Below are 56819 nucleotides of genomic sequence, written 5' to 3'. Positions count from 1 at the left end.
CGTAACCGGCCCACGGCGCAGATGTGCAGCCGCATGAACTCAGACCGGAGTCGTGGTGCTCTGCGGTGCGGTTGGGTTCAGCCACATCTTTTCCAGCTGATAGAATTCGCGCACTTCGGGCCGGAAGACATGGACGATGACGTCGCCCGTATCGATCAGCACCCAGTCGCCGGCTTCTTTGCCTTCGACCTTGGATGCGCGATTGTGGTCTTGTTTCAGGTGATCGACCAGGTTCTGGGAAATCGCCATGACCTGACGCGACGACCGCCCCGAGCAGATGACCATATAGTCACCCATTTCGGAAATGCCGCGCAGATCGACCTGCACCACATCTTCGGCCTTGTCTTCGTCAAGGGATGTCAGGATATGGGCCAGCAATTGTTCGCTGGTCAGTACGGACCCGGTGGCAGTCATGCGCGGGGTCTGGGCGGCCACATGGGCGACCGCATCTTGGGACAGGGACAGGACATCGTCCTCCTCGGTTGCACGCCGATCTGGGCCCCGGCGCAGGGCGTGGAACAGAAATAGCATCGCCGACACGAAATCTCAATGTCATGTGGCGCAGAATCGCCAATTTGCCGCGCCCTGTGGTGCGCGAGCAAGGGCGCGCGGCGCGTCGCGGGTGGCAGCGACCACGGAAACATTGGGATCGGCCGGGATCTGCACCTAGGGGAACCTTGCCGTATCGGCGACGCAAAACTCCAGTCATGATTTGAGTTGCGGGACGGATTGCAGCAATTCCCGTTGACGGACGTTGCCGAGTCGTCGAAGTCGTGCGGGTCGGGAGAACCGTCGGTTCACGCGTCCGGTCACAGGGAAGTGGTTGCGATACGCCGCCTGTCCCGCCCGTCAGATGCCCTTGCGCTGGCGCACCCGGGCGCTTTCACTGACCTTATGCGCCGCCGTGACACTGGCGTGTTCGGAAACGTGAGGCGTGCCGATTTCCCACCATGCGTGTCCTTCGGTCGTCCAACCCTCGTGGGCGTCGACCTGCATGACAATCACGCTGGTCGTTGCCGCGGCCTGCGCGCGTTTGAAGGCTTCGGCCAATTCTGCTGGGTTGGCCACGGTTTCGGCGATTGCCCCCATGGCGCGGGCGTGGGCCTGGAAATCCACGCGCACTTGGTTTGTTGCGGTGGGAGTATCGGCGATCAGATTGTTGAAACTGTCCTGACCGGTGTTGTTTTGCAACTTGTTGATCACCGCGAACCCTCCGTTGTCCAAGACCAGCACGATCAGCTTTTTCTCGGTCAGGACGGAGGAATAGATGTCCGAGTTCATCAACAGGTAACTGCCGTCGCCGCAGAACACGATGGTGTCGCGGTTCGGTTCGGATTCTGACTGCGCGATCCGCGCGCCCCACCCCCCGGCGATTTCATACCCCATGCAGGAGAAACCGAATTCCACGTCAACCGTCCCGATCTTCAGCGTTCGCCAGTTCGCCGTCACCTCGGCGGGCAGGCCCCCCGCCGCTGTGACGATCCGATCCGCCGGGTCGCACAGGGCGTTCACCACGCCGATTGCCTGAGCATAGGAATTGGGCCGATTGCCCGGAGTTATGTTTTCAGCGACATATCCGTTCCATTTCGCGCGCTCGGCCTGTGCGTCACGCAGCCAGTCGCCGGGCGCGCGGTAATCGCCCAATGCGCCATCCAGCGCGGTCAGCCCGAGCATCGCATCACCCACAATCGGCAGCGACATGTGCTTGCCTGCGTCGTGACGCGCCGTGTTCAGCGAAATGAACCGTGCGTCCTGGGCAAAGGCGGTCCAGGATCCGGTGGTGAAATCCTGCAATCGCGATCCGACCGACAGGATCACGTCGGCCCGCTCGGCCAGCCAGTTGCCACTGTCCGATCCGGTGACCCCGACCGGACCAAGGTTGAGCGGATGATCGTTCAGCATATTTGCCCGCCCGGCGATGGTTTCGATCACCGGTATGCCGCGCGCCTCGGCGAAGGCGGTCAATTCTGCCACCGCCCGCGCATATTGCACACCGCCGCCGGCGATGATCGCCGGGCGTTTTGCCGTGGCCAGCAGGGCGGCTGCTTCGGCCACCTCGTCCACATCGGGCGCTTGCCGCCGGATGCGGTGCAATTTTTCATCGAAAAATTCCGCCGGATACTCCCACGCCCACCCCTGCACATCCTGCGGCAAGGCAAGGAACGCCGGGCCGCAATCTGCCGGGTCCAGCATGGTCGCCAGCGCGGCGGGCAGAGATTGAACGACCTGCGCCGGATGGGTGATGCGATCCCAATACCGCGTCACCGCCTTGAACGCGTCGTTCAGACCCAGCGTCGGATTGCCGAAATGCTCAAGCTGCTGCAACACCGGATCGGGAAGGCGCGTCAGGAACGTATCTCCGCACAGCATCAGCATCGGCAACCGGTTGGCATGGGCCAATGCGCTGGCGGTCAGCAGGTTCGCAGCACCCGGCCCCGCGCTGGCCGTGCAGAACATGAATCGCTGGCGCAGATGATATTTGGCATATGCTGCAGCGGCGAACCCCATGCCCTGTTCATTCTGCCCGCGATACAGCGGCAGGACATCGCGACAATCATACAGCGCCTCGCCCAGACAGGTCACATTGCCATGGCCAAATATGCCGAACCCGCCGCCGCACAGCCGTGTGCGCGTCCCGTCGATTTGAATATACTGCGCGGCCAGATAGCGGGTGATCGCTTGCGCCACAGTCAGACGGATGGTTTTCGGTAGGTGGCTCACATCATTCTCCGTACATTCAATACAGATTGGCCATTGACCGGACGCGACTGTCAAGCACAGCACACTTGCAGCCGCGCCGAGTTGGCGTTGAGAGAAAGGGACAACCACATGATCACCATCGGCAATGCGCCCTGCTCATGGGGTGTCGAATTCGCCAAGGATCCGCGCAACCCTGACTGGCGTCGGGTTCTCGCCGAAAACGCCGCAGCGGGATACAGCGGCATCGAACTTGGCCCTGTCGGCTTCATGCCTGAAGATCCCGTCGAATTGGCGGAAGCCTTGGACGAACATGGCCAGACATTGATCGGCGGTGTGGTGTTTCGCGCTTTTCACGATCCGGACCAATGGGACGATGTGATGGACGGTGCGCTGCGCACCTGCCGGGCGCTGAGCGCACATGGCGCGCGTCATCTGGTGCTGATCGATTCAATTTCGCCCCGGCGCGCCCCGACCGCCGGGCGCGCGGATGAGGCCGAACAGATGGACACGGCTGAATGGACCGCCTTTCGCGACCGCATCGCGACGGTGGCAAAAATCGGCACCGAGGATTTCGGCCTGACCGTCGGCATCCACGCCCACGCCGCCGGCTTTGTCGATTTCGAACCCGAGTTGGAGCGTCTTCTGGGCGAGGTGGATGAAAACCACCTGAAAATCTGTTTCGACACCGGGCATCATTCCTATGCCGGCTTCGATCCCGTGGCCTTTATGAAACGGCATATCGAGCGTATCAGTTATATGCATTTCAAGGACATAGACCCCATCGTCAAGGCACAGGTGGTGGCAAATCGCACGGGCTTCTATGACGCCTGCGCTCAGGGGATTTTTTGCAATCTCGGACAGGGCGATGTGGATTTTCCGGCGGTGCGGCAAATCCTGCTGGACAACGGATTTGATGGCTGGTGCACGGTCGAGCAGGATTGCGACCCCGAAGGCCCGTCCAACCCCGTCGAAGATGCCCGGACCAACCGCACCTATCTGCAGTCCATCGGATTCTGAGCGCGGGATCACTCCGGCTGCAAGGCCCGGCACCGGCAACGCTGCCGGGAGTCTGGATCAATCGCCTTTTTTCGCCACAAAAAAGTGATAGCCGGTCAACGCGCCCAACCCTGCAAAGATCATCGCCCAGACCGGCGCACCCTGGGCGAACTCGAATACTGCCCAGACCAAACAGAACCCGGTGATTGCGATGCGGCGCCACAGGGGGCGATAGAACGGGTGATCGAAGTTGAACATCAGATCAGTTCACCGATTGCCACCCGCCGCCCTTCGGCCACCGACCGCAACGCCGCCTCGGCCAACGCCAGCGCCATCAACCCGTCATGACCCGTTGTGGGAACCGGTGCGCCGGTGGTGACGCAGTGAACAAAGGCGGCGATTTCAGCAGCATAGGCGGCAGTATAGCGGGACATGAAGAAATCCAGCAACGGCGGGCGATGGTATCCGTCCCGGTCTGCGATCTCTATCCTTGCCATGTGGGTATTTTCGGCACTGACGCTGCCCAGCGATCCGTGCACCTCGATCCGCTGATCATAGCCATAGGCGGCACGGCGACTGTTGGTGATGACGGCCTGCTTGCCCGATGCCGTGGTCAGGATCACATTCGCACTGTCAAAATCTCCGGCGGCCCCGATGGCGGGATCGACAAGATTTGACGCGGCGGCCATCACATAGGCCACCTCTTCGCCCAGCACCCACCGGGCGACGTCGAAATCATGGATCATCATGTCCCGAAAAATCCCCCCCGAGCGGGCGATATAGTCTACCGGCGGCGGGCCGGGATCGCGGCTGGTCAATGTCACCATTTCGACGGCACCGATCCGACCGGCGTCGATTGCGGATTTCAGCGCGTTGAAATCGGGATCAAAGCGGCGCTGAAACCCGACCATCAGTATGCCCGCGACCCTCTCGACATGGGCCAGACACGCCTTGACCCGGGCAAGATCAAGGTCGACCGGCTTTTCGCAAAATACCGCCTTGCCCGCGCCCGTGAACCTTTCGATCAGATCAGCGTGGGTGTCGGTTGGGGTGCAGATCACCACGGCGTCGACATCGTCGGCGTCTGCGATGGCATCGATGCTGCGGATATCGGCACCAAAGGCGTCACGGACACGGGCGGCGGCCTGTTCTACCGGGTCGGATATCGCAATCAGCGCTGCACCGGGGACCGAGGCGATTGCAGCGGCGTGCACCTGCCCGATGCGGCCGGCACCGAGAATGGCAAATCTTACGGTCATTTTGCAGTCCTTTGCGACGCAACCGGGTTCGTGCAGCACAATAACGCAATGACACGAAACGGAAAGCCGGATCGCAAGGGGTCCTTGGCGGAACCTGACCCCAACGGGGTCTGACCAGACCTTGCGGACGAAACGATCCTTACATTCACCGCGCAGATGCCATCGGACTCTGGTCCGCGATACGGCATCCGGCCGCTGATCGGTGCCCGGAAACAGGCGCGGGGTGGCAAACTGCCGATCAAAAACCCGACACCTCCGGGCTGATTCCGGAACCCGACACGGGTAGAACGCGTTGAGCACCGACGCAGAACAAGGAATTTCAAGATGCTGACAGGTCTGGGCGGTCTGATCGTTTTCGTGCTCGATATTTATGCACTCATCTCAATCATCGGATCAAGAGAATCGACCGGAACCAAAGTGATGTGGATCCTTCTGGTCCTGATCCTGCCGATAATTGGCTTCATTATATGGTATTTTGCGGGGCCGCGCGGTAAGGCGGTTTAACCCTCCAGGAGCACCCATGACGCCAATCTCGCCGCCAACCTCGAAAATCTGGTGGCGGGCGTCCTTGGCGGTCTTCAACGGAATGAACGATCTGAACCTCGGCCTGATTTCGGCGGGTGTGGCTTTCTATGCCATGCTCGCCATTTTTCCGGCTATTGCAGCGATTATTGCGCTTTGGGGCGTGATCGCCGATCCGGTGATCGTCGACGCGCAGGTCCAACTGTTTCGCGGCCTTGTCCCACCCGAGGCCTTTGCCATCCTCGACACTCAGGTGAGCCAACTGGTCCGTGCCAATAACAGCGCCCTGGGATGGGCCACGGCGATTTCGACCGGAGCCGCGCTTTGGTCTTCACGGGCCGGGGTGGCGGCTTTGATCCGGGGGCTGAACGCGATCTATCACGTCTCGAACCGCAACAGTTTCCGCCAGGTCCTTGTCGCGCTTGCGCTCACCTTTGCGCTGATCGGAATGGTGCTGGTCGCCCTTGCATCGGTGGTGATCGTTCCCATCGTTCTGGCGTTCCTGCCGTTGGGGCCGCTGATGCAACTGGCGCTGTCTTCGGTACGCTGGATTGTCGCCGGTGCCGTGGTCATGTTCGGGCTTGGCGTGATCTATCGCTATGGTCCGAACCGGCGGCGGTCACGCCCGGCATGGTTCACATCCGGGGCTGTCGTTGCTGTGGTGATCTGGGGTCTGGCGTCCTATGGATTCTCGCTGTACCTCGCCAATTTCGGAAAATACAACGAGATCTACGGGGCTCTTGGCGCCGTTATCGCGCTTTTGATGTGGTTCTATATCAGCGCTTATGTCGTCTTGCTGGGTGCGTCCCTGAATGCCGAACTGGACCGTGCGCGCCTGCGGATGACCTCGTTTGGAGCAGAGCCGACAGCGCGCGCGCCTCTGCCAGACCCGCCTGCCGCAGATGAATTAATCTGACAGCTACATCAGCGGGCGCATCTCGGGTTCTTCGTGTTCGATCTGCGCGATCCGGGCCAGTGCATCAATATCCATCAGATGCAGTTTTCGATCGGCCCAGGACGCAAGTTGCCGCTCGCGCAGCTTTCCCAGCGTCTTGTTGGTGTGGACCAGCGACAGCCCCAGAGCATCCGCCAGATCCTGTTGCCGGTACGGCAGCGGCATGAACTGACCGTCGGTCATCTCAAGAGCCTCGGCCCGTCGGAACATCTTGACCATGGCCCAGGAGATACGCTCGATCGCGGTCCTCTGGCCAATGGTCGCCAGAGCATCACCCAGAAAATTTTCCTCGACGGCCGCCAGCCAGGTCATGTCAAAAGCACGGGAGGGATGGGTCTTGAACAGGTTCCAGACATCGCTGCGGCTGAACACGCACAGCGTCATCGCTGTGGTTGCTTCAACAGAGTGCTTCATTTCGCCCATTATTCCGGCCTGCATCCCGATCAGATCGCCGGGAAAGACAAAGCTGACGACCTGTCGCCGACCGTCAAGAAGCGTCTTATACCGCACGCCCATTCCGCTGAGAGCGGTATAAAGCTGTGGCGAATTCGACCCGTCCATCAAGAGCTGTGTCCCAGGATCTACCGTCAGCTCGCCAGTCTTGAACCGCGACATGAAAGCAACTTCATCGTCAGTCATGGGCGAGAAAATCGATTTCCGGCGCAGGGGACAATTGAAGCATTTCGTCGGCATTCTTGCCTCCTGTCGGTGTCTTGGACGGGGCCATCCCGGCGCCAAGCGAGGATGGACCAGTGCGGTCTGGTGACCGACCATAGCACCCCAGCACCCCAGCACCCCGCGCTGCCGGGAGTTGATTGGCCTGCCAATAACCCAAACCGGAATCCGGTATTTCCCGGCACATAAACCGGTCTAAGACCGCCATCGATGACCCGACGTCGGCAAACCGCAAAAAGACGGCCCGGGAATTTACTCCCCGGGATCAGACCTCTCCTCCACCGTGCGCTCTATGCCAAAGACAGGCACAGAGAATCCTTTTGGCTCAGCGCCGCCGCATGGACTTGGCGGCGTCCAATCCGGCCAGAAAGGCGTTTATCAGATCAGTCTGACGAACCGGGGGCGGTGGTGGCGGTGGCGCGGGTGGTACGCTTCGATGAGGCACCGATGTCCGCCGCATCGCGACCAGAGCAAAGGCCAAAAGGCCAACCCCCATGAACACCAACCCAAGGATCAGCGCCGCACTGAGCGCGCCCAGAGCCGCAGCAAGTGCGATCCAAGCGGCCAGCGTCAGAAAGAACACGCCGGTCATGCAGAAAATCAGCGCAATTGCGCCAATGGCGGCGCGCTGTGCGGCACGGCGCAGGTTGGATTGGAAAGCTTGCAGCAGGCTGCTTAACATCAGATCAGCGTCGCGAAGTGATAAGACCGACCAAAAGTCCGAACCCGGCCGCAATCCCCAAAGCCGCAGCGGGGTTGGCACGCACATAATCTTCGGCGGAATTTGCGGTTTCCTGAGCGCGACGCTGCAACTCGGCAACCTGCTCTTCTCCGGCGGCACGGGCGGAACGCGCCTTGGAGCGCACTGTGTCAGCAAGCTCATCGCCCTTGCTTTTGCCAATATCGGTGATTGTTTCGGTCAGCAATGCGATGTCCAGCTTAAGCTGGTCGATCTGCATCGAAAGATCTTCGGGGGTCGGGGTCTTGGTCGTGGCCATGGTGGAGCTCCTCAGAATTTCTGTGTCATCAACGCCCGAAACACCGAACGGTTCCGCGCTGCAGCATGAATTGTCGCACCAGGGAACAATCTGCCCGTCGCGGCGGTTTTACGTGTAACCACCTGTAACCCGGGCCCGAGAGTAAGGCCCGTAAAATCGGGCCGGTCCACCATCAAAGGAAATAATCCATGCTCAGATGGGCACTGGCTTTTCTTATTATTGCGCTGGGCGCGGCCGCTTTTGGATTTGGCGGCGCCACAGGTTTGTACGGCACACTGGCCCGCGCAGTCTTTTATCTGTTTCTGTTCCTGTCTGTCGGCACGTTGGCGGGGCGTGTGGCCGGACGCCCGGACCGCCGATAAAAAAACACCCCGCCCGGATATCGGACGGGGTGCTTCCAATACTGGCGCGATCGTCAAACCGGATCAGACCGGCGATTTAAGCGTTTCCGTACTGGAGAAGAACATCGCCTGACTGACGGCAGAGCGCACCTGCTCTTCCGAATACGGCTTCGAGATCAGAAATGCCGGTTCGGGCTTGTCTCCTGTAAGCAGCCGTTCGGGGAAAGCGGTGATGAAAATCACCGGGATATTATCGAACTGCGCCAGAAGATCGTTCACCGCATCAATGCCCGACGAATTGTCGGCCAGCTGAATATCGGCCAAGATCAGATCGGGCCGTTCGCGGCTGCCCAGTTCGACGGCCGCTTTGCGGGTCCGGGCGATGCCGGTAACCGAATGGCCCATCTCGGAGACGATGGAGTGAATATCCATGGCGATGATCGCCTCATCTTCGATGATCATCACCTTGCCAGCCATGGATCTTTCCATTTCGGCAATCGCAACCGCAGCCAGTTCGCCCGCCTCGTCCGCGGTGATCTCCATGATCTGCCCGACTTCGGCATAGGTGAAGGATTCGATTGTCGACAGCAACAGAACCTCGCGACTGTTGTTGGTCAGCCCCGCCATATGGTCGAGCGCCGCGGATTCCAGCCGTGTCGCCGGCGCTTCAGTATCGGCAGTAGGCGCACCAGATGTCGCCCAGATCAGGTGAAACGCCCGGAAAAGCGCCACTTTTGGCTGAAGATGCGACTGGAAAATCGACCGGTCGATCAGAATTGCCTCAAGAGTGGCGGCAGCATAACGATCGCCGGTCTCCTGACTGCCGGTGAGTGCGCGTGCATAGCGGCGCAGATATGGCAGATCATCGCCGATCTGCCCCGAAAGATCGTCAACGTGAATTTGAGCAGTCATCCGAACCCTGATCCTTTTATTTTTAGAAACGTTCGGAACCAAACGCCGACGGTGGCGTTTGGTTCCGAAGCGCGCAGAATAATGATGAGAGCTAGATCAGATTATGGACCCTGCCAAGGAACCCTCGAACGTAATGAAGCAGATCGATGAAAACTTGCGGCGGGTTTACCGCGAAGTTGAAAAGAACGAGGTACCGGACCGGTTCAAGGATCTGCTGAACAAGCTGCGCGAGCAGGAACCGCCCAAATGACGGAACACCGCGACCCGCGGGATGAATTGATCGATCACTTGCCAGCGCTGCGTGCTTTTGCGATGTCATTGACTCGAAATTCATCCGCCGCCGACGATCTTGTGCAGGACACAATTGAAAAGGCGTGGAAAAACATCACCAGCTTTACACCCGGCACAAATCTGCGCGCCTGGCTGTTCACGATCCAGCGCAACGCGTTCTATTCGTCGCGCCGCAAGGTCAAACGCGAGGTCGAGGATATTGACGGCATCATGGCCGGCAATCTTGCCGAAAAACCGGCCCATGACGGACGGCTGGCGTTGAACGATTTCCGCAAGGCTTTTGACAAACTGCCAGTTGAGCAACGCGAGGCGTTGATTCTGGTCGGCGGCTCGGGTTTTGCTTACGAGGAAGCGGCGGCAATGTGCGGCGTTGCCGTCGGCACGATCAAGAGCCGGGCCAATCGCGGGCGCAAGAAACTGGCCGAACTCCTGCATCTGGAAGAGGGAGAGGATCCGACCATTTCCGACGCCAACAATGCCTCGGTGCTTTCTGCGCCGCGCAACGGCTGAAATGGTTCCCGGCGCTCTGGGATTTGCGCGGCTTGACAGGCTTGGCGTGCGGTTGGTTCTCCTGCTGGGGCTGGCTCTTTTGCCCGTCGGCATCATGACGATGATGCAGACCTGGCGGGTGCTGTCCGAGGCGAACCGCCGCGTCGATTCATCCCTTTTGGGCGAAAGTCTGAATGCCTCTGCCGTCGAACGCCGCGTCATTACTCGGATGATCGGTCTGGCGGATTCACTGGCTTTGAACCTGCCCGAAATGATGGACGACACATCGTCGTGCAGCGCCTATATGGTCCGCATGGTGCGGGATACGCCGATCATCAACTTTGCGGGCTTCACCGATACCACGGGCCAGTTGGTTTGCGGATCCCAGCGGGTCGGGCAGCAGGTTGCCGAACCCGACGTCGCCCTGATGTTCTCCAATGACACAGAGGGCTCGGTCAGAGTTGCCGAACGTACTGCGATCACCGACGCGGCCTCGATCCTGATCCGTAAATCGGTGCGCGACGCTTCCATGCAGCCGATCGGTTACGTCACTCTTGCCCTGCCGTTCAACAGCGTGACCCTGGAACGGGATATCGAAGGCAATCAGGTCAATGCCATCGACATTCTGACATTCGACAGTCAGGGAATTCCGCTGATCTCGGACGTTGGACTTGAAACCGTCGAAAAGCGGATTCCGGCCAACCGCGCCCTTGTCAATCTGACCACCGACACCGGAATTGTGTTTCAGGATTTCGACAAGGCGGGGCGCGAACGGATTTATACTGTGGTGCCGCTGGTTCCAGGGCAGGTCTATACTCTTGGAATATGGTCGGTCGAAACCTGGCGGATCGGCGTCGGCGGTTATGTCGCGGCGATGCTGTTTCCGCTGCTGATGTGGCTGGCAAGCCTTGCCGTCGCCTATATCGCCGTGCACCGGTTGGTCATCCGCCACATCCGCAGCCTGCGCCGAAATATTCGCACCTTTGCCGCCACGCGCCGGATCCGCATCGATGATGGCCGCGACGTGCCAGCCGAACTGCGCGAGGTGATGGATGCATTTTCCCAGATGACCGAACAGATCCTGCTGGACGAGGCGGATCAAGAAAACCTGCTGCATGAAAAGGACGTGTTGCTGAAAGAGGTGCATCACCGGGTCAAGAACAACCTGCAACTGATCGCGTCGATGACCAACATGCAGATCCGCCGCGCCCAGCACGGCGAAACCAAATTCATGCTGCGCCGCCTGCAGGACCGGGTGATGGGTCTGGCGACCGTGCATCGCAATCTGTATCAGGCGGCTGTCCTGTCCGAAGTGCGGGCCGACACCCTGATTTCCGAGCTTGCGCGGCAGCTGGCAAATTCGTCGATCGTGCCCGGCAAACGGATCGACTTTACGCTCGAAACCGAACCTGTGCTGCTCTATCCCGATCAGGCGGTGCCCCTGTCGCTTATGTTGACCGAGGCCGTGACCAATGCCTTCAAATATCTCGGCCAGCCCGAGACCGGGAACCCTTGGGTTTCGGTGATCCTGCGCAAATTGGAACAGGACACCAGCGGCGCTGCGAAAATCGAACTGATCATTGCCAACAGCACTGGCCCCTTTGTGATCGAGCAGCAAAACCAAGCGGTCTCCGGCCTCGGGTCACAGTTGATCAGCGCGTTTGTGATGCAACTGGGCGGCGTAAGCAGCGCCAATGAAGACAACGGGGTGTATTCCGTTGGCGTCACCTTCGAGACTGCGGATTTCACCGACGATCCCGACACCGGATCCAACCGCAGTTCGGGCAGTTCGGCAGGCTGACCCAAAGGGGGCGAGGATCACGATCCGCCGGGCCCTGCCCCCTTACGTGGCTGGGATGCGCCGCGTTCAGTGATCGCCGGTCCGCAACCCGCGATCAATAATCCTTTTCATAGAATATCCCGAGAGAGGTTTCACCGCTGTTGCTCGCGCCGCCCTTGATCGTCAGCGAGGGCGACAGATCGAGGTTGAGATTGATCGTCGCATCGCCCCCGGCCTCGATGGTCACATCGGTATAGACATTCTCGGACAGGTATTTCCCCGCGCGCACTCCGGCGTTGCCCTCGTCGTCGGTGGTGATGTCCAGATCATCCAGCCCGAAGCTATTGCGCAGCTTGCCGATCACGCCATCGCCCCCCTTGCCCGCCAGTGTCGCCACGGCGGATGCCAGCTGCGCCGCCTGAAGCGGTGAAATCGAAGTGATCGATTTGCCGAACAGCAGACGCGCCAGCACTTCTTCCTCGGGCAGTGACGGTTCCGACAGGAAATCAATTTCGGGCGACAGTGCCTCGCCCTCGATAACGATGATCACGACGACATCACCCGCGTCAGTGCGCGCCACCAGCCGGATAAACGGCGTGAAATCGCCCTGAAGCGTCACCCGCCCCTCGTCCATCGTCAGCCGTTTGCCCAGAAGATCAAGCCGCCCACGCACCAGATCGAACTGCCCTGCCGGAATGACATTGGCCGTCGTTCCGCGCAGCGTCAGCGCGCCCCCCATCTCGGCGTCCAGACCGCGACCGCGGATGAAAATCCGGTTTGTGGCCTGAATTGTCAGATCGAGTGGATAAGCAACACCGCCGCCCGATCCGCCGCTGCCCGATCCGGCCTGTTCAATCATTCCGGCCCGCTCACGGGTTGCGCGCACCGCTGCCGGTTCGTTGACATGAACCAACCCGTCGGGGATCGGCCCCGTTGCACCCAGCCCGGTTGACGGGATCCGCACTTCGGTTTCGCCCAGATTCAGCGTTCCCGAAATCCGCGCCCCGCCGGTCAAAGGTCCGTTGACGCCGATCCGCCCATCCAGCACCGTGCGATACAGCCGGGGGTCTTCGAAAACGAGGCCCCTCGCGTCAATCGCCAGATCCGCATTGAATCCACCGCTCAGCGTGATCGGGCCGGTGACGGTCAGCCGCCCGCCGCCCTGTTTTTCGGCCTGAAGGTTCAATTGCGCGGTGTTGCCGCCCAAATTGGCGGTCAGGGCTATATTCTCAAGCACCACACCCAGCGCCGGAGCCACAAGACGCGCGTCAGAAGACGAGAGCTGCCCGCTGACCGACGACAACGCCAGCGGACCGTTGATGCCCAGATCGAATGCCAGAGTTCCGTCCAGCAGGCGCGGTTCGATGAAACTGTTGGCCAATGCCAAAGGCGCCCTGCCCGCGACGGACAGGTTCGCGCGGCTGAAATCCTGTTGCACATCCCCCGTGGCGCGCAGGGTGATCCCCCCCGGCCCGGTCCCGGTGACATTCAGGTTCAGCGTACTGCCCGCGCTGCGTATCGTCCCGCCCGCCGTCACCGGGCCGCTGAAACCGGGTACAAAGGGCGCGATATCGGCCAGCCGCGCATCAACCGTCAGGTTTGCGTCGTTGCCCAGAACCGTGCCGTTTGCCGTCGCGCTCAGCATTGGGGTTTGCGCGCGGAACGTCTCTACGTCGATCGGGCTGTCCGGGCCGGTGCGCCGGGCAACAATGCGCAGGTCGGTTTGCGCGCCCAGAATCCGGTCGGCCTCGGGTACGCCGATGCGCAGGTTGCGCCCGTCCACCGTTGCGTCCACGTCGAACACACCCAGATCGGCGCGCGCACTACCCGAAAGCTGTGCGGTAAGTGCGCCGCCCAAAGGCCGGTTGGCCAAGGGCGCAAACCGCGACAGATCTCGTGCATCCACATTGGCCGATCCGGCGACCGTCGGATTGCCGCTCAGGGCATTGCGCACCTCGGCCGTGGCGCGCACCACGGCGTCGGCGGCATCCCCGTCCAGCGTGACTTGCCAGACATCGCCCACCTCTTCGGCGAACAGATTGACCTTGCCGCTCCCGGTCATCCGGGCATCCAGATCGGACAGATCAGCGATGGTCACATCGGCCTTCAGCGCACTTTGCCCGGCGTTATAGCGGCCATCGGCCACCGCCGTGATCTGCGGGTTGGTGATGTTCAGCCGGCTCAGGTCGATCACATCGCCATCGCGGCGGGCGCTCAGCGCCAGTTTTGTCACGCCGCGCAACAGGCGGTCAGCATTCTCCTGCCCCAGACGCAAATTGCGTGTCTCACCGTCAAGCACCGCATCCAGCACGCTGAGGCCAGTGCGCGCGGTCGCATCCACCGTCACGTCCACCGCGCCGCCCAACTCGCGCCCGGCAAGGCCCGAGAATTTCGACAGGTCATCCACCGCCAATGTGCCGTCGAGCGCCGCCAGAGGCGCGGAACCGGTGATGTCCTCGGCCCGCGCCGAACCGGTCAGTCGCAGGCCCGGCGCTTCGGCGCTCAGCACCAGATCGTCGATGGTGACCGTGTCCTCCACACGCTTTACGCGACCCGCCAGCTCGACGATCCCGGCCAGCACCGGGTCAAGCCCGTCGATTCCGGTCCGCACCGACCGCCCATTGGCATCAATCAGCAGATCCGCCTCGGACCCATCCATCCGCGCCGAGCCGGAAACCTTGCCCGTCACTGCCCCGTCCAGCGGGCGACCGGCCAGGGCCGAGAATGGCGACAACCGGTTGGCGCTGAACTCCACCGCGCCGCTGATCAGCGGTGCGGCATCCATCACGCCGCGCACTTCGGCCGAGCCGGTGGCGCGCAGGCCCGCGCCCGCGCCATTCAGCGTGAACCGGGGGAATGTCACGACAGGACCGTCGCGCTGAACCCGCAATGACAGATCGGTCTGCCCGATCAACAGATCGTCGATCCGCGCATCGCCGATACGAATACCTTGGGTGGTGCCGTCGACGGTCGCATCGGCGAGGCTTAGATCGGCCAGCACAAAGCCGTTGACCCGCAGGTCAGCGGACCCGGCCAGATCGCGCCCGGCCAACCCGGAAAATCCGGCAAGATCGGCAATGGTCGCCTTGGTTTCGGTCGTGATGCGGAAGGACGGATCATCCAGTCCGCTGACCGTGCCGGTGCTGTCGATCTCGGCACCCGCACCGGCGCCGCGCAGTTCATAATTCCACGCGCTGCCCGCCTGCTGCGCCAGTGCGGTCACCTCGATCGGTCCGGACAGCCGCGGATCGAGCACGGCGGACTCCACCATACGGATGTCTGCGCGCAGGCTGCTTGCCTCGGATTTCAAATCGCCACTGGCTGCAAGCTCCAGCGCCGGATTGGTCAGGGTCAGTTCAGACAGCCGCGTGCCGGTTTCATCGCGGTCGGCGCGCAGGCTCAGCCGGGTTTCCCCGGCCAGCAGAGCGTCTGCCTGCGGCTGATCGACTGACAGGTTGGTGGCCGTGCCGCCCAGCGTCACATCGAAACTGCCGTCCAGAGGGGCGGCGCTCAGATCGATGTCCAGCGCTGCTGAACCGTCCAGCGTCCGCCCCGCCAGCCCAGAGAATGCGGTCAGATCATCGGCGTTCAACACGGCCTTGAGGGTGGCCAGAACCCGGTCGCCAAATGTCACCTGCCCCGACCCGTCCAGATCAAAGCTTGCCCCCGTCAGCCGCAGCTTTCGCAGAGCCAGCGGCGCACCTGTCGCCCAGTCGATCGCGATGGAGCCCGTTGCAGAATCGCCCAACGCCTGCGCCACAGAGGGATCGGCGGCAGACAATCCCGTCACACTGAAATCGAAACCGGCGGTGACCGTCTTGGCACCGGCGTCGTCGGCAATCTGTCCCGAACCGTCCAACACCACCCGGCCGATATCGATGGTCGCCAGATCCAGATCTTCCAGCGTAATATCGCCGGTCCAATCCTCGCCCTGCGCCGCGTCGAATTGCACGTTCAGGCCGACCCGGCCCACCTGCGTGCTTTCGCCACCCATCGGCAACAGAACCGAGGTGCCGTCAGCTGCGATAATTTCGCCTGTCACGTCGATCTTTTCGGGCAGGCCATTCGCGGCGATCACCACCTGACCATTCAGCGACAGCGCATCCGCGGTAAGTGAAAAGCGGTCGAGCACGGTACGCCCGTCCGGTTCGCGCTGTCCCTCGGCAATCAGCCGTATGTCAGGGCCAAAGAACGGACGATAGCGCGGCGCGAACACCGGCGCGATATCGCCACCGATGTTGGCGGAAAACCGGCGGGTGACGGCATCGCCCGTGCCATCGGCGCTTAACGCAACCGTGCCGGTAATCCGCGGCTCGCCATCAGTTTCCAAGCCGATATCGGCAGTGAAATCCGCCAGCGGGCCGTCGCCTGCCACTGTCAGATGAACCGAAGGTTTGCCCGGCAGGGTCAGCAGGTTCGCCGCGATCCCGTCTTCGCCCTCGGCCACGTCAAGGTTCAGCGCCAGCACCTCGGTGCCGTTGTCATAGGCCACTTTAAGAGTCAGCGATCCTTCGCGCCCGTCGATCCGGCGGATGGCGATATCCGCTTCGCCCGCACCACCGGCAAGAGACACCGAACCCTCCAGCGATACATCAGCGGCGGCCCCGAACAGCGCCTCGCCCAGCGAGACTTTTTCGGCTGCCACTTTGCCGATCTGCACCGATACCGGCAGGTCCGGCAGCTTGAACGGCGTCGCCTCGGGAGATGGGGCGGTGGATTCCGAAACCGGAGCGCGGGGCAACAGGATTTCCGCCGCCGTCAACTCGGTGACCTCCAACCGTCCGCGCAACAGGGCCGAACGGTTCCAGTCAAGCACCACGTCGCGCAGGGTCAGCCAGACGCCTTCGCTGTCGGCAATGGTCAATGTATCCAGCCGAGCGCGGGAGCTGAGCGCACCGGCAAAGCCCTGAATCGTCACGACCCGCCCTGCCCCGGACAGGTTGTCTTCGATCAACCGTTCAAGAAAGCCACCGCCATCTTCGTCCTGCGCCACAACGGGCGATGAGACGGGAACAGCAAGGATCAGCAGGGCGATCAGCAGGCGCGAAATATATGTCATCAAAATGCCTGCCCGATACCAACATAGACCTGTGCGCCACTGCCGGTGCCGCCAATGGGCGCCGCCACGTCAAGCCGGATTGGCCCGATGGGCGTTAGATATCGCAGGCCCAGACCCGCGCCGGCATGGCTGTCGCCGGTGCCGCCAAAGCTGCCTTCGCCGATGAAGCCGTAATCTGCGAACGCGACGACACCGATGTTCTTGCGCACCGTTGCGCGCAGCTCGCCCGACAGGCCAAGAAACGAGCGCCCGCCGGTGTCGTTGCCGTTCACCGTGATGCCCAACGACTGATAACTTTGCCCGCGCACTGTGCCGCCTCCGCCCGAATAGAACCGGTAATCGTTGGGCACCCCCAGCACCGATGCCCCGATGATCGATCCGCCCTGAACCCGCCCGGCCAGCACGATTTTTTCGCCAAGGCTGCGATAGGCCCGAGTGTCAAAGGCCAGTCGCGCGCCGGTTTCGCTGCCTGCGACACCAATGAACGGCATCAGATCGACATCGGCGAAATATCCCTTGGTCGCATCCAGAGCCATGTCGCGACTGTCGTATGTTGCGCCCAAAGGCAGGTTTACATGGCTGAACCGGGTCGTGCCAAAGGCGTCTTTATCCTTGGAAAACCGAAACGTCAGACCGGCCTCAAGCGTCAGTTCGTCGGTCTGGTAACGGGTAAACCCGAACCCCAGAGTGCCGGAATCGGAGATATAGTCAGGCTCGTCATCGTGTTCGACCAGCGCCAGCACGTAAAGGTCGGTATCCGGGTCCGGTGTCGCGGGGCGGCCATAGCGGACGGAAAAGCGGTAATCTTCGCCCCCCGTGCCACCGCCGATCCCGGCGACTTCACCCTCAAACCGCAACCGCTCAGCCCCGCCCAGCAGATTGCGGTGCATCCAGAACCCGGCCAGCCGCAATCCCTCGACCGAGGACAGCTCGGCCGAAGCACCGAACCGGCGCGGCTTTTCTTCGTCCAGCGTCGCTGTGACATCCAGAGTATCGCCGGGGCCAAGACGCTCGGCTTCGGTCAGTGCGACAGATTTGAACACCCCGGTGCGGCGCAGACGAGTCGCGACCTTGTCAATCATCGCTGGCGAATAAACCTCGCCCACCGGCAGCCCGGCAATCTTTTGCAGCCGCGCGGGACGCACCCGGTCGCCGCCTTTCAGCAGCAAATCGCCGAACCGCACCAGCGGGCCGGGGGCAATCCCGACGTTCACGCCCACCTGATCGCGGTCGTGGTTCGCCGTTAACTTCTGCGATGAAACGGCGGCCTTGGCGCGCCCGGCGTCACGCCAGCCCTCGACCACTGCCGATACGCCGTCGCGGATCACCGGGGTGCGCGCGGGCTTACCGATCACGAACCCATCGGGGAGTTCGGTATCGGGCGCGCGCGGGGCGACCGTGGTTTCGGAAAACAGATATTGCGGGCCGGGCTGTACCGACACCGCGATGGTGCGGATCGCACCCGGCGGGTCAAGTGGCGGGATCGCCGCTGCCTCGCGTCCGTCGATGGTTATATTGATCACCCCGCCAAAACGGCCATCGGCATAAAGCGCCCCGACCAGCCGGCCATAATCGGCAAGAGCGGCGGCCAGAAGTTCTTGAGGGTCCTGTACATCTTCGGACTGGGCGGCCACCAACAGAGATGCGGCACGCAATCCGTCCAACAGGGCGTCGTCAGCCCCCGGCGCGGTAAATTCAAGGTTGTCGAGCGCCAATGCAGGCCATGCGGTGACCAGAACAGCACCAAGGGCGGCATATCCCTGCCACGTCCGTCCAACTCGTTCACCTGCCACGCTGCCGACCCCCAAACTTTTATCGCCAATGTATCTTGCAATACAACGCAACGCCAGCGTTGCAGTACACCACAAACGCCCGGAATTCGCGAAAGTTCACCGAAAGTTCACTGTACGAAACGCTAATATTTGCAACCTAGGCGGTATGTCGCGCTTGTCACGCAATTGAATGGCCGGATGATGGTGTGAACCCTTATGTGTGCTCAGAAACACCGCGCGATCAGTCGGGTGCGGCTTTGTTAAGAAAGCCCTGATCGACGGTGGCCTCATCGGGCTCTTCGCCATCCTTCAACATCCGCACTTCGCGCTGTGGGAACGGAATCGATATGCCCTCGGCCCGGAACGCATCCCATAACGCCAGAAAGACATTGCCGCGAATGTTGGTCAGGCCCTGCGTCGGGTCCGAGATCCAGAATCGCAGGATGTAATCCACTGAACTGTCGCCGAAACCGACGATGTGGCAGACCGGCTCTGTGGTCGTCAGAACGCGCGACACGCTTTTCGCGGCGGCAATGGCGGTTTTTCGCACCAGATGCGGATCGTCGCGATAGGCCGTGCCGAAAAATATATCGAGTCGCACGAAATTATCGGAATGCGACCAGTTGACCACCTGCCCGGTGATCAGATCCTCGTTCGGGATCAGATATTCCTTGCCGTCGCGGGTGACCACGCTGACATATCGCGCACCCAGAGCGTTGATCCAGCCAAAGGTTTCACCCAGCGAAATCACGTCGCCCGGCTTGATCGACTTGTCGAGCAGGATGATCATCCCCGACACCAGATTGCTGACCACCTTTTGCAACCCAAAGCCCAGCCCGACACCGATCGCCCCCGACAGCACCGCCAGCCCGGTCAGATCGAACCCGACCGCCTTGAGCCCCAGAAAGAACGCCGCGCCATACAGGAATATCTGCAACAGCTTGACCGAAAGCACCCGCATCGACGGGCTGATACTTTCGTTCGTGCGGATCTGCGACGCTGTCACCTGCGTGACCAGCCGCGCGCCGGTGAACAGGATTGCGGTGACAACCAGCGCATGAATCAGCGTCAGCAGCGACAGACGGAAATTGCCAAGCTGCAATGCCACACTGTCAAGAAATCCGCTGATTTCATCCACCAACCCGAGATAATAGAGCGTGACATAGATCCACAGCCCCCAGCGCACGACCCAGCGCAGCGCCGAGTTGCGCACCAGCCGCGTTGCGAACACCACCAGCAGCCATGCGGTGGCGATGCTGCCCGCAAGCGCCAGAAGGAACGACCGTGAGGGAAAGATGTGGATGCTTCGCATGATCCAGGTCGCGCCCCAGATCAGCAGAATGAACCAGATAAGATGCAGGCGGCGGTTGACGGTCAGCAACACGCGCAGCCGCCACTTGGGCCAACCCTCAAGCCCGCGCATCCATTCGCGCATCCGTTCGCCTGTCACGCGGGCCATCAGCCAGGCGAGTGCGATACATCCCAGAATGATCTCGAATTGGTACAGGCGCGATGGCAACGTAAGGCTCGACGCCTGCGCCACCAGCTGCATCCACAGCGTCTGAACATGCCCGATCAGCGACTCTAAGCCGGGGTCCATCCTGCCTCCAAAGGTGGATTACAGCGTCGCATGACCGCCCCGATGCCGCAAGCGCCGGTCGCTTAAAGCGACGTCGCCCCGGCGATCAGGCCCGCCCGGCAGTGGTCGACAGGGTCAACGGGTCGATCCCCAGCAAGGCAAGCGCAGCGCCCCATTTGCCTTCGTTCCCCGGCGCAAACACCACATCGGCATCCGCCTCGCAGGTCAGCCAGCCGTTTGCGCCGATCTCGGAGGTCAGCTGTCCCCGGCCCCAACCCGCATAGCCCAGTGCCATGATCGCCCGCGCCGGCCCCTTGCCCACCGCCAGATCATCGAGGATATCGCGCGTATCGGTCATCGCGAAGTCTGTGCCGATCTTCAGCGTCGTGTCATCGCCGGTGTATTCGGCGGAATGCAGCACGAACCCGCGCCCCGATTCGACCGGCCCTCCGAAATGCACCGGCATCGGCGGTGTCCGGTCATCGGCGCGGATCGACAGGTGGTCAAGCAGGGTCGCAAAGGCGACATCGGGCAGCGGTTTGTTGACGATCAACCCCATCGTGCTGTCGGGGCTATGGTCGCAAATAAATATCACCGACCGTTCAAAACGCGGATCGCCCATGCCGGGCATCGCGATCAGCAGTTTGCCGGTCAAATCGTCAGTGTTGTGTGCCCTGCTCATGCAATGAACGTGGCCCAGAGGGGCGGCATGTGCAAGGTGACCAAAGGCGTACACGCGAATATCGCCGCAATGTGATTTCCAATCGCGGCCCCGTTGGCTAGGGTCATGTGATGAAAACCACACTGCTTTCCCTTGCCCTTGCCGTAACCTTTACGCTTCCCGCCACCGCGCAGGACGTGGGCGACATGGCGGTCATCGATATCCTGCCGGGCTGGCGCACCGACAACGGCACCCACATGGCCGCTTTGCGGGTGCAACTGGCACCGGGATGGAAAACCTATTGGCGCGCCCCTGGCGATGCAGGAATTCCGGCATATTTCGATTGGCGCGGCTCTGACAATCTGGCCGGTGTCACGCTGCATTGGCCGGTGCCCGAAGTGTTCGTCCAGAACGGGTTGAATGCGATCGGATACAAGACGCAGGTTGTGATCCCGATGGAGCTTCGCCCGCGTGATCCGTCCCGCGAAATCATTTTGGACGGTGCTATAGATATTGGGGTTTGTCAGGATATCTGTGTGCCCATTTCCGCGCCGCTGTCGGCGAAATTGCCGCCAGAATCGTCGCCCGGAGCGGCGCACCGCGATGCCCGGATCCGCGCCGCACTGGCCGACCGGCCGATGACCCGGGCCGAGGCGCAGGTGGGCCAGGTGAGCTGTTCGGTCAACCCGGCGCAACGCGGAATAACGATCACGGCGTCGATCCCCATGCCAACGCTGGGCGGCAATGAATACGCCGTGTTCGAACTGCCCGGCACCGATGTCTGGGTTTCCCCGGCGATTGCGCACCGGGCGGGCGGAACATTGACCGCCAGCGCCGATGTTTTGTCGCAGGGTGCAGTTGCCTTCGACCGCTCCAAGCTGCGGATCACCGTTCTGGGGCGCAATGGGGCCGTCGATATTCAGGGCTGCGGTTAAGACCTGACGCCGCGCCGCATCCCGACCGTCAGCGCGCCCACCACATATACGGCCAGACAGACTGCGGCGACCCCGGCAAGGAATACGCCCAGCGCCATCGTCACCGACGCTCCCGGCAACAACCCGGCCAGCGGTGCGGGCCAGCCACCGCTGACGATCACCGATCCCAGCGTCGCCGCGCCCCATCCGAGCATCAGCACCACAGCAAGGCCAACGCCAAATCCGACGCCCCGCGCTCCGCGCCGGAATGCCACCGCCCGGCGCAGAGCAGCCATTTGGCGCGCCACGTCCTGTTGCATCGCCAAAAGCGCGGGAACCACCAGCAGCACCAGAACGAACCCGAACCCCAATCCGTAGACCAGAGTGACCACGGTGGGTTTCAGAAACTGCGCCTGCGCCGAGCTTTCATAGAGCAGTGGCGCCAGCCCAAGAACCGTTGTCGCAGTGGTCAGGAATACCGGGCGCAACCGGTCGGCTGTGCCGTCGATGATCGCCGGGATCAGCCCCCGTTCAGCTGCGTATTCATCAATCGTGCCGACCAGAACGATGGAATCGTTGATGATGATCCCGGTCATGCCGATGATCCCGACGACCGAAAACATCGTCAGCGGCACATCCCACAGGGCGTGGCCGTAAATCGTGCCGACCAACCCGAACGGGATAATCGCCATCACCACAAGCGGGCGTGTCCAGCTGGAGAATATCCAGGCCAGCGTCAGGAATATCCCCAGCAGACACAGCCCGAACCCGACCGCCGCATCGGTCAGGAACGCATTTTCCTGTTCGGCCAGACCCGCCAGTTTTGTGGTAACGCCGAAATCTTCTTCGAGCTTTGGCAAAATTCTGTCCTTCAGCGCCAGTTGAATGGCAGCCGCGCGCGCCGGATCGTCATCGGAAATGTCACCGTTGACCGACACCAGCCGCAGCCCGTTTTCGCGTTTGACTGTCGAAAACCCGGCGCGCCGCTGAACTGTCACGATGTCAGCCAGACTGACATAATCGCCCGCTCCCGTGCGGATCTGCGTGCGGTCCATGAAATCCGCTGTCAGTTCGTCCTTCGGCAGGGCCACGGTGATGCTGGCCGAGCGGGGGCCATCGGGATAGGTCGCCGCCTCGATTCCGTTCAGACGGTCGCGCAGGGTACGGCCCAGATCATCGATGGAAATGCCCAGCGCCTGCCCCTGTGCGGTCAGATCGAGAATTAATTCTTCCTTGTCATAGGCCAGCGTATCTTCCAGCGCCGAAACCTCGGGGAACTGCGCCAAGGCGGTCTTCAGCGCTTCGGCGGCGAATTTCAGCACCTCGGCGCTGGCTCCGAAAATCTCCACTTCCAACGCATCACCGCCGGGGCCAGAGCCCCAAGAGCGGAACGACAGGGTTTCCAGCAGCGGGTGTGCGGGCACTGCGTCCTGCAATTCACCGACGAAACGAAAGCTGGAATAGGGCCGCAGATCGGCGTCGATCAGCTCGATCGCGATGGAGCCCAGCAGGTCGGTGTCTTTATTCTCGACACCCGACAACCCGCGCCCGGTCGAGCCGCCGATTTCGGCCATGGCAAAGGCAACAGGGTTCACGCCGAACTCGACCTCGTATTTCGCGCCCAGATCGGCGACCGCCTGTTGCAGAACGCGCATCATATCAATGGTGTCACTGCGCGTCGCACCCGGAGCCATGGCGAAATTACCGCTGACCGACCCCTGCTCGGGACTGGAAAAGAACCGCCACGTCACATCGCCCCGGACGAACAAGGCAACCTGTGACGCCAGAATCAGAACGGTGCCCGCAAGAACCGGATAGCGCAGCCAGATCACCCCGGCCATCATCCGGCGAAAGATCACCCGGCGGAACCAGACGAACCCCTTGTTCACGGTGCGCGACGGCCAGTCGTACCAGTGTTCCTTGGCGGAATGGGCCATGGCATGGGCCATATGGTTCGGCAGGATCAGGAAACACTCGGCCAAGGACGCGATCAGAACGACGATGACGGTAAACGGAATATCGGCGATCAGATTGCCGAAACGCCCGCCCACAGCAATCAGGCCGACAAATGCGATAATCGTGGTCAGCGTCGCAGAAAACACCGCCGGAAACATCCGCGTCGCCGCATTGATCGCCGCATCCATCGGGGCTTCGCCCAAGCGGCGCACCCGGAAATCCGCGTGTTCGCCCACCACGATGGCGTCATCCACCACGATCCCGAGCGTGATGATCAGCGCAAACAGCGATATCATGTTCAGCGTCAGACCGGCGGCATACATCAGTGCGATGGCCGCCGTCATCGCAACCGGAATGCCCGCCGCCACCCAGAACGCCGTGCGCGCGTTCAGGAACAGGAACAATAGCAGCACGACAAAACCCATCCCCATCAGCCCGTTCGCCAGAAGGATATTCAGCCGCCCGGTGATCGCCTCGGCCCGGGTGCGTATAAGATCGACCCTGACACCCCGGGGCAGGCCCAGTTGCATCTCTGCCGCGACCTCTTCGACCTGGCGCTGTATCCCGATGGCATCGCCCCGGTCGGTCCGATCGACACGGATCGAAATCGCGCTGTTGGGTCCGACGAAATAGGCGCGGTTGCGATCCACGCCTTCGGTGTGCAGACTGGCCACATCAGAGATCAGCAGTTTGGAGCCATCGGGGTTGCTGCGCAGCACGATTTCACCGATCTGATCGGCGCTGCGCCGTTCCACCCCGGTGCGGATACGCGCGCTGCCGGCCACATCGCCAGCCGGGTTGGCGGCGGCCTGTTGTGCGATGGCGGCCGCGATTTCCCGCATGGTGACATTGTTGCGGATCAGCGCGATTGACGGCACCTCGATCACGGTTTCGGGCGCTGCAACGCCCTGAATCGTCACCCGGGTGACGCCCTCCTGAAACAGACGGGCGGTGAATTCATCGGCGAACCGGCCCAGTTGATCGACCCCGACAGGGCCATGAATCACCACGTCGGTCACCCGGTCACGCCAGGCGCCGCGGCGCACCTCGGGGTCTTCGGCATCCACGGGCAGGGTCGATACCGAATCCACCGCCGACTGAACATCGTCGGCTGCGCGCGCCATATCCCATCCCGGTTCGAAATCCAGACTGATCCGCCCGCGCCCCTCGGACGAGGTTGCGCTGCTGCTTTCCACGCCCTCGACGGCCAGCAGGGTCGGCTCGAGCACCTGCACGATGGCGGAGTCGATGTCTTCGGCGCCCGCCCCGTCCCAGCGGACAGAAACGCTGACGTTGTCGATAACCACATCGGGAAAGAACTGTGCGCGCATCCGGGGTGCTGCGGCCACGCCCAGCGCGATCATCACTACCAAAAGCAGGTTTGCCGCCGTGCGATGCCGGGCGAAATAGGCAAGAATGCCCGTCACCGCTGGAATCTGCCGATGCGCCATGACCTAGCCCCCCATCCGCGATTCCAGCCGCTCGACCGTCTGTGCGGGCACGCTGGTCTCCTTGAGCTGTGCCAGAACCCGCTCGCGCGCCTCGGATGGCATGCGCTGATTGCCCTCAACGAATGCGATAAGTTTCGCGCGCCGCTCTTCGCTTAGTTCCATCATCGCGGGGGCGGTGGGCGCGATCCCGGTTTCATCGCCGCCATCATTGCCAGTGTCATCGCCGCCGTCATCCCCGGTCTCATCTTCTGTGCCATCGCCGATGACAGGGCGTATCGGCCGCACCTTGATCCCCGCCCCCAGAAGCGGCGAGCGTTCGGCAACCACCTCGCGCCCGGCCAGCCTGCCGGACGCATCGGTCGCGCGCACGAGCACGTCATCGCCCTGCCGGCGCAGCAGTTCGACCGCCGCCACCTCAAGCCGGTCATCCGCGCCGACCAGCAGGATCGTCTGGGCCGAATCCACGGCGGCGGCGGGCAGGCGCGCGACCTGCTCCAACGGCGGTTCGGTCACATCCACCGTAGCAAAATCGCCGGGCCGGAAGCCTTTTGTGCTGGCAAGGGTGGCGTACAACAGCCGCCCGGTCTGCCCCGATCCGACTGCGGCGCTTTCCCGGCTGATCCGCCCGGGCGTGGTCAGGGTGAACCCCGTCACATCCAGCGATACGCTGAGATCCGCCCCGGTCAACTGCCCGTCCGCATCCAGCAGCCGGGCATATTGCGGCGTCGAGACACGGAACGCCACTTCAAGCGCGTCAGGGTCGATCAGCGCCGCCAGTTTTTCGTTGCTGGTCACCAGCCGCCCCTTGACCACCGTTACCTCCCCCAGCACGCCGTCGAATTCGGCGCGCACTTCGGTGTCGTCGACCCGGCGCTGCGCCTCGGCCAAGGCAATCTTGCGGCGCGACAGTTGTGTCGCCGCCTGATCCAGCCGCGCCTGCGCCTGCGCTTCGGCCTGACGGCGCGACAGGACCGCCTGATCCGCCGCCGCCGCAGCCAGTCCGGCGGTTTCCACCGCCGCCTCGGTGCCCACGCCACGACTGGCCAAATCGCGCTGGCGCTGCAATGCCCGGGCCCGCAGATCGGCCTGCGCGCGGGCTGACTCCACATCCTCGCGCGCCAGATTGCGCGAACGTTCGGCATCGCGCAACTCGGCCTCGGCATCTTGCAGGTCGGTCTGCGCCACCTCGAAAGCGGTCATTGCCTCGGTCGGGTCGATTCGGAACAGCAGCTGCCCCGCCGTCACCGTACCGCCATCCTGCACACCGTCGCCCAATTCGATCACCGCACCCGCGGCACTTGCCCGCACCTCAAGCGTGCGGCGGCTGCGCAGCTCGCCAAAGGTGGACAGGATCGGCAGGACCGTTTCGGGGGCAAAAGCGATGACATTCACCGCCAACACCCGTTCACGCGCCTGACGGGGCGCTCCCTTGTCGGCATTGCGCACCTGAAAGGCCTGAAACATCGCATTGCCCGCCAAGGCCAGCAGGCCCAGCGTCGCCGCCAGCAGAAACAGCCCGACCAAAGAGCGCCGCAGGAACCGCATGAGTGTCCTTTCCCGATCAACACGATACAGAATGGGGCCATAGCGGAACTTCGCCAAGGCAAATACACGTTATCGCATGGGCAGGCATCCTGCCCGGCGAACCCGTGTGGCGCTGAGCTGCTGTTCTCTGCCCCCCGGGTTCAGAACGGATCGACGCCCCCGCTCAACCCCGCACCGCAGGCCCGTATCAACGGCAGACCGGGCCGAAGGGCCAAGCCCGGAAATCCGTCGCGCCGGTTATTTTCGCCGCCGGTGCTCATCGAGTCGGGGAAAGATCTCGACAAAATTGCAGGGCCGGTGGCGATAATCGAGTTGCAGCGACAGGATCTCGTCCCAGGCGTCTTTGCAGGCGCCAGGACTGCCGGGCAGCGCGAACAGATAGGTGCCCATAGCCACCCCGCCACAGGCGCGGCTTTGAACCGCACTGGTGCCGATCTTCTTCATACTGACGATGGTAAAGACCGTGGAAAAGGCGTCAATTTCCTTTTCATACACGTCCCTATGCGCCTCGACCGTCACATCCCGCCCGGTCAGCCCGGTGCCGCCCGTGCTGATCACAACGTCAATGGCCGGATCGGCGCACCAGTCGCGCAGGCGGGCAGCAATGGTGGCGCGGTCATCCTGCACAATTTCACGCGCCGCAAGTTGATGCCCCGCAGCCTCGATCCGGGCCACCAGAGTGTCGCCTGACCGATCATCGGCAGATGTCCGGCTGTCCGAGACGGTCAGAACCGCGATACGCACCGGCAAGAATTCACGCGATTCGTCGATCGTGGACATAGTTCAACCCTTTTCCATCACAGCCAGCCGCAGGGCCAGCGCGCCGAAGATCCCGGCGCTGACCCACGACATTATACGCGTCAGAATATGCGCTGACCCCGATGAAGTCATCAGCCGCCGGGCCACGCCGCCTGCGAAAATGCCGACCATCGCATTAATCACGAAACCGCCCAGCGCGAGAACCGCCCCCAGATACAGGAACTGCCCCAACACCGGGCGCGTCACATCGACGAACTGCGGCACGAAGGCCAGGACGAACAGGATCACCTTTGGGTTACTCAGGTTCACCACCAGCCCGTCCCGCAGCGCGCGCCGCGACCGCACCACCGGCACGTCCGCCCGGGTTTTCGCACGCAGCGTCGCGACCGCAAGCCACAACAGATAAAGCACGCCGACCCAGCGGATCGCCTCGAACACCCATGGCGCGGCGGCGACGACGGCCCCCAGCCCCAGCCCGGCCAGCGCCACATGCACCATGCCACCCAACGCAATTCCAGCACTCGCCGCCACGGCAGGCCGCCAGCCAGCGCGCAGCCCCTGCCCAAGGCAGAACATCATGTCAGCCCCCGGCGTGAGGTTCAGCGCCAGCGAAGCAGGCAGAAAGGCCAGCAGGACCACAGGGTCGACAGGCAGCATGAAACACCTCCGGAATGAATGCTGATCAGGCCACCCAATCGCACGGAATGCAAATGCGAACCGCATGGCGCTTTTGTAGCGATACGAGGGCGATGACCGTTTGCGCCGCTTGCACCCTGTAATGTGGCCCTCTGATTTGGCCCCGCAATTGAGCCCTGTTGATTGGCCCGGCTGATCGGCCCGGCCCGTCAGCCCCGCAATTTCGCCTGCAACTGCAAAAGATCGTGCCACGCGTCGCGCTTTGCCGCCGGATTGCGCAGCAGATAGGCGGGGTGAAACATCGGCAGCACCGGCAGGCCCAGAGCGGTGTCCCAAGTGCCGCGCAGCCGGGTGATACCCTTTTTCCCCAGCAGCGCCAGACAACTGACATTGCCCATGGCGACCAGCACCTTGGGCGCCACCAGCTCAATGTGGCGCTCGACAAAGGGCATCATCATCGCGATTTCTTCGGGTTCGGGGTCGCGGTTGCCGGGGGGCTGCCAGGGCAGGATATTGGTGATGTAGATCGGTGATCCGGCCATCTCCCGGCCCATTCCGATCGCCGCGAACATCCGGTCAAGCAGTTGCCCCGCCTGACCGATGAACGGTTTGCCCGCCGCATCCTCGTTTCGTCCCGGAGAGTCTCCGATGATCATGACAGGCGCGCCGGGGATGCCATCGGCAAAGACAAGGTTGCGCGCGCCCTTTTTCAACTCGCATCCGTCAAACGCGGCCATCGCGGCTCGCAGTTCCGCCAGATCGTCCGCCTGAGCCGCCGCCGTCCGCGCCTGTGCAACCGGGTCGGGACCATCGTGCGGCTGCATCACAATCGCCGCCGCCCCGCCGGAAGGCGACGGCGCGGTAGATGCGGGCCTGGTCAGGGAAACCGGTGCGGCAGGTGCTTCGAATCGGTTTAGAGGCGCGTCACAAATCGCCTCGGTCGCGCCCAGTTCAACCTGCCATTCCAGCAGTGCTCGCAGATATGTGGCAGAGTCGCTCATGGGGCCGACGATATGTCCGCCCCATGGCAAGGTAAAGCCGTCCGCCGCCGATCAGAGGGGTGGAAAATCGCCGCGATAGCGTTTCCAGGTGCCGACCGAATACTCAAACTCCGGATGGCGCGGCGCAGACGCGTGCGATGCCCCCTGACATCCCTGTTTTCGGATCGCCTCGTTCAGCGCATCATAGTGGCCGCGCGCGACCGCCAGCTGTGCCGACTGGTCCACCGTGAGAGGCAGCGCCAGCAGCGCGGGCCAGAACACCACGGCGCCAACGATCATCAATGCCGCATCATTATCCGCCGCGCGCCTCTGGGCGGCGGTCACATGGGCAACATAGCCGGCCAGACGTGCGCGCTCCCCAAGCAGCTCCTGGCAGGAAGCCCCCTTGAAAACGAGACTTGGAATATAGACGGCTGAAACCCGTTGTGGCTGTTCGACGCATCCGGCCAAAGCCGCCGCCGAGGCGAAAAGAAGCGGAAATAATATATTCTTCATATTTATTTTAATTCCCAGGTTGCAGCAAACTTCACATTGCTCGCACTCGAAAATCATTCAACCCTCGAGAATTGAATTTATGTGGATAAGTCGAAACGATTGCGCATCCCATCGGGCGCATTGCACGTCGCGCCACCGTTTTCTATAACCCTGTGGGCAGCAAGGATGAAACATGACCTATCGCCATCGCCATCTTCTGGGCATCGAGCCCCTTCATCCCGTCGAAATCACTGCCATTCTCGATCTGGCAGATCGATATGTCGCGCTGAACCGCGCCCCTGACAAGCGCAGCAATGCTCTTGCCGGACTGACGCAGATCAACATGTTTTTCGAGAGTTCGACCCGGACGCAGGCGAGTTTCGAACTGGCAGGTAAACGGCTGGGCGCCGATGTGATGAACATGTCGATGCAGGCCAGCAGCATCAAGAAGGGTGAAACCCTGATTGATACGGCAATGACGTTGAATGCGATGCACCCCGATCTGCTGGTCGTGCGCCACCCCCATTCGGGCGCGGTGAATCTGCTGGCGGAAAAGGTGAACTGTGCCGTCCTGAACGCCGGTGACGGGCGGCACGAACATCCGACGCAGGCCTTGCTGGATGCGCTGACGATCCGCCGCGCCAAGGGACGGCTGCACCGCCTGACCGTGGCGATCTGCGGCGACATCGCCCATTCCCGCGTGGCACGGTCGAACATCCTGCTGCTGGGCAAGATGGAATCCCGGATCCGACTGATCGGTCCACCCACCCTGATGCCCGCAGGTGCCGCCGACTGGGGGGTCGAGGTGTTCGATGACATGCGCGCCGGGCTGGAAGGTGCCGATGTGGTGATGATGCTGCGATTGCAGAAAGAGCGGATGGACGGCAGTTTCATCCCCTCCGAGCGGGAATATTATCACCGTTACGGGCTGGACGGCGAAAAACTCGCCCATGCAAAACCTGACGCCATCGTCATGCACCCCGGCCCGATGAACCGCGGGGTCGAGATCGACGGGACGCTGGCCGACGACATCAACCGCAGCGTGATTCAAGAGCAGGTTGAGATGGGCGTCGCCGTGCGCATGGCGGCGATGGATCTTTTGGCGCGCAACCTGCGCGCGGAACAACCGGGGGTGATGGCATGACTGCGGACAGGACTGCGCCATCTGCCACAGCAGCGGGCCGTTCTATGCGCGGTCGACCGTCAAAGCGCAGGCATCTTGCCACGCCGAACCGCAGCTGCACATATCCGGGCGCGATTGCACTGCCGGATCCTCAACAGCGGCGGGATTTTCGACAAACCCGGAATTTTCAACCAAGGTCAGATTTTCAACTGAGACCGGACTCTCTACAAAGGGACGCGCGATGAAACTGACTGACCGGAATGCCGTTCACATCTTCTCCCTGTCGATGCCCGCGTCCGAGGCCGAGGCGCTGAAATCTCCCGAGGCCCTGTCTTCGGTGCTGGGCACGCCCCTGTCGCGCCCCGATCAGGCCGAGGTGCTGGACACCGGTGATATTTCCTCCATGGGCCTGACCGGATACCTTCTGGCCGGGTTCGACGTTGACCCAGAGGCCGCAGCGCAGCAACGCGCGCGGTTGGATGCGCTGACCGGACATGTCCTGTTGCTGCGCGCCGCCGCCCTGCCCCCCGGTGGGGCCACTCTGTCACCCGCCCCGGCGCTGACCCATATCGCCACCCTGCCCGAGCTGAACGCACCGCCCCCGGCAATGACTCCGCTGCGCAGCGACGGCGCAAAGGGCACTCTGGGCGGCGGTCGTGCCGCGCCCGAACCGCATCAGGCCTCCCGCCGAACCCTGCTGATCGGGTTGATCGCTGCGACTGTTCTTGCGCTGGTCATGTTTCTTTTGGCGCGATCGGGATGATCGCGGTGGGCATAGATGATATCCGGGGCGCATCCGGCTTAAAGATAATCGCCGACGGATGGCGGGGTGACGACATTCTCATCCACGCCCGGAAAGGTCAGGCATGACAACGACACTGTTCATCAACGCTCGTCTGATCGACCCGGAAACCCTGACCGATGCGCCCGGCGGGTTGCTGGTTCGGGACGGAACGATCATCGCGATCCTGCCCGCCGACGCCACCGAAACAACCGATGCGACGAGGCGCGATGCACAGCACGTCGTGGACTGCGGCGGGCGCTGCCTAGCCCCCGGAATCGTCGATATCGGCGTAAAGGTCAGCGAACCGGGCGAGCGGCACAAGGAATCCTTTCGCAGCGCCGGACGCGCGGCCGCGGCGGGCGGCATCACCACAATGGTCACCCGCCCCGACACGTCACCGGCGATCGACACCCCCGAGGTGCTGGAATTCGTCATGCGCCGCGCCAATGCGGACAGCCCGGTGCGCGTGTTGCCCATGGCCGCGCTGACCAAGGAACGGGCCGGGCGCGAGATGACGGAGATCGGGTTTCTGAAAGACGCAGGTGCCGTCGCCTTCACCGATTGCGACCGGGTGGTGGCCGATACAAAGGTATTTTCGCGCTGTCTGACCTATGCAAGGTCGCTGGGTGTGCTGGTCATCGCGCACCCTCAGGATCCGGGGCTGAGCGCGGGTGCCGCCACGACAAGCGGCAAGTTCGCATCGCTGAAGGGTCTGCCCGCCGTATCCCCCATGGCCGAGCGTATGGCGCTGGACCGCGACATGGCTTTGGTCGAAATGACTGGGGCGCGGTATCACGCCGATCAGATCACCAGCGCCCGCGCCCTGCCTGCGCTTGAGCGAGCCAAGCAGAACGGACTGGATGTGACGGCGGGGGTCGGCATTCATCACCTGACGCTGAACGAATTTGACGTTGGCGATTATCGCACCTTCTTCAAGATCAAACCGCCCCTGCGATCCGAGGACGACCGGATTGCGGTGGTCGAGGCGTTGGCCGATGGGCTGATCGATATCTTGTGTTCCATGCACACCCCGCAGGACGAGGAATCCAAACGCCTGCCATTCGAGGAAGCAGCGAGCGGCGCGGTGGCTTTGCAGACCCTTCTGCCCGCGGCCATGCGACTGGTCCATTCCGGCCATGTCGCGCTGCCGGTGTTGTGGCGCGCGCTGTCGCTAAACCCGGCGCGTCGTCTGAACCTGCCGCAGGGGCGTCTGGCCGAAGGGGCGCCCGCCGATCTGGTGCTGTTTGATCCCGACGCGCCCTTTGTGCTGGACCGGTTCACCCTGCTCAGCAAATCAAAGAACACGCCATTCGATGGTCAGCGGATGGAGGGGCGCGTGCTGGGCACATGGGTCGGCGGCACCCGGGTATTTGATTCGGACGCGCCCTGAGACCGGACCCGATGGCGGCCTGACGCAGGCGCCGATATGGCCATCTGAGACCGACATCTGCGGCGGGACCCGATTTTTCAATGAAAAATCGTCGCCCGCCCCCAGCGTTGCACATCATGTCGCCCGTTTCCCTGCTCCGTTTCCTGCTGTATAGGCACGCGATGGCAAACAACCCCGCTTCCCTCCGCCCCGATCTCGCGCCTTCGCTCAAGCTCAACGGTGTCCGCCGCGCGGATCAACCGGTGATCGGCATGGTCTCGCTTGGGTGTCCCAAGGCGCTGGTCGACAGCGAACGCATTCTGACCCGTCTGCGCGCCGAAGGTTATGGCATTTCACCCGATTATGCCGGGGCCGACGCGGTCATCGTCAACACCTGCGGCTTTCTGGACAGCGCCAAGGCCGAAAGTCTGGAGGCGATCGGCGAAGCGCTGAGCGAGAATGGCCGCGTCATCGTCACGGGCTGCCTTGGGGCCAACCCCGAGTATATCACCGGCGCACACCCAAGGGTGCTGGCCGTCACCGGACCGCACCAATACGAACAGGTGCTGGACGCCGTACATGCCGCCGTGCCGCCCGCGCCCGATCCGTTTATCGATCTGCTGCCGAAACAGGCGGTCACGCTGACGCCGCGCCACTATAGCTATCTCAAGATTTCCGAGGGCTGCAACCACGCCTGCAAGTTCTGCATCATCCCCGACATGCGCGGCAAGCTGGCCTCGCGCCCGCACGCCGCCGTCCTGCGCGAAGCCGAACGGCTGGTCGGTGCCGGCGTGAAGGAACTGCTGGTGATCAGTCAGGACACCAGCGCCTATGGCACCGATTGGAAGGGCCGCCCCGAAAAGGCCCCGATCCTGTCGCTTGCCCGTGATCTGGGAACGCTTGGGGCTTGGGTCCGGCTGCACTATGTCTATCCCTATCCCCATGTGCGCGATCTGATTCCGCTGATGGCCGATCCGGCCAGTGGCGTGCTGCCATACCTCGACATTCCGTTTCAGCACGCCCATCCCGACACGCTGAAACGTATGGCCCGCCCCGCCGCCGCCGCAGGCACCTTGGAAAAGATCGCCGCCTGGCGCGATATATGTCCCGATATCACCCTGCGCAGCACGTTCATCGTTGGCTATCCGGGCGAGACGGAGGCCGAGTTTCAGACGCTGCTGGATTGGCTGGACGAAGCGCAACTGAACCGGGTTGGTTGCTTCCAATATGAGAACGTCGCCGGTGCACGCTCGAACGCCCTGCCCGATCACGTTGATCCAGAGGTCAAGCAGGACCGCTGGGACCGTTTCATGGCCCGTGCGCAGGCGATTTCCGAGGCGAAACTGGCGGCGAAAGTCGGCACCCGGGTGCAGGCGATCGTCGATGAGGTCGACGATGAGGCCGCCACGTGCCGCACCTTTGCCGATGCGCCCGAGATCGACGGCAACCTGTTCATCGACGAAGGGTTCGAAACGCTGTCGCCCGGCGATATCGTTACCGCCGAGGTGAACGAGGCGGGGGAATATGATCTGTGGGGCCGGGTGGTATAGCCAGCAGCACAGAGTCGGATCAGCCTGCCTGCCGCGCCTCGAACCACGCGCGATTGTGACAGAATTCCGGCGCACGGGCGGTCTGTGCCCGGCGTTCCTGCGCGGCCAGCCAACCGGGACAGGTTGCTGCGGCAGCACAGGTGGCACAGTTGTGAACCACCTCGGTGGGCACAGCGCAGGGTGCCACGCCCGCCTGTGGGGGATCATCGATATCAACGCCGGTGACCCCGGCCATCCGGCGCACAAGACGTGCCTGTTCGCGCAGATCGGGTTCGGAGAGGTCAGCTTTGGAATGGGCGGATTGATCGCACATAATATGCTCCTGCAATGTCGGCCATTTGAAAAGTCGTCGCGAAAATCGTCTGAAAGATCGTTAAAATAGCTTGGGAATAGAGTCAGCCTGCCGCCGAACCGGCGACCTGTCTACCCTGAGGTCGAAAGAATCGCGCCAAAAGGCGGGTATTCCTGACCCTACACTGCCTTTTTGGGCGTGACGCTTGGCCGTCTAAAGCCCTGCCATCACGCGCCGGACGGTGGCGATCCGCTGTGCATTTGGCGGATGGGTGCCCAGAAAGCGGTTTCCGGGGTCGGGCGTGCGGGTGAAATATTCGGCGCCGCGCAGGGGGTCGAACCCGGCGCGCGCCGCAATCAGGGTACCAAGCGCATCGGCCTCAAGCTCAAAACCCTTGGAATATCGTCGGGCGCCCAGAGAGGCCCCGAAATTCTGTGCCTCGCGCACCGTTTCGGCATTGGCTCCACCCACGGTGGCCAGAACCCCGGCGAAAATCGCGCCGCGCATCGCTGAATCCCGCGTTCGGCCGATGTGCCCGGCAATGTGATGGGCCGCCTCATGCCCCAGAATAAAGGCCAGCTCGTCGGCATTGCGGGCCTCGGCAATCAGCGAAAGGGTAAACCCGACAATGGGCCGTCCGCTTTTATCGAGCGTCTGAAATGCGTTGGGCGGCAGTTCGCGCCGGTCATCCACAACGATGATGAAATCGCAGTTCACCCCCCGGGTCCGCGCCCGGCACTCACGCTCGGCTTGGGGTTCGACCGCTTCGACCACAGTGATGAAATTGCGCGCGGCGGTTATGCCTGCCTGACGGGGCGTTTGAACCGGTGGCGGCGTTGGCGCAACAGAAATCACCGGTGCTGCACATCCCGCAGCAGCCAATAGGGCCAAAAGCAGCGCCAGGCGCATGGATGTTCCTTTCCGCGACACGTCGGCGCAAGAATAGCGGCCCAACCGTAAAGAACCAGAGGACGCAGCGCCAAAATCACCAGAGACCCGCACGCTCGCGTATTTGTCATCGCCTGTTTCGGGTGCGATTGCGCTTGCACCGCGTCGCGCGGCGCTTACTCTGACGCTCATGTTTACCATAGAACATGAATTTGACGCGACCGTCATCACCCTTGTCGACGAAGTGGGCACCCACCGTCAGGAAGACATCACCTTGAACGTGTTCGAGGATGTCGTGACCATGGAGCAACTGGATGCGCGCACCGACCGGGTGGTCATGATCAGCCTGTCGATGGCGCAGGTCCGCGATCTGGCCGCCGCGCTGAACCTGCCCGAAGGCGCCTATCGCCTGAAACGCTGACACCGCGACTTGCGCCCCTCCGGGCGGGTCTGGACACGCCCCCGCCATCGCTTAAGGTGACAGGAGAAATCTAAAGGAGCGGGCAATTGGCCACCGGTTTTTTCTGGGATGAACGCTGTTTCTGGCATGGCGGGGGAAATTATGCCGGGTATCTGCCGGTTGGCGGGCTGGTGCAGCCGCTCGCGGCGGGTGGTTTGCCCGAAAGCCCGGAAACCAAACGCCGCCTGAAAACGCTGATGGAGGTGACGGGACTGTGGGGCGATCTTGCCACCCAGGGCGCCGCCCCGGCCACGATGGAAGATCTGCGCCGCGTCCACCCCGACAGCTTTCTGACCGAGTTCAAACGGATCTCCGACAATGGCGGCGGCGAGATTGGCCACCGCACACCCTTTGGCCCCGGCGGATTCGAGATTGCCGCGCTGTCGGCGGGTCTGGCCAAGGGCGCGCTGGACAGCGTGCTGTCAGGGGAGTTGACCAACGCCTATGCCCTGTCGCGCCCGCCCGGCCACCACAGCCTGCCCGACCGCCCGAACGGGTTCTGCCTGCTGAACAATATCGCCATCGCGGTTGAATCCGCCATTGCCGAACACCGCGCCGAACGGATCGCGGTGATCGACTGGGATGTCCACCACGGCAATGGGACCGAGGCGATTTTCTATGACCGCTCCGATGTTCTGACCCTGTCGATGCATCAGGACCGCAACTATCCTCAGGACACCGGATTTGCCGCCGACCGTGGGCGCGGTGCGGGCACCGGATACAACATCAACATCCCCCTGCCCGCTGGCACCGGGCATTCCGGCTATCTTGAGGCATTCGACAGGCTGGTTGCCCCCGCGCTTGCCGCCTATCGCCCCGATGTGATCATCGTGGCCTGTGGTTTTGATGCCGCGCTGATGGATCCGCTGGCCCGGATGATGGCGACGGCCGAGACATTCCGCGCCCTCACCGAACGGACCATGGCGCTGGCCGATGATCTGTGCGGCGGCAAGCTGGTTCTGGTGCACGAGGGCGGATATTCTGAATTCTATGTGCCATTCTGCGGTCATGCCACGATCCGCCAACTGTCTGGCAGCGCCATCGACGCCCCCGATCCGGTCGCCGAAAACTTCATGGCCCGACAACCCGGCAGTGCGTTCAATGCATTCCTGTCAGAATGGATTTCCGATCTGGCGCGCGAGCAACCCCTGCCCGGACACCGCTGAATCAATCTTTTCCACCGATTGAGGCACACAAAACCCACCCCCCTGTGCGGATGCAGCGGGCCTTGACCCCGCGCGCCGAAACCCCGACATCCGGGGGACACTGACCGGAGATTGCCGATGCCTGCCCCAAATCCCGCCGCGCTTGATTTTCTGCTGACCCGCCGCTCGACTTCGGCCAAGACGCTGGGGCTGCCGGTGCCGGATGACGCCGCGCTGGAGACCATCCTGACCGCTGCCGCACGCTCGCCCGACCATGGTAAACTTGAACCCTGGCGGTTTATTCTGCTTGACCGTGCGGCGTTGCTGGCGATGTCGATCAAGGTGACAGAGCGGGCGACAGTCTTGCAAATCGATCCCGACCAAACGGTCAAGTCGCGGGACGAATACGCAAGATCGCATCTGGCGGTCATCGTCGTGTCTTCGCCAGTTGCGTCGGAAAAGATTCCCGACAGCGAACAGTTGTTTTCCGCCGGTGCGGTCTGCCTGTCGTTGCTCAACGCCGCGCTCGCCTCGGGCTGGGGTGCGAACTGGCTGTCGGGCTGGGCGTCACGCGATCCGGAGATCCTGACCTGGCTTGGCGTCGCAACGTCTGAATCCATTGCGGGTATCATCCATCTGGGCACCGAAAGCAGCACCCCCCCGGACCGGCCACGCCCCGATCTGGCTGCCATCACCACGCGGTTCCGCCCGTGATCCGCATATGATTTTCGCAGATTTCTGGAAGGCGCTGAACCAACTTGGTGACCGGCGTTTCCGCCGAGTGCTGTTGCTGGGACTGGCACTGACCATCATACTGCTGTTCGGCGTCTATGCCGCGTTCCTTGGTGTGGTGAACTGGCTGGCGCCGGATTCCCTGACCATTCCCGGGATCGGCGAGGTGACATGGATTGACGATCTCCTGTCGGGTGCATCGATCCTGTTCATGCTGGTGCTGTCGGTGTTCCTGATGGTGCCTGTCGCCTCGGCCTTCACCTCGCTGTTTCTTGACGATGTGGCGGATGCCGTCGAAGAGCGCCATTATGCCCATCTGCCCAAGGGGGTGCCGGTCGGGTTCTTTGCCGGGCTGCGGGACAGCGTGAATTTTCTTGGCGTGCTGATCGTGGCGAACATTCTGGCACTGATCGCCTATGCGTTCCTGTCGATTGCCGCGCCGATCATCTTTGTCGCGTTGAACGGGTATCTTCTGGGGCGCGAGTATTTTCAGCTTGTCGCGATGCGGCGCATGTCACGGGAAGATGCGCGTCGCATGCAGCGGCGTCACATGGGGCAAATCTGGCTGGCGGGGGCCCTGATGGCGATGCCGCTGATGGTGCCGCTGGTCAATCTGCTGGTGCCGGTGCTGGGGGCTGCGACCTTTACCCACCTGTTCCATCGACTGGCGCCATCCGGTGGAACCAGTCCAAATCGCGCACGCTGATCGCACCCGACACGATAATCCCGGCGATCACGCACCACAGAACCACTGAAACGATCGTCACCCAGATCGCTTTACGTTTCATATTCAGGTTGGCCGGGCTGCTTGAGTGTGTGCCCGGCACGACTTTGCCCTCTTCACCCTGGGTTCGCAGGCCCAGCGGAAGCGCGACGAACAGCACCATGAACCAGATCATGGCGAACAGGACGATGGCGGACATAATGGACATTGGACGGGCTTTCTCAATTTCAGGTGGAATGCGTTAAGGTTCCGGATCAGGACGCGGCCGGGACTTGTTCCAGTTCGATCAAGCAGCCGTTGAAATCCTTGGGGTGCAGGAACAGCACCGGGTTTCCGTGGGCGCCTGTTTTTGGCGTGCCGTCACCCAGAACCCGGGCGCCCGCCGCCGTCAACCGGTCGCGAGCGGCAAGGATGTCATCGACCTCGTAACACATGTGGTGGATGCCGCCCGCCGGGTTCCGTTCCAGAAATCCGGCGATTGGGCTGTTGTCGCCTAAGGGGTAAAGCAGTTCGATTTTGGTATTCGGAAGATCGATAAAAACCACGGTGACGCCATGATCGGGTTCATCCTGCGGCGGATTCACCTTCGCGCCCAGCGTGTCGCGGTATTGCGCTATTGCCCGGTCCAGATCGGGAACGGCGATGGCGATGTGGTTCAGGCGACCGATCATGGGGCGTTTCCTTCTTCTGCTGGGGTTATGGGCGCCACACAGGCGCAGGGCAAGCGGCGCATGACCGCAGTTAACGCCCCGTTATCTTTCATGCGGGTAGTGTCAGGTCAGCCGATGTACCGCAATCAGCCCCGAAAGGTTACAGCCATGCCCGAGCTGCACGATGCATTCATGACTCCCAGCAAACCGACGGCGGACCGCCCGTTGCTGGGGCAAACCGTTCTGATCGTCGAAGACAGCCGTTTCGCCAGCGAGGCGATGCGCCTGATGTGCCTGCGCTGCGGCGCCCGGATCCGCCGGGCCGATACGCTGGCCTCGGCGGCGCGCCATCTCAAGGTGTATTGCCCCACTGTCGCGATCATCGATCTGGGGCTTCCCGACGGGTCAGGGCATGATCTGATCCACGAACTGGCACAGGCCCGACCGCGTGTGCCGGTTCTGCTGGCCACGTCTGGCGATCCGACGGCGGGGCCTGCCGCCTGTGCGGCGGGGGCGGATGCCTTTCTTGCCAAACCGCTCGATTCGCTCGGGGCGTTCCTTGAGACGATCCTGTCCCGCCTGCCCCGTGACACTCTGCCGCGCGGGCCGCGTGCGGTGCTGAACGATGCCGTCCACCCCGACAGGATGGCTTTGCGCGACGATCTGTCCCATGTGATGACGCTGTTGGATGGCCGCAATTCGATTAATGGCCCGGGGCAGCTGACCTATGTCAGTGGTTTCCTGTTGGGGCTTGGGCGCAGCATGGGCGACGCGGATCTTACCGGTGCGGCCGAGGAACTGCATGCGATGAACCGGGATGGCATATCCGTGGCCGCGCAGGTCTCGCGGATCAGCGCCATGGTTCAGGCCCGGATCGGCCCGGCAGGGTCGGCCCCGTTCTGACGCCGGATGTCTGGGCTTAAACCTGCGCGCCATGCGGTAACGCGGCCCGTCGGCAAATGTGCAGCAGCCCGATGCGGTCGCTAAGGCCCCGGTCCGTGCGCGGCTGGCCCGTGGCGGGATCGGCGCGCTGATCCTGACCGAGCCTGTGTCACTGGCCAACCACCTGCAGTGGAGCGACAGCGCGGGGCGACTGCCGGTCTCTCTCCAACATGCAGAACCGATTTCAGCGTCGGCAATGCGCGTGGTTCCGCGCCGGGATCATTGCCGCCGCAGACGCTCCAGCACGCTCAGGGCGGCATAACCGTCGGGCGGCACATCCAGCTTGCGCTGGAAATCACGCACCGCCTGAATTGTCAGCGGGCCGATTTTGCCATCAATCCCTTTGGTATCGAAACCCTGCGCGGTCAGCAGACGTTGCATTTCCTCGCGCTCCTCAAGGCTCAGCGCGCGGTCCCCGCGTGGCCACGTTGCGCGAATGGGTCCGCGCCCCGCGATACGATCGGCCAGATGACCGACCCCGATGACATAGGCGTCGGCGGTGTTATAGCGTTCGATCACCGCGAAATTGTCGAACACCAGAAATGCCGCACCCAGCGCCCCGGCGGGCAGCAGGACAGAGGCCGGACCATGATCCGGGATCGGCGCGCCGTCCACAGCGACCACCCCCAGACGCGCCCAGGCCGCAGGCGGTTTCTTGTTTTCGCGGTTGGCCGAGGCCCAGTCGAATCCGTCGGGCAGTGTCACCTCAACCCCCCAGGGCTGGCCCATTTTCCAGCCAAACGCCGCAAGATAGGCGGCCGTGCTGGCCAGCGCGTCGGTGGGATCCTCGCCCCAGATGTCGCGTTTGCCATCACCGGTAAAATCGACGGCATAGGACAGATAGGATGTCGGAATGAACTGGGTGTGACCCATGGCCCCCGCCCAGCTTCCGGTCATCGAGCGGGGGCTGGCGTCGCCACTTTGCAGGATCTTCAGCGCGCCCAGCAATTCACCCTCGAAGAATGCGCCGCGCCGGGTATCAAAGGCCAGCGTGGCAAGCGAGCGGATCACGTCATTGCCACCCCGGAACGTTCCATAGGCGGACTCAAGACCCCAGATGGCCGCCACCACCTCTTTGTCGACGTTGTATTTCGCCTCGATCGCTGCAAGCGTTTTGCGGTGCCGGTCCAACGCGGTGCGGCCATTGGCGATCCGCAGGTCAGATACGGCAGTGTCGAGGTAATCCCAGATCGTCTTGGTAAATTCGTTCTGGTTGCGGTCACGCTCGATCACTTTGGCGTCGTATGTCACACCGTCGAAAGCCCCGTCGAACACGTTCGCGCGGATACCCCGGGCCAAAGCGCGGGTGCGAAACCCTTTGATCCAAGCCGGAAATTCGTCCGGCGATTTGGTCGACAGGGTGATCACCGGCACCACTTCTTTCGCAGGGGTCGGGCGGGCGCGCGGGCGCAGGGCGGGTGTGGCGGACTCATGTCCCGGCAGGGCACGGCGAACAACCGCCGTTCCGGCAAGGACCGGCGCCCACTTTGGCCCCAGTTCGGGCCTTACTCCGGGTTGGGACGATTTGCTGACCGGCGCGGCGATTGCCGCTGTCGCAAACACTCCCGCGAGCGCCGATCGCATCAGAATCCTGAACATGCCGCACCTGTATCTGCCTGTTTCGGTTTTGTCGGCGATTGTAGCCCGTGTTGAAATATCCGCAAAGGGGCAAGGCGGAACATCGCCCTGGGTCAGCTCCGGGTGCGTTTCACCTTGCGCTTGATCTTTGCCGCCTTGGCCTGCCCGCGCCCCGGTTTGCGTCCCGGCGTTCGGCCACGTCGCGACGACGCGCCACGGGGCATCGCGGCCCCCTCGATCTCCAGCAGATCCAGCATCAGCCCGCCAGTCACCGGCACGGCCTCGGCGAGGCGCACGGTCACCCGCTGGCCCAATGCGATCTCGACGCCGGTGTCAGATCCGGTAAGTGTCTGACTGTCGGCGTCGAAGTTGAAATACTCGCTCCCCATCGTGCGTACGGGAATCAGCCCGTCCGCCCCGGTTTCGTCCAGCCGCACGAAAGCACCAAACCGCTGCACGCCCGATATGCGCCCGCTCAGCTCGGTGCCGACGCGTTCCGACAGGAAAGCGGCCAGATACCGGTCCGAAGTGTCACGCTCGGCCACCATCGAGCGGCGTTCCGTGGTCGAAATATGCTTGCCCGTCGCCTCCAGAGCCTCGGCCTCGTCCGCGGACAGGCCATCGGCCTTCGGGTCGGGGCCCCAGCCGTGGGCGGAAATCAGCGCACGGTGCACGATCAGATCGGCATATCGCCGGATCGGCGAGGTGAAATGCGCATAGTTTTTCAGTGCCAGCCCGAAATGGCCGTAATTCTGCGGATGGTAATAGGCCTGCGTCATCGCCCGCAAAGTGGACATGTTGATCAACTCGTCCACTGCGCTGCCCTGCGCCTGTTCCAGCAGCCGGTTCAGATGTCGGGTCTGCAACACCTGCCCCTTGGCAAGCACAAGACCACTGGCCTGCGCCACCTCGCGCAGGCTCTCGATCTTTTCGGGGGTGGGTTCCTCGTGGACGCGGAACAGCAGGGGAGTGCGGCGCTTTACCAGTTCCTCGGCGGCGGCGACGTTGGCCAGCACCATGAATTCCTCGATCAAACGGTGCGCGTCCAGACGTTCCTTGAACGCGACGGATGTCACCTTTCCCTCATCGCTGAGATGGATCGTGCGTTCGGGCAAGTCGAGGTTCAGAGGCTGACGCGTTGCCCGCGCCCGGTCCAGCGCAGCCCAGGCATCGAACAGGTGACCGATGGTGTCGATCATCGGCAGCACCGTGTCGGACGGTGTACCATCCCGCGCCGCCTGCACCTGTTCATAGGTCAGCGACGCAAGCGAGCGCATCATCGCGCGCGTAAACCGGTGGCCGATCTTTGTGCCTTCCGCATCGATTCGCATTTCCACCGCGATCACCGCCCGGTCCACACCTTCGTGCAACGAACACAGATCGCCCGACAGTGTATCGGGCAGCATCGGCACCACCCGGTCCGGGAAATAAGTAGAGTTGCCGCGATTGCGCGCCTCGCGGTCCAGCGCCGAGCCGGGGCGCACATAATGGGCCACGTCGGCGATGGCCACCCAGATGATGTGGCCTCCGGGATTCTTCGGGTCGTCATCGGGCCGGGCGAAACAGGCGTCGTCATGATCGCGGGCATCCGCCGGATCGATCGTAACCAGCGGCAGATCGCGCAGATCCTCGCGCCCTTCAAGCGGCGCGGGGGCGGCATTTTCGGCCTCGGCCAGCACGTCGTCGGGAAACTCATCGGGGATGCCGTGCTGATGGATCGCGATCAGCGACACGGCGCGCGGGCCTGACGGATCGCCCAGCCGCGTGACGACACGGGCGCCCGAAACTCCCAGACGTGACCGGTTGCCCGCCTGTTCAGCCTCGACCAACTCGCCGTCTTTTGCCCCGTGGGTGGCACCGGGGGCGACGCGCCATTCGCGCTCCTGCCCCTTGTCGATGGGCAAAATCCGACCACCGTCCGCCCCCGATCCGGTGCGAAAAATGCCAAGAATGCGCTGCGGGGCTTCAGCGATGCGGCGGATCATCCGCGCCTCGTAATCATAGTCCTGCCCGGTCACGGCAGTCAGCCGGGCCAGAATGCGATCGCCGGCACCCAAGCCCGGATCGCCGTCGCGCGGGATGAACAGAATTTTCGGCTCGGGTCCGTCGCCGCCCCATTCCACCGGCTGCGCCATCAAATCGCCGTCGCGGTCGGGCGCAAGAATGCTCAGCACCGAAACAGGCGGCAGGGTGTCCGGGTCGCGAAACACCTTGCGCCGCTTCTCCAGCCGGCCTTCGGTTTCCAGCTCTTTCAGCAAGCGTTTCAGATCGACCTTCGCCGCGCCTTTCAGGCCAAAGGCGCGAGAAATGTCGCGTTTGGCAGTCTGGCCGGGGTTGTCGGCGATCCATTGCAGGATCTCGGATTTTGAGGGGATGCGCGTCATATCCGGTGGCTAGCACGGACAGGAAGCCGTGTCATTGCGGAACACCAGCCGAAGGCAGGCACAATTCTTCGCAGCCGCGCGATCACTTGGCGCGGCGACTGGTGGCCGCGCTGGTTCGGACGGTCGAGAAAGGACATCTGCCGATGCATGAGCCGATTTTCTCAATACCGGACAGGGTGCAGAGCTTCGCGCTCTGTCTAATCGAAAGAAATTACCAGCCGGTTACTTCACCAACGCAGGATCGCCCGAAGCCCGCACCAATGCGGTCAGATCGCCCAGACGTTCGATCTGCCGACCGTCGGGATCGAAATTCGACGGCGATAGCCATGCATCGAATGCCGCCTGCAACGCGGGCCATTCGCCATCTATGGCTGCGAACCACGCGGTGTCGCGGTTGTGCCCTTTGACAACTGCCGCCTGCCGAAACACGCCCTCGTAACTGAACCCCAGCCGCTGCGCTGCCCGGCGCGACGCATGGTTCAGGGCATTGCATTTCCATTCGTACCGCCGATAGCCGGCGCCAAAGGCCCACCCCATCATCAGGTACATCGCCTCGGTTGCGGCGACCGTGCGCTGCAACTCGGGCGACAGGGCGATGTGCCCCACCTCGATGCTCCCTGATTCGGGTGAGATCCGCAGGAACGACGCGACACCCCCCAAATTCCCGGTGGCGTGCTGTTCGATGGCATAAAACAGCGGATCGTCCCCCGACGCCTGTTCCCGCATCCAACGATGATAAGCCGAGGCGGATGCGAAGGGACCATAGCCCATAAAATCCCACATGCGGTCGTTCGCCGCGTTGGCGCGATGCAGTCGTGCCGCGTGTTCATCGGCCGAAAGCCGGTGCAGCGTGCAATGATGTCCTTCGATCATTGCCGGGCCGGGGCGTGGTGGTGGATTCCAGTCGGGCACGGGGCGCCCCAGGGGCCGATCAGCCGTCATGCCGCAATTCCTCCGCAATTTGCCCACGGAAAGCGCGGGTTCCATCGTATTTGTGCCCGATTTCTTTACCATTGTGAGGCCAAGGTCCAGAGGCGCCGGGATCACGGCGCGGACATTGGAGGGAAAACAGTGGAAAGACTGGTGGACACCGTGATGCGCGCCGAACGGAAAAGCGATCTTCTGGATCGTCTGGTTTTGGCGATTGGCAGCCTGTCCCTGTGTCTCGCGCTTGCCGGTACATTGATGACGCCGAAAGCGCGCATTGCCGCCGACGCCACGCCGGTTACTGTGGTCGTGGCCGAAACCGACAACGTCTGATCGGCAACCCGCTTTATCGCGGCAGACACACCTGCGGCCCTTATCGCGTCAGAGCGTCAGAGCGTCAGGGCGTCAGGGCGTCAGGGCGTCAGAGCGTCAGAGCGTCAGAGCGTCAGAGCGTCAGAGCGTCAGAGCGTCAGAGCGTCAGAGCGTCAGAGCGTCAGAGCGTCAGAGCAACAAGCCGGGATCGCTCCCCATGTCGAGGCCGGGAAAAACGTCACGCTCAAGCAACGTCCGGTCAATTCCGAACATGCCGCGCATCGCCCAGGCGGCATAGCTGCGCACATCGGCGGTTGGCATCAAGTCGCGCCCTTCATACAGTGAAGCGTCGTCCAACCCGGGCCATTTGCCAAAGACACGCCCGCCACGGATCGCTCCACCCGCCATCAGCATCGCACCGCCAGTGCCGTGATCGGTTCCGCCCGATCCGTTCTCGCGTACCGTGCGGCCAAATTCGGTCATCGCCAGAATGGTCGTCTTGGCCCACACCGGCCCAAGCCCTTTCTTCAGGGTCAGGATCGTTTCCGACAGATCCCCCAATGCTCCGCGAATTGCATTTTCCTGCTTGCGATGCGTGTCCCATCCATTCAGGGAAAAGGCTGCGATCCGGGTTTCTTGGGTCAGACGCTCGGCCGCGAAGGCTGCAAGATTCGTCACTGAATTGGCGTTGCCCTTGGGCGCTTCGGTCATCGCTCCATCGGTGCCAGCGGGGCGGGCCATTTCCGCCAGATCGATCGCTTCCAAGGCCGCATCGCGAAACAGTGCATCCTCGTGATAGATCTTTTCAAGCAACAAACGGGATTGTGGTGTGACGGTCAGCGCGGCATCGGGCGACCAGTTGAACACCGGCGCTTTGCCCTGCAACACCTTCAATTCGTCGCGACCGATGGCAAAGGCGGTTTCGCTTTCCATCCCACCCACGGTTTGCAACATCCGGTTCAGCCAGCCATCGCGCCGGGTTTCATCGGGTACGTCCAGCCCGGTTCCGGCCTCAAGGATATCCTGCCCGTCGAAATGACTGCGTTTGTTGCGGTAAGGTGTTGAAACCGCATGGGCAAAGCCAAGCTGCCCGGCCTGCCAAAGCGGCGCCAGCGGGGCCAGATCGGGATGCATCTCAAAATATCCGTCCAGCGGCAGCCCAGCCTCGGCTTTTTTGCTGTCCAGCATGGTGCGGCGCAATTCACCGTAGGCCGGATCGCCGACCGGGCGCACCACGTCCAGCCCATCCATGCCGCCGCGCAGGATCAGCACGACCAACCGTTCCTCCCAGGGGGCCGACGCGAAAGTAACTGTCGACATCAACGGATGCGCCGCCGCCGAACAACCGATCAACGCCGCACCCCGGGTCAAAAGCCCGCGCCGCGAAAGCATGCCATTTGCCATCTGCCGTCTCCTGCTGCCTGCGCTGTTATCTACGGTTGAACTCGGGCGAGGCAAAGACCAGCCCCATCGCCTGACTTTCGGTTTCCGACGCGCCCACCGCCCAGATCAGCCCGGGCGAAGCCGCATCGCCCAGCGCCGTCAGAACAAAACTGCGCGGGTCCGCCAACGGAATGCCAAGCGTTTTCGAGATTTTCTGCGGCATCGTCATCGACCACCGGATACGGGTCGCCAGCCCCAAAGGATTGATCCAGGCCTCGGCCGCCTCGTCCCAACCATCCGGCCCCTTGGCGCGCATGAACGGCTGGCCCATCACGTCAAGCTGCGAGACGATCAGCGGCGCCCACAGTTTTTTATCCATGGTCATCACCTGTTCGCCGCTTAGCCCCAGGGCGCGCAGGCCGGAGATCAGAAAATCCAGCGGTTGCCGCGCCTTCAGCCCGGTCGCAACCCATGCGCCCGGATGGTTCAGGAGGGCGGCATAAACGGTCATCAGATCGCCGCCAGAATCCATCCATGCCTCGGCCACATGGCTCACCAGATCGGGATCGGGCAGGTCCGAGACGAAATGCACCACCAGTTTTCCCGCCACATGACGGGCCGTATCGGGATGTATCGCGAGATCGTCGAGAAACTCGAATATCTCCTCAAGTGACGCTTTTTTCGCCCCGCCATAGGTTTCGCCCAGGATCGTCTCGGCCCCGGGTTCGGCAAAATCGTGGCGATAGGAAAACCCATCGCTGGCGCGCACGAACAACCCCGTCAGCAGTTTGGCAAACTCGCGCACATCGGTCTGGGTGTATGCTCCGCCGACCCCAAGCGTGTGCAATTCCAGAACCTCGCGCGCCAGATTCTCGTTCAATCCACGTCCCTGTCGCTTGCCGATCTTCGAGCCGGGCCCGATCGAGCTTGGCTGATCGAGAAAATACAGCATCTGCGGATGCACCACGACCGCCTTGAGCATATCGGCAAAAGTGCCGGTGATATTGGCCCGGATGGCACCATCCATATAGGCCGGACCAAAGGGCGCGGTCGGCTGTTTTTGGGTTGAGGCGGTGAAATGGTCCAGCCAGAAATACATCAATCGCTCGCGCAGGGGCGCCTCGGTGTCCATCGCCCGTGCAAAGACGGCGCGCAATGTTTCGGGCTTGAGCAGATTGATTTCGCGCTTGATCTTGCCGTGCGCATCGTCGGCGCCCGGTTCGCGCTTTTTCAGGGCATCCAGTGTCTCTTTGTGCAGGCGCGACAATTCTTCTGCCCGCTCATAGGTGATCGTCGGATAGGCCTGCGCGACCCGGTCTTCCGTCTGCAGCGATGCGAGGATTTCAGCGGCGGTTTCGGGCTGTTGCCCCGGGCCAAGGCCAAGACCAAACCGGATGGCGGCAATCGTGGACTCTTGCATGCGCAACCTCGTTCTGGCGATCGGATGACGGACAATAGATAGGCGTCCCACCACGCTTGCCAAGGCCAATCTACCGCCAGCAATCAAGGTTCGGCCATTTCCGGCCAAGCGGAACCAGCCCGCCTCTGTTGGCGTTTCTGTTGCACAGCACACCGGGCGATTAGAGGCCGCGCGCGCCGCGACAGACTGCACCCGAGCGCCCCAATTCAATGGAGCCTGCCATGCCATCCATCTATGAAGCCATCATCGCCGACCACGAAAATCATCGTGCCCTGCTTGATCGGATATCAGCGACGACCGGGGCCTCGGTGGATCGCAAGGCAGCATGGGCCAGCTTTTACCATGACGTCAAATCCCATGCCGCTGCCGAGGAAGAAACGTTTTATTCCAAGCTGATCGCCAAGACCTGGGGGCAAGATGCCGCGCGTCATTCGGTGCACGAGCATAAAAAGCTGGATGATCTGCTCGAGGAATTGAACGAGGCCGATATGTCCAGCCCCGGCTGGCTGACCCGTTTCAAGACCCTGCGTCACGATTATCTGCACCACATGGACGAGGAAGAAGGCGAAGTCTTCGCCCTGGCCCGCGAAGTGATTTCAACCAAAGAGATTGACGGGTTCGGCAAGCGCTTTCAGGCTCGCAAGACCGAAGAAATGGGTCTGATCGAGCAGAAAAAGGCCGCAAGTCTGGTAGACTGAGCCTTGCGGCCCGGCGGGGCATTTCTTCGGCCCGCCGGGTGAGTGCAAAGTCAGCTTTCCGGCGGCAAGACGCGCAGGCGCAATTCGCGCAGCTGTTCGTTCATCGGCTCGCTGGGCGCGCCCATCATCAGGTCTTCGGCACGCTGGTTCATCGGGAACATGATGACCTCGCGGATGTTCGCCTCATCCGCCAGCAGCATGACCATCCGGTCGATCCCCGCCGCGCAACCGCCGTGGGGCGGTGCACCGTATTGGAACGCATTGACCATACCGCCAAACCGCTTGCGCACTTCGTCCTCGCCATAACCCGCCAGTTCAAACGCCTTGAACATGATTTCCGGCTTGTGGTTCCGGATCGCGCCCGAGATCAACTCGTAACCGTTGCAGGCCAGATCATACTGGTATCCCAGCACGCCCAGCGGATCGCCGTCCAGCGCCTCAAGCCCGCCCTGGGGCATGGAGAACGGGTTGTGGCTGAAATCAATCTTGCCGGAGTCCTCGTCTGCCTCATACATTGGGAAATCGACGATCCAGGCGAATTGAAAGCTGTCCTTGTCGGTCAGGCCCAATTCTTCGCCAATCACCGTGCGCGCCTTGCCCGCCACCCGCTCGAACGCCGAAGGCTTGCCACCAAGGAAGAACGCCGCATCGCCGACGCCAAGGTCCAACTGCTGGCGGATCGCCTCGGTCCGTTCAGGGCCGATGTTCTTGGCCAGCGGTCCGGCGGCTTCCATCCCCTGCCCCTGATCGCGCCAGAAAATATACCCCATCCCCGGCAGCCCTTCCTTCTGGGCAAAGGCGTTCATCCGGTCGCAGAATTTGCGCGATCCGCCCTTGGGGGCCGGGATAGCGCGGATTTCGGTGCCTTCCTGCTCCAGCAGGTTGGCGAAGATGGCAAAGCCGGAACCTGCGAAATGATCCGACACCACCTGCATCTTGATCGGGTTGCGCAGGTCGGGCTTGTCAGTGCCGTACCACAGGGCGGAATCGCGGAATGAAATCTGCGGCCAGTCGGTGTTCACCTTGCGGCCACCGCCGAAACGCTCAAAACAGCCCTGCATCACCGGCTGAATCGTGTCGAACACGTCTTGCTGGCTGACAAACGACATCTCAAGATCAAGCTGATAGAAATCGGTCGGCGAACGGTCGGCGCGCGGGTCTTCGTCGCGGAAACAGGGCGCGATCTGGAAATACTTGTCGAACCCCGACACCATGATCAGCTGTTTGAACTGCTGCGGCGCTTGCGGCAGCGCATAGAATTTACCCGGGTGCAGGCGCGACGGCACAAGGAAATCGCGCGCGCCCTCGGGGCTGGATGCGGTGATGATCGGCGTCTGGAATTCGTTGAAATCCTGATCCCACATCCGCTGGCGCAGGTCGCGCACCACGTTGGAGCGCAGCACGATATTGTCGTGCAACTTCTGCCGCCGCAGATCAAGGAAGCGATAGCGCAGGCGGGTTTCCTCGGGGTATTCCTGATCGCCGAACACCTGCAGCGGCAGCTCGGCCGCGGCACCCAGAACCTCAAAATCGCGGACATAGACCTCGATTTCGCCCGTCGGGATCTTGGCGTTCACCAGATCGGAGTCACGCGCCTTGACCGTGCCGTCAATGCGGATGCACCATTCGGCACGCACTTTTTCCAGCGCGGCAAAGGCCGGGCTGTCGCCATCGCACAGCAGCTGCGTGATGCCATAGTGATCGCGCAGGTCGATGAACAATACACCGCCGTGATCGCGCACCCGGTGCACCCAGCCCGACAGCCGCACATCGGCGCCCACATCGGATTTCGTCAATTGCGCACAGGTATGGCTGCGATAGGCGTGCATCATTCATCCCTTCGGGGGTTCGGTCATCGGGTCGGTGCCGATACACCCCTGATAAAGCGCAAAGTCAAGCGGCGACACCGGCAGGGAATTATCGCCCGCCACGATGAGTTGTTGCATTCACGGCAAATTGTTGCACCTTTGGCAGGGGTTTACGTAGCCTGGGGAGGGATCGCGTATGTGGGACGCCGCATTCGGCACCTTTGTGAAACGCCTGTTCACAAAGGGCAGCATCGAAATCGAGATGCCGTCGGGCCACCGCATCGTCGCCGGAGACGGCGTTTCGCCCCCTGTCCGCGTCCGGCTCAGCGATCCCACCCTGCCCCGCCGCATCGCCATGGCGCCCGATATGGGCGTGGGCGAGGGATATATGGAGGGCACCCTGACGATCGAAAACGACGATCTGCGCGGGTTTCTGGATCTGGCGCTGGAAAACGCATCGTCCAAGCCGCCGATCTGGTTTCAGATGCCCCTGCAACACGCCAAACGTGGTTTGCGCTGGCTGGATCAATGGAACCCCGCGACCCGGTCACAGGCGAATGTGGCGCATCACTATGACCTGTCCGGGGAATTGTACGATCTGTTTCTGGATGAAGACAAACAGTATTCCTGCGCCTATTTCCGCCGCCCGGACGACACTCTGGACCGCGCGCAGGCACAGAAAAAAGCGCATATCGCAGCGAAACTGCTGATCGAGCCGGGGATGTCGGTTCTGGACATCGGTTGTGGCTGGGGCGGCATGGCGATCACACTGGCGCGGGATTTCGGCGCGCGGGTGACAGGGGTCACGCTGAGCACGGAACAGCACAGGGTGGCGACCGAACGGGTGCAGGCCGCAGGGCTTGAGGGGCAAGTTGACATCCGCCTGATCGATTACCGCGCGGTAACAGGCACCTTCGACCGGATCGTATCGGTCGGCATGTTCGAACATGTGGGTGCGCCGCAGTATAATACCTATTTTCGCACCGTTCACGACCGTCTGGCAGCCGAGGGCGTGGCGTTGATCCACACCATCGGACGCACCGCCCCGCCGGGCATCACCAGCCCGTGGATCTCGAAATATATCTTTCCCGGCGGCTATGTGCCTGCCCTGTCGGAAATGTCGGCGGCCATCGAGCATGAGCACCTGCACCTTACGGATGTCGAAGTGCTGCGCATGCACTATGCCGAAACCCTGCGCCACTGGGACGACCGGTTCACCGCCAACGTAGACCGGGCGCGCGAAATCTATGACGACCGGTTTTGCCGGATGTGGCGGTTCTATCTCGTCGCCTCCGAAATGACCTTTCGGTACGGCCCCCAAGTGGTGTTTCAGGCGCAGCTGGCACACCGGAAAGACGCGGTGCCGCTGACCCGCGGCTATCTGCATGAAACTGACTGAAACCTGAAAAACGCCCGTTGCGGTGACTTTTCCGGCAAAGTTCGACTGATCGATAGGCTGGAACTTTGCCAGCCATGGCGCATCCTGCCGCCCGATAGAGACTCGCAATCGAAGCTGATCGCCCATGGCGGGATGGCCGGTCTTGCGCAGGGTGCAACGCAGGTTGCGCGCCAAACACCCTTGCGCCGGGCCGGGCATACCCTATAACCCCCGACACTTTGCACGCTGGGGATCTGTCATGCCGAAAAGAACCGATATCAAGTCGATCATGATCATCGGAGCGGGGCCTATCGTCATCGGCCAAGCCTGCGAATTCGACTATTCCGGGGCACAGGCCTGCAAGGCGCTGCGCGAAGAAGGGTATCGGGTGATCCTCGTCAACTCGAACCCAGCCACGATCATGACCGACCCGGGGCTGGCCGACGCCACCTATATCGAACCGATCACGCCGGAAATCGTCGCCAAGATCATCGAAAAAGAACGCCCTGACGCGCTGCTGCCCACCATGGGCGGGCAGACCGGGCTGAACACCTCGCTGAAGCTTGACGAAATGGGCGTGTTGGCGAAATTCGGTGTCGAGCTGATCGGCGCCAACCGACAGGCCATCGAAAAGGCCGAGGACCGGAAACTGTTCCGCGAGGCGATGGACAGGATCGGTCTGGAAAACCCCAAGGCGACCATCGCCAACACCATGGCCGAATGTATGGCCGCGATTGATTATGTCGGTCTGCCCGCGATCATTCGTCCCGCCTATACCCTTGGCGGCACGGGCGGCGGCGTGGCCTATAACCGCGATCAGTATGAACATTTCTGCAAGTCGGGGCTCGACGCCTCGCCGGTATCGCAGATCCTGATCGACGAGTCGCTGCTGGGCTGGAAAGAGTTCGAGATGGAGGTCGTGCGCGACCGGGCCGACAATGCGATCATCGTCTGCGCCATCGAGAACGTCGATCCCATGGGCGTACACACCGGCGATTCGATCACCGTTGCACCTGCGCTGACGCTGACCGACAAGGAATATCAGATGATGCGCACGGCCAGCATTGCCGTGCTGCGCGAAATCGGAGTCGAGACCGGCGGATCAAACGTGCAATGGGCGGTGAACCCCGCCGATGGCCGCATGGTGGTGATTGAAATGAACCCCCGGGTGTCGCGTTCCTCTGCGCTGGCCTCCAAGGCCACGGGTTTCCCCATCGCCAAGATCGCCGCGAAACTGGCGGTTGGGTATACGCTGGATGAGTTGGACAACGACATCACCGGAGTCACTCCGGCCAGTTTTGAACCCACCATCGACTATGTCGTCACCAAGATTCCGCGTTTTGCCTTCGAGAAATTCCCCGGCTCCGAACCGCTTTTGTCGACCGCGATGAAATCTGTGGGCGAGGTGATGGCCGTGGGCCGCACGATCCACGAATCGCTGCAAAAGGCGCTGGCGTCGATGGAAACCGGGCTGACCGGGTTTGACGAGATCGAAATTCCCGGTGCCCCCGACCCTGCCAGCATCACCGCCGCGCTGTCGCGCCAGACACCCGACCGGATGCGTACCATCGCGCAGGCCATGCGTCACGGGATGTCGGACGACGACATTCACGGAACCACGAAATACGACCCCTGGTTCCTCGCCCGGATCCGCGAAATCGTCGAGACCGAGGAACAGGTGCGCCGCGACGGCCTGCCTCTGACAGAACAGGGTCTGCGCCATCTCAAAATGATGGGCTTTACCGATGCGCGGCTTGGCATTCTGACGGGACGCGACGAAGATCAGGTGCGCCGCGCCCGCATCCATCTTGGTGTGATCGCGGTGTTCAAACGGATCGACACCTGCGCTGCCGAGTTCGAGGCGCAGACGCCCTATATGTATTCGACCTATGAAACGCCTGTGATGGGCGATGTCGAATGCGAGGCGCGGCCAAGCGATCGCAAGAAGGTGGTGATTCTGGGCGGCGGGCCGAACCGGATCGGCCAGGGGATCGAGTTTGACTATTGCTGCGTACACGCCTGCTATGCCCTGACGGCGACGGGCTATGAGACGATCATGATCAACTGCAACCCAGAGACGGTTTCGACCGATTACGACACCTCTGACCGGCTGTATTTCGAACCTCTGACGTTTGAGCATGTCATGGAGATCCTGCGGGTCGAACAAGAGAACGGCACGCTGCATGGAGTTATTGTGCAATTTGGGGGGCAAACCCCGCTGAAATTGGCCAATGCCTTGCAGGATTCAGGCATTCCCATCCTTGGCACCACGCCCGACGCCATCGACCTTGCCGAAGACCGCGAGCGGTTTCAGGAGATGCTGAACGAACTGGGCCTGAAGCAGCCAGTGAACGGTATTGCGCGTTCCGATGCCGAAGCGATGGAAATTGCCAAGCGCGTCGGATATCCATTGGTGATCCGTCCGTCCTATGTGCTGGGCGGGCGCGCGATGGAGATCGTGCGCGATGATGCACAGCTTGCCCGCTATATCAAAACCGCCGTGGACGTTTCAGGCGATACGCCGGTGCTGCTCGACAGCTATCTTTCCGGCGCGGTCGAGGTGGATGTGGATTGCCTGTGCGACGGCAAGGATGTGCATGTCGCCGGCGTGATGCAGCATATCGAAGAGGCTGGCGTACACTCGGGTGACAGCGCTTGTTCCTTGCCGCCCTATACCCTCTCCGACGAATTGATCGCGGAAATGGAGCGTCAAACCGCGATGATGGCGCTGAAACTGGGCGTTGTGGGCCTGATGAACGTGCAATTCGCGATCAAGGACGACGTGATTTATGTGCTTGAGGTCAATCCCCGCGCATCGCGCACGGTTCCTTTCGTCGCCAAGGCAACCGACAGTGCGATTGCCAGTATCGCTGCACGGCTGATGGCCGGTGAACCGCTGTCGAACTTTCCGCTGCGCGCGCCCTATCCGGCGGGAACCGGGCCGGACGACGTGCTGCCCTTTGCCGATCCGATGACGCTCGCCGATCCGGCGATGCCCTGGTACTCGGTGAAAGAGGCGGTCCTGCCCTTCGCCCGCTTCCCCGGCGTCGATACCCTGCTTGGCCCGGAGATGCGCTCAACGGGCGAGGTGATGGGTTGGGACCGGTCATTCCCCCGTGCCTTCCTCAAGGCGCAGATGGGCGCAGGTGTGGACCTGCCGACCAAGGGCGTCGCGTTCCTGTCGATCAAGGAAATGGACAAGACCGACCAACTGCTGGACACGGCGCGTATTCTGACCGGCCTTGGTCTGACCCTGCTGGCGACCCGTGGCACGGCAGCGTTCCTGCGTGCGGCGGGCATTGAAACGCGCGAGGTGAACAAGGTGTACGAGGGCGGACGCACCGTCGTCGACGTGATGAAAGACGGTGGCGTCGCGCTGGTGATGAACACCACGGATGGCGCAAGGGCGGTGGACGATTCCCGCTCGATGCGAAACGTCGCGCTGATGGACAAGATCCCGTATTTCACCACACTTGCAGCGTCCCACGCAGTCGCTCTGGCCATGCTGGCGCGCGAAGAAGGCGAGTTGGACGTGCGCCCGCTTCAGGGTTGATCGACAGCGGACGGGTTGCAAGAGCTGGCGTTGGCCAGCGCCTGCCACCCGTCGCGCAGCGCTGAATTGCGGTATGTTCAAGGCGGGCCAAGACGTCATTCGGTCAGCTTTTCTGGCCGGAGTCGCGGAATAGTATTACCCGTTGCCGTAATTTCCCGAAGGCTCCGAACCTACCGCATTGCCGCGGACGTGCCGTTCTTGGTTTCCTGAGCGGCCCGCCTCAATCCGCTGTCGTGACATTTCGCTTTACCCTGCTTTGACATCGCCAAGGTCAAATATCGCCGGACAATCCGTCATGCCGTTTCCGGCGGGGCGTGGCGAACAGAGGGCTCAGCCCGCCGCGCTTTCTTTTCGCCCAGCATCAACATCGCGGGTGTCACGATCAGGGTCAGCACCGTTGCAATCACAAGGCCCCCGGCGATGGCAGAGCTAAGCTCGGTCCACCATTGTGTCGAGGGCGCACCATAGACGATCTCGCGGGTGAAGAAGTTCAGGTTCACACCGATCACCATGGGCATCAGGCCAAGCGCCGTCGTGACCGAGGTCAGGACAACGGGCCGCAGGCGTTGTGCCCCGGTGCGCAGCGCGGCTTCCAGTGGCGACAGGCCCGAGCGTTTCAGGTCGTTGTAGGTGTCGATCAGCACGATGTTGTTGTTCACCACGATGCCTGCCAGCGCAATCACCCCGATTCCGCCCATCACGACGCCGAACGGACGACCGGTAATGATCAGACCGAACAGCACACCAGCGATGGAAAACACGATGGCGCTCATCACAACGAAGGCTTGATAGAAGTTGTTAAACTGGATCACGAGGATCACGAACATCAGGAAAATCGCCGTGACAAAGGCCCCGATCAGAAAGATCATCGAATCCGTCTGGTCCTGCGCCTCACCTGCAAAAGCTGCCTCGACTCCGTCCGGAAGGTCCATTCCAGTGATCGCCGATTGCAGCGCGACAACCTGATCGTTGACCAGAACACCGGGGGCAACGT

General features: G+C 62.3%; 51 protein-coding genes (2 of these 51 cut by a window edge). 21 read left to right on the top strand and 30 right to left on the bottom strand.

The genetic code is table 11. The features are described from left to right. The 3 genes from rlmH to iolD form a co-directional block, all read right to left on the bottom strand. Nucleotides 1-35: the start of a 23S rRNA (pseudouridine(1915)-N(3))-methyltransferase RlmH gene (gene rlmH / locus FQ320_RS10165; protein WP_148471812.1), read on the bottom strand. The gene continues 436 nt to the left of window position 1, outside the view; 35 of the gene's 471 nt are visible here — the first part of the coding sequence; its start codon is at nt 33-35; its stop codon lies beyond the left edge, outside the window. 4 nt (nt 36-39) lie between these two features. After that, on the bottom strand, nt 40-414 hold the full coding sequence (gene rsfS, locus FQ320_RS10160; RefSeq protein WP_148471917.1) for a ribosome silencing factor: 375 nt from the start codon (nt 412-414) through the stop codon (nt 40-42). 435 nt (nt 415-849) lie between these two features. Next, nucleotides 850-2721, bottom strand: a complete 1872-nt coding sequence (gene iolD, locus FQ320_RS10155) for a 3D-(3,5/4)-trihydroxycyclohexane-1,2-dione acylhydrolase (decyclizing) (RefSeq protein WP_148471810.1) — start codon at nt 2719-2721, stop codon at nt 850-852. Between the two features lie 108 nt (nt 2722-2829). Here iolD and FQ320_RS10150 point away from each other — a divergent pair, with 108 nt between their 5' ends. Then, a complete protein-coding gene (locus FQ320_RS10150) occupies nt 2830-3717 on the top strand; it encodes a TIM barrel protein (RefSeq protein WP_148471808.1) in 888 nt (295 codons plus the stop codon). A gap of 57 nt (nt 3718-3774) precedes the next feature. Here the strand turns inward: FQ320_RS10150 and FQ320_RS10145 are convergent, their stop codons facing one another. Together FQ320_RS10145 and iolG are read right to left on the bottom strand one after the other, a co-directional pair. After that, complete coding sequence (locus tag FQ320_RS10145) at nt 3775-3954, bottom strand: DUF3329 domain-containing protein (protein ID WP_148471806.1); 180 nt, start codon at nt 3952-3954, stop codon at nt 3775-3777. Further along, on the bottom strand, nt 3954-4955 hold the full coding sequence (gene iolG / locus FQ320_RS10140) for an inositol 2-dehydrogenase (RefSeq protein WP_148471804.1): 1002 nt from the start codon (nt 4953-4955) through the stop codon (nt 3954-3956). Before iolG ends, FQ320_RS10145 begins: the two co-directional genes overlap by 1 nt. Before the next feature lie 324 nt (nt 4956-5279). On the opposite strand from iolG, the gene FQ320_RS10135 reads away from it, so the two are divergent. Continuing rightward, nucleotides 5280-5459, top strand: a complete 180-nt coding sequence (locus FQ320_RS10135) for a PLDc N-terminal domain-containing protein (protein ID WP_148471802.1) — start codon at nt 5280-5282, stop codon at nt 5457-5459. A 16-nt stretch (nt 5460-5475) separates the two neighbouring features. Beyond that, entirely contained in the window at nt 5476-6393 is a 918-nt protein-coding gene (locus FQ320_RS10130; RefSeq protein ID WP_148471800.1) for a YihY/virulence factor BrkB family protein, read from the top strand. A 3-nt stretch (nt 6394-6396) separates the two neighbouring features. Here the strand turns inward: FQ320_RS10130 and FQ320_RS10125 are convergent, their stop codons facing one another. From FQ320_RS10125 to FQ320_RS10115, 3 genes are all read right to left on the bottom strand, one after another. Beyond that, on the bottom strand, nt 6397-7125 hold the full coding sequence (locus tag FQ320_RS10125) for a Crp/Fnr family transcriptional regulator (protein ID WP_148471798.1): 729 nt from the start codon (nt 7123-7125) through the stop codon (nt 6397-6399). A 307-nt stretch (nt 7126-7432) separates the two neighbouring features. Next, nucleotides 7433-7789: a phage holin family protein gene (locus FQ320_RS10120; protein WP_148471796.1), complete on the bottom strand. Its 357-nt coding sequence runs from the start codon at nt 7787-7789 to the stop codon at nt 7433-7435. A gap of 4 nt (nt 7790-7793) precedes the next feature. Continuing rightward, nucleotides 7794-8105, bottom strand: coding sequence for a YqjD family protein (locus tag FQ320_RS10115; protein WP_148471794.1), 312 nt, complete (start codon nt 8103-8105; stop codon nt 7794-7796). A 188-nt stretch (nt 8106-8293) separates the two neighbouring features. On the opposite strand from FQ320_RS10115, the gene FQ320_RS10110 reads away from it, so the two are divergent. After that, on the top strand, nt 8294-8467 hold the full coding sequence (locus tag FQ320_RS10110; protein WP_148471792.1) for a DUF1328 family protein: 174 nt from the start codon (nt 8294-8296) through the stop codon (nt 8465-8467). 63 nt (nt 8468-8530) lie between these two features. On the opposite strand, the gene FQ320_RS10105 is transcribed toward FQ320_RS10110, so the two are convergent. Then, entirely contained in the window at nt 8531-9358 is an 828-nt protein-coding gene (locus tag FQ320_RS10105; protein ID WP_148471790.1) for a response regulator, read from the bottom strand. Nucleotides 9359-9491: 133 nt separating this feature from the next. On the opposite strand from FQ320_RS10105, the gene FQ320_RS25645 reads away from it, so the two are divergent. From FQ320_RS25645 to FQ320_RS10095, 3 genes are read left to right on the top strand one after another with little or no spacing between them, the layout of a single operon-like run. After that, nucleotides 9492-9608 (top strand): NepR family anti-sigma factor, encoded by a 117-nt coding sequence (locus tag FQ320_RS25645; protein ID WP_255509449.1) that lies wholly within the window; start codon nt 9492-9494, stop codon nt 9606-9608. Beyond that, nucleotides 9605-10159 carry an RNA polymerase sigma factor gene (locus tag FQ320_RS10100; RefSeq protein WP_148471788.1) on the top strand — a complete coding sequence of 185 codons (555 nt, stop codon included), beginning with the start codon at nt 9605-9607 and terminating at the stop codon, nt 10157-10159. The genes FQ320_RS25645 and FQ320_RS10100 overlap by 4 nt, the downstream gene beginning before the upstream one ends. A gap of 1 nt (nt 10160) precedes the next feature. Continuing rightward, nucleotides 10161-11939, top strand: a complete 1779-nt coding sequence (locus FQ320_RS10095; RefSeq protein ID WP_187393854.1) for a sensor histidine kinase — start codon at nt 10161-10163, stop codon at nt 11937-11939. A gap of 94 nt (nt 11940-12033) precedes the next feature. On the opposite strand, the gene FQ320_RS10090 is transcribed toward FQ320_RS10095, so the two are convergent. From FQ320_RS10090 to FQ320_RS10075, 4 genes are all read right to left on the bottom strand, one after another. Further along, nucleotides 12034-16977, bottom strand: a complete 4944-nt coding sequence (locus FQ320_RS10090) for a translocation/assembly module TamB domain-containing protein (RefSeq protein ID WP_148471784.1) — start codon at nt 16975-16977, stop codon at nt 12034-12036. Further along, complete coding sequence (locus tag FQ320_RS10085; RefSeq protein WP_148471783.1) at nt 16977-18770, bottom strand: autotransporter assembly complex family protein; 1794 nt, start codon at nt 18768-18770, stop codon at nt 16977-16979. Before FQ320_RS10085 ends, FQ320_RS10090 begins: the two co-directional genes overlap by 1 nt. A 220-nt stretch (nt 18771-18990) precedes the next feature. Next, entirely contained in the window at nt 18991-20349 is a 1359-nt protein-coding gene (locus FQ320_RS10080; RefSeq protein WP_148471781.1) for a mechanosensitive ion channel family protein, read from the bottom strand. 85 nt (nt 20350-20434) lie between these two features. Beyond that, the gene (locus tag FQ320_RS10075; protein ID WP_148471779.1) at nt 20435-21010 is read right to left on the bottom strand and encodes a YqgE/AlgH family protein; all 576 of its coding nucleotides are present in this window, start codon (nt 21008-21010) and stop codon (nt 20435-20437) included. A 110-nt stretch (nt 21011-21120) separates the two neighbouring features. Here FQ320_RS10075 and FQ320_RS10070 point away from each other — a divergent pair, with 110 nt between their 5' ends. After that, on the top strand, nt 21121-21924 hold the full coding sequence (locus FQ320_RS10070; protein ID WP_148471777.1) for a protein-disulfide reductase DsbD domain-containing protein: 804 nt from the start codon (nt 21121-21123) through the stop codon (nt 21922-21924). On the opposite strand, the gene FQ320_RS10065 is transcribed toward FQ320_RS10070, so the two are convergent. The 6 genes from FQ320_RS10065 to FQ320_RS10040 form a co-directional block, all read right to left on the bottom strand. Next, entirely contained in the window at nt 21921-25310 is a 3390-nt protein-coding gene (locus FQ320_RS10065; RefSeq protein WP_148471775.1) for an efflux RND transporter permease subunit, read from the bottom strand. The genes FQ320_RS10070 and FQ320_RS10065 overlap by 4 nt on opposite strands. A gap of 3 nt (nt 25311-25313) precedes the next feature. Continuing rightward, a complete protein-coding gene (locus FQ320_RS10060) occupies nt 25314-26855 on the bottom strand; it encodes an efflux RND transporter periplasmic adaptor subunit (protein WP_148471773.1) in 1542 nt (513 codons plus the stop codon). Nucleotides 26856-27092: 237 nt separating this feature from the next. Then, nucleotides 27093-27635 carry a molybdenum cofactor biosynthesis protein B gene (moaB, locus tag FQ320_RS10055; RefSeq protein ID WP_148471771.1) on the bottom strand — a complete coding sequence of 181 codons (543 nt, stop codon included), beginning with the start codon at nt 27633-27635 and terminating at the stop codon, nt 27093-27095. A 3-nt stretch (nt 27636-27638) separates the two neighbouring features. Then, the gene (locus tag FQ320_RS10050) at nt 27639-28271 is read right to left on the bottom strand and encodes a LysE family translocator (protein WP_148471769.1); all 633 of its coding nucleotides are present in this window, start codon (nt 28269-28271) and stop codon (nt 27639-27641) included. A gap of 188 nt (nt 28272-28459) precedes the next feature. Then, complete coding sequence (locus FQ320_RS10045; RefSeq protein ID WP_148471767.1) at nt 28460-29251, bottom strand: uracil-DNA glycosylase family protein; 792 nt, start codon at nt 29249-29251, stop codon at nt 28460-28462. Between the two features lie 51 nt (nt 29252-29302). Continuing rightward, a complete protein-coding gene (locus FQ320_RS10040) occupies nt 29303-29746 on the bottom strand; it encodes a hypothetical protein (protein WP_187393853.1) in 444 nt (147 codons plus the stop codon). 172 nt (nt 29747-29918) lie between these two features. On the opposite strand from FQ320_RS10040, the gene FQ320_RS10035 reads away from it, so the two are divergent. The 4 genes from FQ320_RS10035 to rimO all read left to right on the top strand — a co-directional run bounded on the left by FQ320_RS10035 (nt 29919) and on the right by rimO (nt 34551). Next, nucleotides 29919-30869 (top strand): aspartate carbamoyltransferase catalytic subunit, encoded by a 951-nt coding sequence (locus FQ320_RS10035; RefSeq protein ID WP_148471764.1) that lies wholly within the window; start codon nt 29919-29921, stop codon nt 30867-30869. 220 nt (nt 30870-31089) lie between these two features. After that, complete coding sequence (locus FQ320_RS10030) at nt 31090-31611, top strand: hypothetical protein (protein ID WP_148471762.1); 522 nt, start codon at nt 31090-31092, stop codon at nt 31609-31611. 103 nt (nt 31612-31714) lie between these two features. Continuing rightward, a complete protein-coding gene (gene pyrC, locus FQ320_RS10025) occupies nt 31715-33022 on the top strand; it encodes a dihydroorotase (protein WP_148471760.1) in 1308 nt (435 codons plus the stop codon). Nucleotides 33023-33183: 161 nt separating this feature from the next. Continuing rightward, nucleotides 33184-34551, top strand: coding sequence for a 30S ribosomal protein S12 methylthiotransferase RimO (rimO, locus tag FQ320_RS10020; protein ID WP_148471758.1), 1368 nt, complete (start codon nt 33184-33186; stop codon nt 34549-34551). A 19-nt stretch (nt 34552-34570) separates the two neighbouring features. Here the strand turns inward: rimO and FQ320_RS10015 are convergent, their stop codons facing one another. Next, nucleotides 34571-34864, bottom strand: coding sequence for a DUF6455 family protein (locus FQ320_RS10015; protein ID WP_148471756.1), 294 nt, complete (start codon nt 34862-34864; stop codon nt 34571-34573). A gap of 192 nt (nt 34865-35056) precedes the next feature. Then, nucleotides 35057-35752: a M48 family metallopeptidase gene (locus tag FQ320_RS10010; protein ID WP_148471754.1), complete on the bottom strand. Its 696-nt coding sequence runs from the start codon at nt 35750-35752 to the stop codon at nt 35057-35059. 169 nt (nt 35753-35921) lie between these two features. On the opposite strand from FQ320_RS10010, the gene FQ320_RS10005 reads away from it, so the two are divergent. From FQ320_RS10005 to FQ320_RS09990, 4 genes are all read left to right on the top strand, one after another. Continuing rightward, entirely contained in the window at nt 35922-36152 is a 231-nt protein-coding gene (locus FQ320_RS10005; protein WP_148471752.1) for a hypothetical protein, read from the top strand. 86 nt (nt 36153-36238) lie between these two features. Continuing rightward, nucleotides 36239-37357: a class II histone deacetylase gene (locus tag FQ320_RS10000; RefSeq protein ID WP_148471750.1), complete on the top strand. Its 1119-nt coding sequence runs from the start codon at nt 36239-36241 to the stop codon at nt 37355-37357. 117 nt (nt 37358-37474) lie between these two features. After that, nucleotides 37475-38050 carry a nitroreductase gene (locus FQ320_RS09995; RefSeq protein ID WP_148471749.1) on the top strand — a complete coding sequence of 192 codons (576 nt, stop codon included), beginning with the start codon at nt 37475-37477 and terminating at the stop codon, nt 38048-38050. 7 nt (nt 38051-38057) lie between these two features. After that, nucleotides 38058-38774 carry an EI24 domain-containing protein gene (locus FQ320_RS09990; RefSeq protein WP_148471742.1) on the top strand — a complete coding sequence of 239 codons (717 nt, stop codon included), beginning with the start codon at nt 38058-38060 and terminating at the stop codon, nt 38772-38774. Here the strand turns inward: FQ320_RS09990 and FQ320_RS09985 are convergent. Together FQ320_RS09985 and mce are read right to left on the bottom strand one after the other, a co-directional pair. Beyond that, complete coding sequence (locus FQ320_RS09985; RefSeq protein ID WP_148471740.1) at nt 38713-39000, bottom strand: DUF1467 family protein; 288 nt, start codon at nt 38998-39000, stop codon at nt 38713-38715. The genes FQ320_RS09990 and FQ320_RS09985 overlap by 62 nt on opposite strands. A gap of 46 nt (nt 39001-39046) precedes the next feature. Further along, nucleotides 39047-39463: a methylmalonyl-CoA epimerase gene (mce, locus tag FQ320_RS09980; protein WP_148471738.1), complete on the bottom strand. Its 417-nt coding sequence runs from the start codon at nt 39461-39463 to the stop codon at nt 39047-39049. A 147-nt stretch (nt 39464-39610) separates the two neighbouring features. On the opposite strand from mce, the gene FQ320_RS09975 reads away from it, so the two are divergent. Further along, nucleotides 39611-40345, top strand: coding sequence for a response regulator (locus tag FQ320_RS09975; RefSeq protein ID WP_148471736.1), 735 nt, complete (start codon nt 39611-39613; stop codon nt 40343-40345). Between the two features lie 258 nt (nt 40346-40603). On the opposite strand, the gene FQ320_RS09970 is transcribed toward FQ320_RS09975, so the two are convergent. From FQ320_RS09970 to FQ320_RS09960, 3 genes are all read right to left on the bottom strand, one after another. Further along, nucleotides 40604-41968 (bottom strand): lytic murein transglycosylase, encoded by a 1365-nt coding sequence (locus FQ320_RS09970; RefSeq protein ID WP_255509448.1) that lies wholly within the window; start codon nt 41966-41968, stop codon nt 40604-40606. Between the two features lie 107 nt (nt 41969-42075). Further along, nucleotides 42076-44346, bottom strand: a complete 2271-nt coding sequence (gene rnr, locus FQ320_RS09965) for a ribonuclease R (protein WP_148471732.1) — start codon at nt 44344-44346, stop codon at nt 42076-42078. Between the two features lie 222 nt (nt 44347-44568). Continuing rightward, nucleotides 44569-45288, bottom strand: coding sequence for a GNAT family N-acetyltransferase (locus FQ320_RS09960; RefSeq protein ID WP_148471730.1), 720 nt, complete (start codon nt 45286-45288; stop codon nt 44569-44571). 129 nt (nt 45289-45417) lie between these two features. Between FQ320_RS09960 and FQ320_RS09955 the strand changes: the two genes are divergently transcribed. After that, a complete protein-coding gene (locus FQ320_RS09955) occupies nt 45418-45606 on the top strand; it encodes a hypothetical protein (RefSeq protein WP_148471728.1) in 189 nt (62 codons plus the stop codon). A gap of 168 nt (nt 45607-45774) precedes the next feature. Here FQ320_RS09955 and FQ320_RS09950 read toward each other — a convergent pair whose 3' ends face one another. After that, the gene (locus tag FQ320_RS09950; protein WP_255509447.1) at nt 45775-46989 is read right to left on the bottom strand and encodes a DUF1501 domain-containing protein; all 1215 of its coding nucleotides are present in this window, start codon (nt 46987-46989) and stop codon (nt 45775-45777) included. A gap of 25 nt (nt 46990-47014) precedes the next feature. After that, a complete protein-coding gene (locus tag FQ320_RS09945; protein ID WP_187393852.1) occupies nt 47015-48388 on the bottom strand; it encodes a DUF1800 family protein in 1374 nt (457 codons plus the stop codon). Between the two features lie 221 nt (nt 48389-48609). Here FQ320_RS09945 and FQ320_RS09940 point away from each other — a divergent pair, with 221 nt between their 5' ends. Then, complete coding sequence (locus FQ320_RS09940) at nt 48610-49086, top strand: hemerythrin domain-containing protein (protein WP_148471724.1); 477 nt, start codon at nt 48610-48612, stop codon at nt 49084-49086. 50 nt (nt 49087-49136) lie between these two features. Here FQ320_RS09940 and aspS read toward each other — a convergent pair whose 3' ends face one another. Then, entirely contained in the window at nt 49137-50915 is a 1779-nt protein-coding gene (gene aspS, locus FQ320_RS09935) for an aspartate--tRNA ligase (RefSeq protein ID WP_148471913.1), read from the bottom strand. A 175-nt stretch (nt 50916-51090) separates the two neighbouring features. Here aspS and FQ320_RS09930 point away from each other — a divergent pair, with 175 nt between their 5' ends. Next, nucleotides 51091-52293 (top strand): cyclopropane-fatty-acyl-phospholipid synthase family protein, encoded by a 1203-nt coding sequence (locus tag FQ320_RS09930; RefSeq protein WP_148471722.1) that lies wholly within the window; start codon nt 51091-51093, stop codon nt 52291-52293. A 238-nt stretch (nt 52294-52531) separates the two neighbouring features. Further along, complete coding sequence (gene carB / locus FQ320_RS09925; protein ID WP_148471720.1) at nt 52532-55825, top strand: carbamoyl-phosphate synthase large subunit; 3294 nt, start codon at nt 52532-52534, stop codon at nt 55823-55825. A 293-nt stretch (nt 55826-56118) separates the two neighbouring features. Here the strand turns inward: carB and FQ320_RS09920 are convergent, their stop codons facing one another. After that, nucleotides 56119-56819: the 3' end of an efflux RND transporter permease subunit gene (locus FQ320_RS09920; RefSeq protein ID WP_148471718.1), read on the bottom strand. 2431 nt of this gene lie beyond the right edge of the window; only the last 701 of its 3132 coding nucleotides appear in the window; its start codon lies off the right edge, out of view; its stop codon occupies nt 56119-56121.

Source organism: Oceaniovalibus sp. ACAM 378 (assembly GCF_008085915.1).
Lineage (GTDB): Bacteria > Pseudomonadota > Alphaproteobacteria > Rhodobacterales > Rhodobacteraceae > Oceaniglobus.
Note: the sequence above shows the minus strand (reverse complement) of the source record. Positions and strands in the feature narration are given on the sequence as shown.

What these genes read in the sequence shown, in the direction of transcription:
- rsfS (WP_148471917.1), bottom strand. Translation starts at nt 414, where the DNA reads ATGACTGCCACCGGGTCCGTACTGACCAGCGAACAATTGCTGGCCCAT.
- FQ320_RS10150 (WP_148471808.1), top strand. Translation starts at nt 2,830, where the DNA reads ATGATCACCATCGGCAATGCGCCCTGCTCATGGGGTGTCGAATTCGCC.
- FQ320_RS10145 (WP_148471806.1), bottom strand. Translation starts at nt 3,954, where the DNA reads ATGTTCAACTTCGATCACCCGTTCTATCGCCCCCTGTGGCGCCGCATC.
- iolG (WP_148471804.1), bottom strand. Translation starts at nt 4,955, where the DNA reads ATGACCGTAAGATTTGCCATTCTCGGTGCCGGCCGCATCGGGCAGGTG.
- FQ320_RS10135 (WP_148471802.1), top strand. Translation starts at nt 5,280, where the DNA reads ATGCTGACAGGTCTGGGCGGTCTGATCGTTTTCGTGCTCGATATTTAT.
- FQ320_RS10130 (WP_148471800.1), top strand. Translation starts at nt 5,476, where the DNA reads ATGACGCCAATCTCGCCGCCAACCTCGAAAATCTGGTGGCGGGCGTCC.
- FQ320_RS10125 (WP_148471798.1), bottom strand. Translation starts at nt 7,125, where the DNA reads ATGCCGACGAAATGCTTCAATTGTCCCCTGCGCCGGAAATCGATTTTC.
- FQ320_RS10120 (WP_148471796.1), bottom strand. Translation starts at nt 7,789, where the DNA reads ATGTTAAGCAGCCTGCTGCAAGCTTTCCAATCCAACCTGCGCCGTGCC.
- FQ320_RS10115 (WP_148471794.1), bottom strand. Translation starts at nt 8,105, where the DNA reads ATGGCCACGACCAAGACCCCGACCCCCGAAGATCTTTCGATGCAGATC.
- FQ320_RS10110 (WP_148471792.1), top strand. Translation starts at nt 8,294, where the DNA reads ATGCTCAGATGGGCACTGGCTTTTCTTATTATTGCGCTGGGCGCGGCC.
- FQ320_RS10105 (WP_148471790.1), bottom strand. Translation starts at nt 9,358, where the DNA reads ATGACTGCTCAAATTCACGTTGACGATCTTTCGGGGCAGATCGGCGAT.
- FQ320_RS25645 (WP_255509449.1), top strand. Translation starts at nt 9,492, where the DNA reads ATGAAGCAGATCGATGAAAACTTGCGGCGGGTTTACCGCGAAGTTGAA.
- FQ320_RS10100 (WP_148471788.1), top strand. Translation starts at nt 9,605, where the DNA reads ATGACGGAACACCGCGACCCGCGGGATGAATTGATCGATCACTTGCCA.
- FQ320_RS10095 (WP_187393854.1), top strand. Translation starts at nt 10,161, where the DNA reads ATGGTTCCCGGCGCTCTGGGATTTGCGCGGCTTGACAGGCTTGGCGTG.
- FQ320_RS10090 (WP_148471784.1), bottom strand. Translation starts at nt 16,977, where the DNA reads ATGACATATATTTCGCGCCTGCTGATCGCCCTGCTGATCCTTGCTGTT.
- FQ320_RS10080 (WP_148471781.1), bottom strand. Translation starts at nt 20,349, where the DNA reads ATGGACCCCGGCTTAGAGTCGCTGATCGGGCATGTTCAGACGCTGTGG.
- FQ320_RS10075 (WP_148471779.1), bottom strand. Translation starts at nt 21,010, where the DNA reads ATGAGCAGGGCACACAACACTGACGATTTGACCGGCAAACTGCTGATC.
- FQ320_RS10070 (WP_148471777.1), top strand. Translation starts at nt 21,121, where the DNA reads ATGAAAACCACACTGCTTTCCCTTGCCCTTGCCGTAACCTTTACGCTT.
- FQ320_RS10065 (WP_148471775.1), bottom strand. Translation starts at nt 25,310, where the DNA reads ATGGCGCATCGGCAGATTCCAGCGGTGACGGGCATTCTTGCCTATTTC.
- FQ320_RS10060 (WP_148471773.1), bottom strand. Translation starts at nt 26,855, where the DNA reads ATGCGGTTCCTGCGGCGCTCTTTGGTCGGGCTGTTTCTGCTGGCGGCG.
- moaB (WP_148471771.1), bottom strand. Translation starts at nt 27,635, where the DNA reads ATGTCCACGATCGACGAATCGCGTGAATTCTTGCCGGTGCGTATCGCG.
- FQ320_RS10050 (WP_148471769.1), bottom strand. Translation starts at nt 28,271, where the DNA reads ATGCTGCCTGTCGACCCTGTGGTCCTGCTGGCCTTTCTGCCTGCTTCG.
- FQ320_RS10045 (WP_148471767.1), bottom strand. Translation starts at nt 29,251, where the DNA reads ATGAGCGACTCTGCCACATATCTGCGAGCACTGCTGGAATGGCAGGTT.
- FQ320_RS10040 (WP_187393853.1), bottom strand. Translation starts at nt 29,746, where the DNA reads ATGAAGAATATATTATTTCCGCTTCTTTTCGCCTCGGCGGCGGCTTTG.
- FQ320_RS10035 (WP_148471764.1), top strand. Translation starts at nt 29,919, where the DNA reads ATGACCTATCGCCATCGCCATCTTCTGGGCATCGAGCCCCTTCATCCC.
- FQ320_RS10030 (WP_148471762.1), top strand. Translation starts at nt 31,090, where the DNA reads ATGAAACTGACTGACCGGAATGCCGTTCACATCTTCTCCCTGTCGATG.
- pyrC (WP_148471760.1), top strand. Translation starts at nt 31,715, where the DNA reads ATGACAACGACACTGTTCATCAACGCTCGTCTGATCGACCCGGAAACC.
- rimO (WP_148471758.1), top strand. Translation starts at nt 33,184, where the DNA reads ATGGCAAACAACCCCGCTTCCCTCCGCCCCGATCTCGCGCCTTCGCTC.
- FQ320_RS10015 (WP_148471756.1), bottom strand. Translation starts at nt 34,864, where the DNA reads ATGTGCGATCAATCCGCCCATTCCAAAGCTGACCTCTCCGAACCCGAT.
- FQ320_RS10010 (WP_148471754.1), bottom strand. Translation starts at nt 35,752, where the DNA reads ATGCGCCTGGCGCTGCTTTTGGCCCTATTGGCTGCTGCGGGATGTGCA.
- FQ320_RS10005 (WP_148471752.1), top strand. Translation starts at nt 35,922, where the DNA reads ATGTTTACCATAGAACATGAATTTGACGCGACCGTCATCACCCTTGTC.
- FQ320_RS09995 (WP_148471749.1), top strand. Translation starts at nt 37,475, where the DNA reads ATGCCTGCCCCAAATCCCGCCGCGCTTGATTTTCTGCTGACCCGCCGC.
- FQ320_RS09990 (WP_148471742.1), top strand. Translation starts at nt 38,058, where the DNA reads ATGATTTTCGCAGATTTCTGGAAGGCGCTGAACCAACTTGGTGACCGG.
- FQ320_RS09985 (WP_148471740.1), bottom strand. Translation starts at nt 39,000, where the DNA reads ATGTCCATTATGTCCGCCATCGTCCTGTTCGCCATGATCTGGTTCATG.
- mce (WP_148471738.1), bottom strand. Translation starts at nt 39,463, where the DNA reads ATGATCGGTCGCCTGAACCACATCGCCATCGCCGTTCCCGATCTGGAC.
- FQ320_RS09975 (WP_148471736.1), top strand. Translation starts at nt 39,611, where the DNA reads ATGCCCGAGCTGCACGATGCATTCATGACTCCCAGCAAACCGACGGCG.
- FQ320_RS09970 (WP_255509448.1), bottom strand. Translation starts at nt 41,968, where the DNA reads ATGCGATCGGCGCTCGCGGGAGTGTTTGCGACAGCGGCAATCGCCGCG.
- rnr (WP_148471732.1), bottom strand. Translation starts at nt 44,346, where the DNA reads ATGACGCGCATCCCCTCAAAATCCGAGATCCTGCAATGGATCGCCGAC.
- FQ320_RS09960 (WP_148471730.1), bottom strand. Translation starts at nt 45,288, where the DNA reads ATGACGGCTGATCGGCCCCTGGGGCGCCCCGTGCCCGACTGGAATCCA.
- FQ320_RS09950 (WP_255509447.1), bottom strand. Translation starts at nt 46,989, where the DNA reads ATGGCAAATGGCATGCTTTCGCGGCGCGGGCTTTTGACCCGGGGTGCG.
- FQ320_RS09945 (WP_187393852.1), bottom strand. Translation starts at nt 48,388, where the DNA reads ATGCAAGAGTCCACGATTGCCGCCATCCGGTTTGGTCTTGGCCTTGGC.
- FQ320_RS09940 (WP_148471724.1), top strand. Translation starts at nt 48,610, where the DNA reads ATGCCATCCATCTATGAAGCCATCATCGCCGACCACGAAAATCATCGT.
- aspS (WP_148471913.1), bottom strand. Translation starts at nt 50,915, where the DNA reads ATGCACGCCTATCGCAGCCATACCTGTGCGCAATTGACGAAATCCGAT.
- FQ320_RS09930 (WP_148471722.1), top strand. Translation starts at nt 51,091, where the DNA reads ATGTGGGACGCCGCATTCGGCACCTTTGTGAAACGCCTGTTCACAAAG.
- carB (WP_148471720.1), top strand. Translation starts at nt 52,532, where the DNA reads ATGCCGAAAAGAACCGATATCAAGTCGATCATGATCATCGGAGCGGGG.